The 57671-nt window shown below is 62.8% G+C and carries 48 protein-coding genes and 2 pseudogenes (1 of these 50 running past the window's edge); 11 read left to right on the top strand and 39 right to left on the bottom strand.

Translation table 11 applies throughout. From position 1 onward, the window contains the following. Positions 1-460, top strand: partial view of an organoarsenical effux MFS transporter ArsJ gene (gene arsJ, locus ACGYLQ_RS16020; protein ID WP_394443818.1) — the end only. Its footprint begins 803 nt before the window's first position; the window shows 460 of its 1263 coding nt (coding positions 804-1263); its start codon lies beyond the left edge, outside the window; it ends in the stop codon at positions 458-460. A 3-nt stretch (positions 461-463) separates the two neighbouring features. Here the strand turns inward: arsJ and ACGYLQ_RS16015 are convergent, their stop codons facing one another. The 12 genes from ACGYLQ_RS16015 to ACGYLQ_RS15960 form a co-directional block, all read right to left on the bottom strand. Continuing rightward, positions 464-1969, bottom strand: a complete 1506-nt coding sequence (locus ACGYLQ_RS16015; protein ID WP_394443816.1) for a mannitol dehydrogenase family protein — start codon at positions 1967-1969, stop codon at positions 464-466. Positions 1970-2041: 72 nt separating this feature from the next. Further along, positions 2042-3046 carry an ABC transporter ATP-binding protein gene (locus ACGYLQ_RS16010; protein WP_394443814.1) on the bottom strand — a complete coding sequence of 335 codons (1005 nt, stop codon included), beginning with the start codon at positions 3044-3046 and terminating at the stop codon, positions 2042-2044. Positions 3047-3061: 15 nt separating this feature from the next. Then, on the bottom strand, positions 3062-3892 hold the full coding sequence (locus ACGYLQ_RS16005) for a carbohydrate ABC transporter permease (RefSeq protein ID WP_136720471.1): 831 nt from the start codon (positions 3890-3892) through the stop codon (positions 3062-3064). A 12-nt stretch (positions 3893-3904) separates the two neighbouring features. Then, a complete protein-coding gene (locus ACGYLQ_RS16000) occupies positions 3905-4771 on the bottom strand; it encodes a carbohydrate ABC transporter permease (protein ID WP_394443812.1) in 867 nt (288 codons plus the stop codon). Positions 4772-4888: 117 nt separating this feature from the next. Continuing rightward, entirely contained in the window at positions 4889-6193 is a 1305-nt protein-coding gene (locus tag ACGYLQ_RS15995) for a sugar ABC transporter substrate-binding protein (RefSeq protein ID WP_136720473.1), read from the bottom strand. A gap of 115 nt (positions 6194-6308) precedes the next feature. Beyond that, positions 6309-7340 (bottom strand): LacI family DNA-binding transcriptional regulator, encoded by a 1032-nt coding sequence (locus ACGYLQ_RS15990; RefSeq protein WP_394443810.1) that lies wholly within the window; start codon positions 7338-7340, stop codon positions 6309-6311. Between the two features lie 148 nt (positions 7341-7488). Continuing rightward, complete coding sequence (gene eda / locus ACGYLQ_RS15985) at positions 7489-8142, bottom strand: bifunctional 4-hydroxy-2-oxoglutarate aldolase/2-dehydro-3-deoxy-phosphogluconate aldolase (protein ID WP_394443808.1); 654 nt, start codon at positions 8140-8142, stop codon at positions 7489-7491. A 3-nt stretch (positions 8143-8145) separates the two neighbouring features. Next, complete coding sequence (gene edd, locus ACGYLQ_RS15980) at positions 8146-9954, bottom strand: phosphogluconate dehydratase (RefSeq protein ID WP_394443806.1); 1809 nt, start codon at positions 9952-9954, stop codon at positions 8146-8148. After that, complete coding sequence (zwf, locus tag ACGYLQ_RS15975; RefSeq protein WP_394443804.1) at positions 9951-11414, bottom strand: glucose-6-phosphate dehydrogenase; 1464 nt, start codon at positions 11412-11414, stop codon at positions 9951-9953. Before zwf ends, edd begins: the two co-directional genes overlap by 4 nt. Positions 11415-11563: 149 nt before the next feature. Beyond that, the gene (locus tag ACGYLQ_RS15970) at positions 11564-12490 is read right to left on the bottom strand and encodes a carbohydrate kinase (protein ID WP_394443802.1); all 927 of its coding nucleotides are present in this window, start codon (positions 12488-12490) and stop codon (positions 11564-11566) included. Positions 12491-12493: 3 nt separating this feature from the next. Further along, a complete protein-coding gene (locus ACGYLQ_RS15965; protein WP_394443835.1) occupies positions 12494-13621 on the bottom strand; it encodes an ROK family transcriptional regulator in 1128 nt (375 codons plus the stop codon). A gap of 197 nt (positions 13622-13818) precedes the next feature. After that, on the bottom strand, positions 13819-14889 hold the full coding sequence (locus ACGYLQ_RS15960; RefSeq protein ID WP_394443800.1) for an alcohol dehydrogenase family protein: 1071 nt from the start codon (positions 14887-14889) through the stop codon (positions 13819-13821). 88 nt (positions 14890-14977) lie between these two features. Between ACGYLQ_RS15960 and ACGYLQ_RS15955 the strand changes: the two genes are divergently transcribed. Both ACGYLQ_RS15955 and ACGYLQ_RS15950 read left to right on the top strand, forming a co-directional pair. Beyond that, positions 14978-15511: a TetR/AcrR family transcriptional regulator gene (locus ACGYLQ_RS15955; RefSeq protein WP_394443799.1), complete on the top strand. Its 534-nt coding sequence runs from the start codon at positions 14978-14980 to the stop codon at positions 15509-15511. Positions 15512-15529: 18 nt separating this feature from the next. Beyond that, positions 15530-16465 carry a DMT family transporter gene (locus ACGYLQ_RS15950; RefSeq protein WP_394443797.1) on the top strand — a complete coding sequence of 312 codons (936 nt, stop codon included), beginning with the start codon at positions 15530-15532 and terminating at the stop codon, positions 16463-16465. Between the two features lie 13 nt (positions 16466-16478). Here the strand turns inward: ACGYLQ_RS15950 and ACGYLQ_RS15945 are convergent, their stop codons facing one another. From ACGYLQ_RS15945 to ACGYLQ_RS15915, 7 genes are all read right to left on the bottom strand, one after another. Continuing rightward, entirely contained in the window at positions 16479-17438 is a 960-nt protein-coding gene (locus tag ACGYLQ_RS15945; RefSeq protein WP_394443795.1) for a 2-hydroxyacid dehydrogenase, read from the bottom strand. Between the two features lie 3 nt (positions 17439-17441). Beyond that, a complete protein-coding gene (locus tag ACGYLQ_RS15940) occupies positions 17442-17603 on the bottom strand; it encodes a hypothetical protein (RefSeq protein ID WP_169306085.1) in 162 nt (53 codons plus the stop codon). 10 nt (positions 17604-17613) lie between these two features. Next, the gene (locus ACGYLQ_RS15935) at positions 17614-18969 is read right to left on the bottom strand and encodes an amidase (protein WP_394443794.1); all 1356 of its coding nucleotides are present in this window, start codon (positions 18967-18969) and stop codon (positions 17614-17616) included. Then, a complete protein-coding gene (locus tag ACGYLQ_RS15930; protein ID WP_394412425.1) occupies positions 18959-20377 on the bottom strand; it encodes a TRAP transporter large permease subunit in 1419 nt (472 codons plus the stop codon). Before ACGYLQ_RS15930 ends, ACGYLQ_RS15935 begins: the two co-directional genes overlap by 11 nt. Next, on the bottom strand, positions 20374-20958 hold the full coding sequence (locus tag ACGYLQ_RS15925; protein WP_093928097.1) for a TRAP transporter small permease subunit: 585 nt from the start codon (positions 20956-20958) through the stop codon (positions 20374-20376). The genes ACGYLQ_RS15930 and ACGYLQ_RS15925 overlap by 4 nt, the downstream gene beginning before the upstream one ends. A 75-nt stretch (positions 20959-21033) precedes the next feature. After that, entirely contained in the window at positions 21034-22164 is a 1131-nt protein-coding gene (locus tag ACGYLQ_RS15920) for a TRAP transporter substrate-binding protein (protein WP_067266961.1), read from the bottom strand. A gap of 233 nt (positions 22165-22397) precedes the next feature. Then, on the bottom strand, positions 22398-23345 hold the full coding sequence (locus ACGYLQ_RS15915) for an SDR family oxidoreductase (RefSeq protein WP_394443792.1): 948 nt from the start codon (positions 23343-23345) through the stop codon (positions 22398-22400). 154 nt (positions 23346-23499) lie between these two features. Between ACGYLQ_RS15915 and ACGYLQ_RS15910 the strand changes: the two genes are divergently transcribed. Continuing rightward, positions 23500-24393, top strand: a complete 894-nt coding sequence (locus ACGYLQ_RS15910; protein ID WP_394443791.1) for an AraC family transcriptional regulator N-terminal domain-containing protein — start codon at positions 23500-23502, stop codon at positions 24391-24393. A gap of 24 nt (positions 24394-24417) precedes the next feature. On the opposite strand, the gene ACGYLQ_RS15905 is transcribed toward ACGYLQ_RS15910, so the two are convergent. The 7 genes from ACGYLQ_RS15905 to ACGYLQ_RS15875 all read right to left on the bottom strand — a co-directional run bounded on the left by ACGYLQ_RS15905 (position 24418) and on the right by ACGYLQ_RS15875 (position 33628). After that, positions 24418-25557 (bottom strand): M20/M25/M40 family metallo-hydrolase, encoded by a 1140-nt coding sequence (locus ACGYLQ_RS15905; RefSeq protein WP_394443790.1) that lies wholly within the window; start codon positions 25555-25557, stop codon positions 24418-24420. A gap of 69 nt (positions 25558-25626) precedes the next feature. Continuing rightward, positions 25627-26799, bottom strand: coding sequence for a M20 aminoacylase family protein (locus ACGYLQ_RS15900; protein ID WP_394443789.1), 1173 nt, complete (start codon positions 26797-26799; stop codon positions 25627-25629). Further along, positions 26796-28481 carry an ABC transporter ATP-binding protein gene (locus ACGYLQ_RS15895; protein ID WP_394443788.1) on the bottom strand — a complete coding sequence of 562 codons (1686 nt, stop codon included), beginning with the start codon at positions 28479-28481 and terminating at the stop codon, positions 26796-26798. The genes ACGYLQ_RS15900 and ACGYLQ_RS15895 overlap by 4 nt, the downstream gene beginning before the upstream one ends. Before the next feature lie 3 nt (positions 28482-28484). Further along, a complete protein-coding gene (locus ACGYLQ_RS15890; protein WP_209217112.1) occupies positions 28485-29372 on the bottom strand; it encodes an ABC transporter permease in 888 nt (295 codons plus the stop codon). 1 nt (position 29373) lies between these two features. Next, positions 29374-30315, bottom strand: coding sequence for an ABC transporter permease (locus tag ACGYLQ_RS15885; protein WP_067266948.1), 942 nt, complete (start codon positions 30313-30315; stop codon positions 29374-29376). A gap of 112 nt (positions 30316-30427) precedes the next feature. Further along, the gene (locus ACGYLQ_RS15880; protein ID WP_394443787.1) at positions 30428-32038 is read right to left on the bottom strand and encodes an ABC transporter substrate-binding protein; all 1611 of its coding nucleotides are present in this window, start codon (positions 32036-32038) and stop codon (positions 30428-30430) included. Between the two features lie 33 nt (positions 32039-32071). After that, positions 32072-33628 carry a M81 family metallopeptidase gene (locus ACGYLQ_RS15875; RefSeq protein ID WP_394443786.1) on the bottom strand — a complete coding sequence of 519 codons (1557 nt, stop codon included), beginning with the start codon at positions 33626-33628 and terminating at the stop codon, positions 32072-32074. 148 nt (positions 33629-33776) lie between these two features. On the opposite strand from ACGYLQ_RS15875, the gene ACGYLQ_RS15870 reads away from it, so the two are divergent. Then, positions 33777-34583 carry an IclR family transcriptional regulator gene (locus ACGYLQ_RS15870; protein WP_394443784.1) on the top strand — a complete coding sequence of 269 codons (807 nt, stop codon included), beginning with the start codon at positions 33777-33779 and terminating at the stop codon, positions 34581-34583. Positions 34584-34729: 146 nt separating this feature from the next. Next, positions 34730-36148 carry an amidase gene (locus tag ACGYLQ_RS15865; protein WP_394443783.1) on the top strand — a complete coding sequence of 473 codons (1419 nt, stop codon included), beginning with the start codon at positions 34730-34732 and terminating at the stop codon, positions 36146-36148. A gap of 97 nt (positions 36149-36245) precedes the next feature. On the opposite strand, the gene ACGYLQ_RS15860 is transcribed toward ACGYLQ_RS15865, so the two are convergent. The 9 genes from ACGYLQ_RS15860 to ACGYLQ_RS15820 form a co-directional block, all read right to left on the bottom strand. Next, a complete protein-coding gene (locus ACGYLQ_RS15860) occupies positions 36246-37724 on the bottom strand; it encodes a chlorohydrolase family protein (protein ID WP_394443782.1) in 1479 nt (492 codons plus the stop codon). Continuing rightward, entirely contained in the window at positions 37709-38914 is a 1206-nt protein-coding gene (locus ACGYLQ_RS15855; RefSeq protein WP_394443781.1) for an amidohydrolase family protein, read from the bottom strand. The genes ACGYLQ_RS15860 and ACGYLQ_RS15855 overlap by 16 nt, the downstream gene beginning before the upstream one ends. A gap of 12 nt (positions 38915-38926) precedes the next feature. Then, on the bottom strand, positions 38927-39667 hold the full coding sequence (locus ACGYLQ_RS15850) for an aspartate/glutamate racemase family protein (RefSeq protein WP_394443779.1): 741 nt from the start codon (positions 39665-39667) through the stop codon (positions 38927-38929). Beyond that, positions 39667-40299, bottom strand: a complete 633-nt coding sequence (locus tag ACGYLQ_RS15845; RefSeq protein WP_168613626.1) for a flavin reductase family protein — start codon at positions 40297-40299, stop codon at positions 39667-39669. The genes ACGYLQ_RS15850 and ACGYLQ_RS15845 overlap by 1 nt, the downstream gene beginning before the upstream one ends. A 4-nt stretch (positions 40300-40303) precedes the next feature. Beyond that, positions 40304-41341 (bottom strand): ABC transporter ATP-binding protein, encoded by a 1038-nt coding sequence (locus ACGYLQ_RS15840; protein ID WP_394443778.1) that lies wholly within the window; start codon positions 41339-41341, stop codon positions 40304-40306. After that, positions 41338-42303 carry an ABC transporter ATP-binding protein gene (locus ACGYLQ_RS15835; RefSeq protein WP_394443777.1) on the bottom strand — a complete coding sequence of 322 codons (966 nt, stop codon included), beginning with the start codon at positions 42301-42303 and terminating at the stop codon, positions 41338-41340. Before ACGYLQ_RS15835 ends, ACGYLQ_RS15840 begins: the two co-directional genes overlap by 4 nt. A gap of 9 nt (positions 42304-42312) precedes the next feature. After that, positions 42313-43236 (bottom strand): ABC transporter permease, encoded by a 924-nt coding sequence (locus tag ACGYLQ_RS15830; RefSeq protein ID WP_168613040.1) that lies wholly within the window; start codon positions 43234-43236, stop codon positions 42313-42315. A 12-nt stretch (positions 43237-43248) separates the two neighbouring features. Continuing rightward, positions 43249-44235, bottom strand: coding sequence for an ABC transporter permease (locus tag ACGYLQ_RS15825; RefSeq protein ID WP_394443776.1), 987 nt, complete (start codon positions 44233-44235; stop codon positions 43249-43251). A gap of 66 nt (positions 44236-44301) precedes the next feature. Further along, positions 44302-45867 (bottom strand): ABC transporter substrate-binding protein, encoded by a 1566-nt coding sequence (locus tag ACGYLQ_RS15820; RefSeq protein WP_394443775.1) that lies wholly within the window; start codon positions 45865-45867, stop codon positions 44302-44304. A 200-nt stretch (positions 45868-46067) separates the two neighbouring features. Here ACGYLQ_RS15820 and ACGYLQ_RS15815 point away from each other — a divergent pair, with 200 nt between their 5' ends. Beyond that, a complete protein-coding gene (locus ACGYLQ_RS15815) occupies positions 46068-46763 on the top strand; it encodes a GntR family transcriptional regulator (RefSeq protein ID WP_394443774.1) in 696 nt (231 codons plus the stop codon). Further along, on the top strand, positions 46763-48145 hold the full coding sequence (locus ACGYLQ_RS15810; RefSeq protein WP_394443773.1) for an amidohydrolase family protein: 1383 nt from the start codon (positions 46763-46765) through the stop codon (positions 48143-48145). The genes ACGYLQ_RS15815 and ACGYLQ_RS15810 overlap by 1 nt, the downstream gene beginning before the upstream one ends. 58 nt (positions 48146-48203) lie before the next feature. Here the strand turns inward: ACGYLQ_RS15810 and ACGYLQ_RS15805 are convergent, their stop codons facing one another. Beyond that, a complete protein-coding gene (locus ACGYLQ_RS15805; protein WP_394443772.1) occupies positions 48204-49658 on the bottom strand; it encodes an alanine/glycine:cation symporter family protein in 1455 nt (484 codons plus the stop codon). A gap of 539 nt (positions 49659-50197) precedes the next feature. Continuing rightward, a pseudogene (locus ACGYLQ_RS15800) lies at positions 50198-51357 on the bottom strand (IS3 family transposase). A 222-nt stretch (positions 51358-51579) separates the two neighbouring features. Here ACGYLQ_RS15800 and ACGYLQ_RS15795 point away from each other — a divergent pair. Continuing rightward, positions 51580-51654, top strand: a pseudogene (locus tag ACGYLQ_RS15795) (hypothetical protein); the annotation flags it as partial. A gap of 155 nt (positions 51655-51809) precedes the next feature. On the opposite strand, the gene ACGYLQ_RS15790 reads toward ACGYLQ_RS15795, so the two are convergent. After that, positions 51810-52772, bottom strand: coding sequence for a LysR family transcriptional regulator (locus ACGYLQ_RS15790; protein ID WP_394443771.1), 963 nt, complete (start codon positions 52770-52772; stop codon positions 51810-51812). Between the two features lie 131 nt (positions 52773-52903). On the opposite strand from ACGYLQ_RS15790, the gene ACGYLQ_RS15785 reads away from it, so the two are divergent. Both ACGYLQ_RS15785 and ACGYLQ_RS15780 read left to right on the top strand, forming a co-directional pair. After that, positions 52904-53920 carry an MBL fold metallo-hydrolase gene (locus ACGYLQ_RS15785; RefSeq protein WP_394443770.1) on the top strand — a complete coding sequence of 339 codons (1017 nt, stop codon included), beginning with the start codon at positions 52904-52906 and terminating at the stop codon, positions 53918-53920. A gap of 149 nt (positions 53921-54069) precedes the next feature. Beyond that, on the top strand, positions 54070-56034 hold the full coding sequence (locus ACGYLQ_RS15780) for a TonB-dependent receptor domain-containing protein (protein ID WP_394443769.1): 1965 nt from the start codon (positions 54070-54072) through the stop codon (positions 56032-56034). Between the two features lie 28 nt (positions 56035-56062). Here ACGYLQ_RS15780 and ACGYLQ_RS15775 read toward each other — a convergent pair whose 3' ends face one another. After that, positions 56063-57556, bottom strand: a complete 1494-nt coding sequence (locus ACGYLQ_RS15775) for a TRAP transporter permease (protein WP_394443768.1) — start codon at positions 57554-57556, stop codon at positions 56063-56065. Positions 57557-57671 lie beyond the last annotated feature (115 nt).

Here is a 57671-nt window from a genome sequence, read left to right as displayed (position 1 = left end):
GGCGGTCTGGGTGATCCTCTACGGGTTGGTGCAAATCTACGCCCCACGCCTGCTCCGCGCAAAATCCCGCCCGGCAGGCGACCTGATCTCAGCCGCGAAGGGCTGGGCGTGGTCGCTTGCCGCCGTGCCCGCGGCGCTGACGCTGGCGGCGCTGTTCAGCGACGGGCCGCAGGGCTGGCTTACCGTGACGCTTGTGATCGGCCTCTTGGCCTTTGGCGCGGTCTTTGCGGTGAACTCATCGCTGCATTCCTACCTCATCCTCTCTTTCACCAAGGCTGAGCGGGTGACGATGGATGTGGGGTTTTACTACATGGCCAATGCCGCCGGGCGGCTCTTGGGCACGCTGATGTCGGGGCTGAGCTATCAGATTGGCGGCCTGCCCTTGATGCTGGGCGCGGCGGCGATCATGGTGGCCCTGTCGGCGCTTCTGGTCGGGTTCTTGAAACCCGACCAGAGTTAGCCCTCAGCCCACCTTGCTGGCGCGACCGTTGCTTTCATCGGCCTGCGTATAGGCGTTCATCGCCGCGACTGCGCCTGCGTCCCAGATGAGCGAAAGCCAAGCGACAAAGGCATCGCGGAACGCCTCAGCCTGCGCCAGATCACCGTAGAGGCGCTCTTGCTCAAGCCACGCTTCGGGCCGCTCCCGCGCGGCCTGCGCCACGGCTTTCAGCGCGTCCCAAATGGGATCATTCGCCGCAATCTCCGTGCCATCTTCGCGCGCGCCCGCACACATCCGCGCCCAGAGCGCTTCGACCAAGGCCAGACCGCTGACCGAACGCCCCGCCGCCAGTTGATCCCGCAGGATCGGCAGGACAAAGCCCGTGTGCCGGGCCGAACCATCAAAGGCGACGCGGCGGGTGGTGTCGACGATGCGCGGGTTCGAGAAGCGCTGTTCGATCAGTTCGAGATAGGCCAGTGGCGTCATGCCCGGCACCGGGGCGACCGTCTGGGTGATCTCTTTGGCCTGCACGCGGTGGAACATCGCGCGGATCGCCGGATGCGCCATAGTGCCGGAAATCGTCTCAATCCCCAGCACCTCACCGACATTGGCCAAGACCTGATGGCCCGCATTGAGGATGCGGATCTTCATCTTCTCATAGGCGTGCACCTCGTCCGAGAAGGTCGCCCCTACCTGATCCCAATCCGGGCGGCCTGCGCAGAAGTCGTCTTCGATCACCCATTGGCGGAAGGCTTCATGGGTGACCGGGGCGGCGTCGTTCACACCGAATTCCCGCGCCTGCGCGATCTCGGCGGGGCCGGTGGCCGGGGCGATGCAATCGACCATGGAGTTGGGGAAACTGGCGTTTGCCTCGATCCAATAGGCCAGTGCCGGGTCGGACATGCGCGCCAGCGACACGACCGCTTGGCGCAGGATATCGCCGTTGCCTTGCAGGTTGTCACAGCTCAGCCCCGTGAACGGCCCCTGCCCCGCATCCCGGCGCAGCCGCAGGGCCGCGACGATGGCCCCAAAGGCGGTGCGCGGGGTTTCGGGATGGGCCGCGTCATGGACGATATCCGCGTGAGCCGCGTCAAAACCCTTGCTTACGGGGTCGATGTAATAGCCGCTTTCCGTGACCGTCAGCCCGACGATGCGAATGGCCGGATCGGTCATGGCGCGGATCAGGGCGCCGTTGCCCTCTTCGATCGGCAGGTAGTCGATCATCGAACCCACAACCTCGGCCGAGGTCTGCGCGGGGTCGAGTTCGATCAACGTCGTCAAACAATCCTGCGCCAAGAGCTTCTCACGCATGGCCGCATCATAGGGGCGCACGCCCGCGCCGAGGATCGCCCAGTCATGCGCTTGGCCGTTCTGCATCAAACGGTGCAGATACCACGCCTGATGCGCGCGGTGGAAATTGCCCACGCCGATATGCACGATACCGGCAGTCAGGGCGCTGCGGTCATAGCTGGGGTGGGCGATGTCGAGATCACCCAGCGTCGCGTTCGAGAGGTCTACCAGTTTATCCATGATCCACATCCTTAAAGGGCCGCGCACCGGGGAAAGGGTGCGGGGGTCGGCCTGTCATTTCTGCCGCTTGCATTACTCGACCCGAAGGCCCTGCGCGTCGAACCGGTGCAGCTTGTCCGCCTGTGGGGTCAGGAAAATCCGGTCCCCATGTCGGACCGACAATTCCCCATCCACGCGCACGGTCATCGGGTCGCAGCCCGCTACGCCATGGACGTGCAAGAAGGTGTCGGAGCCCAGATGCTCGGCCACGCCGATGGTGCCCTCCCATGCGCCTTCGGTGGTGGAGACGTCGAAATGCTCGGGCCGGATGCCGATGGTCGGCGCGCCACGCGCTTCGGCTTCGGCGCCCTTGATCAGGTTCATCTTGGGCGAGCCGATGAAGCCCGCGACGAATTCGTTGCGCGGCTTGTAGTAAAGCTCCAGCGGGGAACCGACCTGTTCGATATGGCCCGCCCGCAGCACGACGATCTTGTCGGCCATGGTCATCGCTTCGACCTGATCGTGGGTGACGTAGATCATCGTCGTGGCCAACCGCTTGTGCAGCTCGCTGATCTCAAGCCGCATGCCCACCCGCAGCGCGGCGTCGAGGTTCGACAGCGGCTCGTCGAAAAGGAAAGCGGAAGGCTCCCGCACGATAGCACGGCCAATGGCGACCCGCTGGCGCTGACCGCCAGACAATTGGCCCGGACGGCGGTCAAGATAGTCGGTGAGGTTCAGCGCCTTGGCAGCCGCTTCGATCCGGCGCTGCTGTTCCTCCGCCGGAACGCCCGCCATTTTCATCGGAAAGGCGATGTTCTTGCGCACCGACATATGCGGATAAAGCGCGTAGGATTGGAACACCATCGCCAGACCCCGTTTCGCGGGCGGCACGTTAGTCGCATCGGTGCCGTCGATCTCGATATGGCCCGAGGTGATGTCCTCCAGCCCGGCGATCAGCCGCAGCAGGGTCGATTTACCGCAGCCCGAGGGGCCGACAAAGACCGTGAACTCGCCATCTTCGATGGTCAGATCAAGGGGCGGAATGACTTCCACATCGCCGAAGCTTTTGGAAACCTGATTGAGTTTGATTTGTCCCATGTGACTGTCCCTTGCTTACTTGACCGCGCCGAAAGTCAGGCCGCTGACGAGTTGTTTCTGGCTGAACCAGCCGAGGATGAGGATTGGCGCGATGGCCATGGTGGAGGCCGCGCTGAGCTTGGCGTAGAAGAGGCCCTCGGGGCTGGAATAGCTCGCGATGAAGGCGGTGAGCGGCGCGGCCTTGGCCGCGGTGAGGTTGAGCGTCCAGAAGGCTTCGTTCCATGCGAGGATGAAGTTCAACAGCAGGGTGGAGGCAATGCCCGGCACCGCCATGGGGGTGAGGACGTAAAGCACCTCTTCGCGCAGGCTTGCCCCATCCATCCGGGCCGCCTCCAAGATCTCACCGGGGATTTCGCGGAAGTAGGTGTAGAGCATCCAGACGATGATCGGCAGGTTGATGAGCATTAGGATGATGACCAGTGCGATCTTGCTGTCGAGCACGCCAAACTGGATGCAGAGCAGATAGATCGGGTAGAGCACGCCCACCGCGGGCAGCATCTTGGTCGAGAGCATCCAGAGCAGGATATCCTTGGTCCGCTTGCCGGGGACGAAGGCCATCGACCATGCGGCAGGCACCGCGATCATGATGCCAAGGATGGTCGAGCCGCCCGCAATGACGATGGAGTTCCACAGGAAGCGCCCGTAGTTCGACCGTTCCAGAACCGCCTCGTAATTCGCCAGCGTCCAGTCGAAGCCGAGGAAGATTGGCGGGTCGGCGATGGCCTGTGCTTCGGTCTTGAAGCTGGTGAGGATGGTCCAAAGGATGGGGAAGAAGATCAGGAAACCAATGCCCCAAGCGAGGGCCGTGTTGACGATCTTGCGTTGTCTGGTGACTGCGCGTGCCATGATGTCTCCTCCTCAGGCGTCCAGGTTCTTGCCGACGATGCGCATCAGGAAGATGGCGACGATATTGGCGAGAATGATTGCATAGACACCGCCCGCCGATCCGAGGCCGATGTTCTGGCTTTCCAGCACGCGCTGGAAGATGAGATAGGTCAGTGTTTTGGTGCCAAAGGCCCCGCCCGTGGTCACGAAAATTTCCGCGAAGATCGACAAGAGAAAGATCGTCTGGATCAGGATCACCACGGTGATCGCGCGGCCCAGATGCGGCAGGGTGATATAGGCGAAACGTTTGGTCACCGGCGCGCCGTCCATCTCGGCGGCGTCAAGCTGCTCGCGGTCGAGCGACTGGATCGCGGTGAGCAGGATCAGCGTCGCGAAGGGCAGCCATTGCCAGGATACGATAATGATGATCGACGAGAGCGAGGCTTGGCTCATCCATTGCACCGGGGTGGCGCCAAAAAACTCCCACAGATGCGCGAACAGGCCATAGTTCGGGTCCATGAACATGTTCTTCCACACCAGCGCCGACACAGTGGGCATGACGAAGAAGGGCGCGATGACAAGGATGCGGACAAAGCCCTGCCCCCACATCGGCTGGTTCAACAGAAGGGCAAGCAGGATGCCGAGGCAGACCGTGATCGCCAGCACACCGCCGACGATGATCAGCGTGGTCATCACCGAGGGCCAGAAGGAACTGGAGGTGACGAAGCGCAGGTAGTTGTCGAAGCCGACCCAACCCAGATCACCGCCGCGCATCGGCAGGTATTTCTTGAAAGAGAAGTAGAGCGTCATGGTCAGCGGGATGAGCATCCATCCAAGCAGCAAGACCACCGCCGGGGCCATCATCAGGCGTGCCGCTGATCGGGAATGTTGGGTAGCCATCGGGCACATCTCCTCTGCCGGCGGCGAAGGCCGCGTTTAGGTGAAGGGTATCATATCGGGTGGTGGGGCGGAAAAGGGCGGCGCAGGCCGCCGCCCTTTAGGCTGTGAAGCGGCGGCTTAACGGTAGCCAGCGGCTTCCATTGCGTCGTTGGTCAGGTCTTGGGCCTTCTCAAGCGCCTCTTCGACAGTCTGCTGACCGGCATAGGCGGCAGAGAACTCTTGGCTCACGTCGGTCGCGATGCCTGCAAACTCGGGGATCGCGGCGAACTGAACACCGACGTAAGGAGTCGGATCGACGGTGGAGTTCTCAGGATCGGCCGAGAGGATCGAGTCGAGCGTCATCTGCGCGAAGGGCACTTTCTGGTACTCGGGGTTCTCGTAAAGCGATTTGCGCGCACCGGGAGGGACGTTCGCCCAGCCTTCGTTCTCGGCGACCATCTCGATATAGTCTTTAGAGGTGGCCCATTCGATGAACTCTTTCGCGGCATCTTCTTTCTGAGTGCCTGCCGGGATTGCCAGCGCCCATGCCCAGAGCCAGTTGGAGCGTTTGCCAAGACCCGTGTCCGGTGCCAGCGCAAAGCCAACCTTGTCGGCCACGGTGGAATCCTCAGGGTTGGTCACGAAGGAGGCCGCCACGGTGGCGTCGATCCACATGCCGCATTTGCCCTGTTGGAACAGCGAGAGGTTCTCGTTGAAACCGTTGGAGGCATAGCCCGCCGGGCCGCTTTCATCCATCAGGTCTTTGTAGAAGTTGATCGTATTGGCCCATGCCTCGGTATCGAACTGGGCGTTCCAGTCTTCATCGAACCAACGCGCGCCAAAGGAGTTGGACATCGCCGTGATCAGCGCACCGCCCTCGCCCCAACCGGCCTTGCCGCGCAGGCAGATGCCGTTGATGTCGTTCTCACGATCGGTCATGGCGGCGGCGGCTTCGCGGATGAATTCCCATGTCGGGTCTTTCGGCATTTCCATGCCGGCTTTTTCCATCAGGTCGGTGCGGTACATGATCATGGAGCTTTCGCCGTAGAACGGTGCCGCATAAAGCGTGCCGTCATGGCTCAGACCACCGGCCATGGCGGGCAGGATATCGTCTGCGTCGTATTCTTCGCTGAGGTCGTCCAGCGGCACCAGCCAGCCGTTCGCGCCCCAGATCGGCGTCTCATACATGCCGATGGTCATGATGTCGAAAGAGCCACCTTTGGTCGAGATGTCGGTGGTGACGCGCTGGCGCAGCACGTTCTCTTCCAAGGTGACCCACTCCACTTCGTGGCCGGTCTCTTCGGTGAACTTGTCGGTGTAGCCTTGCATGCGGATCATGTCGCCGTTGTTTACGGTGGCGATGGTGATCGTCTCGGCAACCGCGCCGCCCGCCATGATCAGGCCCAAGGCCGTCGCGGCGTAAAGTGATTTATCGCAGAACATCGATAGTTCCTCCCTCTATAGATGATGAACCGAGACTAACGACCCACGCAACGCGCAGTCAAATTAAATTTTACGCGCGACAACTATTTTCTGAGCAACTTGCGAACTCAATGGCTTAGGCAGAGGCGCGCATCACCAGCTTGCCGTCAAATAGCGTTTCTTCGCGCTCGGTCAGCCGGGTTTCGCTTTCGATGATGCGAAACAGGGTACTGGCGGCACGATTCGCGATGGCCCCGTAATCCTGCGCGATGGTGGTCAGCGGCGGGCAAGTATAGCGCGAGAACGGGTGGTCATCCTGCCCCGCGATCCGCATGGCGCAATCCTTGCCATGCCCCACGCGCAGCCCCATCCCATAGGCCGCCGAGAGCATCCCGATGGCCAGACGGTCGTTCGAGCAGAGCACCGTATCCGTCTCGAACGCCCCCGCCGAGATCAGCTTGCCGCCCTCGGTCGCGCCGATCTCTTCAAAATTCCAGCCCTCCCCCGGCACCTGATGGATATGCGGCGCAAAGCCGTGCCGCTCCATCGCTTCCAAATAGGCTTGGCGGCGCTTGTTGGCGTTGGGGTTGCTGGGGGTCTTCATCTCGAAAAAACAGGGCGGCTCACCGCTGCGGCAGAGGTATTCGACGATCAATTCAACGCTCTGGAAGTTGTCCGTGCCGACGAAAGCCTCGCAAACCCCTTCGACATTGGCGTCAAAGGCCACCACTGGCACGTCCTTGCAAAAGCGCTCGATCTCGTCACGGTCCGAGGCTTTGCCGAAGGGCGCCAGCAGCACGCCCGCCGGTTTCAGCGCCCGAAGCGAGTCGAGATTGGCGCGCTCCTGCGCCGGGTTGCCGTGCGAACTGAGCAAGATCGGGCTATAGCCCTCGGCCAGACAGGCCAGTTCCACCTCGCGGCCAATCTCGGAAAAGAACGGGTCGGCGAGGTTGGGCACGACCACGCCGATGTTGCGGGTTTTGCGGCGGTTCTGGTTCACCGCATAGACGTTCGGGCGATAGTCATACTGGCTCAGCGCCGCTTCGATCCGCTCGCGGGTCGAGCGCCGCACGCTGTCGGCATCGTTAAAGTATTTCGACAGAGTGGGCCGCGAAATGCCGCTCACGGCGGCAAACTCCTCCATATTGCGGATCTTCTGCTGGCCCATCTTAACCCTCCCTTGACGAAACGCTGCGCGCGTAAACTAAAGTCAATATAGAGATAAGTTCGTCCAGCCAGCAAGGGGTTGGTGGCGTCAGGCTTTCCGCGGCCCTCTGGGGTGCAACGGAAAGCCCGCGCCCGGCCCTCTTCCGGGGTTAACCGGCCTTGCCCAATTGCGCTGCGGCGCGGGCCAGCGCTTCGATCCCCGCCCAGTCCCCGGCATCGATCAGCTTCTTCGGCGCGACCCAGCTGCCGCCCGCGCAAAGCACATTTGGCAGGCTCAGGTAGCTTTCCGCATTGTCGGGGCTGACCCCGCCCGTCGGGCAGAAGGTGATCTGCGGCAGAGGCGCGCCGATGGCCTTGAGCGCAGGCGCCCCGCCCGAGGCTTCGGCGGGAAAGAACTTCAGCATGTCATAGCCGCGCGCGAACAACTGCATCGCCTCGCTCGCCGTGGCGGCGCCGGGCAAGAGGGGCAGATCTTCCTCTTCGCAGGCCGCGATCAACGCGTCGGTGGCACCGGGGGAGACGCCAAAGGTCGCCCCCGCCCGTTTCGCTGCACGCACATCTTCGGGGGTGACCAGCGTCCCCGCCCCCACGTGGCCGCCCGCGACTTCGGCCATGGCGGCAATCGCGTCGAGGGCGGCAGGGGTGCGCAGGGTCACTTCCAAAGCAGGCAGCCCGCCCGCAACCAGTGCCTCGGCCAAGGGGCGGGCGTCGGCGACATCTTCGATCACCAACACGGGCACGATCGGGGCAAGCGCACAGATTTCGCGGGTGCGACCGCTGGCGTCTTTTGCAGTAAGGGTCATGGATCAACCTCCAAAAATGGTTGCGCCGGTGGTAGCAGAACCGACTGTGTCGCGGAACATAGCGAACAACTCGCGCCCCGTCCCGGCATGGTAAGCAGAAAGATCAGCGGTGACGTTGGGACGGTCGTCGAATCCTTCGGCCAGCACGTCGAGCGTCCCTGCCACGGCATCAACCCGCAGCAGATCACCGTCCTGCACCCGCGCGATGGGGCCACCGTCGACCGCCTCGGGGCTGACGTGGATCGCCGCAGGCACTTTGCCCGACGCGCCCGACATGCGCCCATCAGTGACCAGCGCCACCTTCTGCCCGCGCCCCTGAAGGATCGACAGAAGCGGCGTCAGGCTGTGCAATTCGGGCATGCCGTTGGCCTTGGGCCCTTGGAAACGGACGACGACGACCAGATCGCCGGTCAGCTCTCCGGCCTTGAAGGCCGCCTTCACCTCGTTCTGATCTGCAAAGACTCGCGCCGGGGCTTCGATAACGTGATGTTCGGGCGCCACGGCAGAGACCTTCATACAGGCGGTGCCCAGCGACCCCGCCATGCGGCGCAGCCCGCCGGTGGGCTGGAAAGGATCGCTGGCGGGGCGGAGGATCTTCTCGTTCAGGCTCTCGCCTGCGCCCTTCTCCCAGATCAGCCCATCGGCCTTCAGCTTCGGCTCGGCGGTGTAATGCTCCAGCCCCTGCCCGGCGACGGTCTGGGTATCGGGGTGCAGATGGCCGGAGTTGAGCAATTCGCCGATCATATAGCCCAAGCCCCCGGCGGCGTGGAAATGGTTCACATCCGCCAGACCGTTGGGATAGACCCGCGCCAGCAGCGGCGTGACATCGGAGATGTCCGAGAAATCCTCCCAATCCAGAATAATCCCCCCGGCCCGCGCCATGGCGATGAGGTGGATCAGCAGGTTGGTCGACCCACCAGTGGCGTTGAGCCCGACGATCCCGTTCACGAAGGCCTTTTCATCCAGGACCGAGGCGACGGGGGTGTAATCATTGCCCAAAGCGCTCAGCGCCAGCGCGCGTTTCGCGCCTTCTTGGGTCAGCGCATCGCGCAAAGACCCGTTCGGCGGCACAAAGCTCGCCCCCGGCAGGTGCAGCCCCATGAACTCCATCAACATCTGGTTGGTGTTGGCGGTGCCGTAAAAGGTGCAGGTGCCCGGCCCGTGATAGGCGGCCATCTCGGCGGCCATCAGCGCGTCGCGCCCGACTTCGCCCGCGGCGAACTGCTGGCGCACCTTGGCTTTCTCATCATTCGACAGCCCGCTTTCCATCGGCCCGGCGGGCAGGAAGACGGCCGGCAGATGGCCAAAGGCCTGCGCTGCGATCACCAGCCCGGGCACGATCTTGTCGCAGACCCCAAGAAAAACCGCCGCGTCAAAAGTGTTGTGGCTGAGCGACACCGAGGCCGCCAAGGCAATCACATCGCGCGAGAAAAGCGACAGTTCCATCCCCGCTTCGCCTTGGGTCACCCCGTCGCACATCGCGGGCACCCCGCCCGCGACCTGCGCGGTGCCCCCCGCCGCACGCACGGCCTCGCGGATCAGATCGGGGTAGCGCTCAAACGGCTGATGCGCCGAAAGCATGTCGTTATAGGTCGTCACGATCCCGAGGTTGCCCGCGCTGGTGGTCGCCAGCCGGTCCTTATCCGCGCCAGAGGCGGCATAGGCATGGGCCTGCCCGCTACAGGAAAGATGCGCGCGGGCCGGACCCTTTGCGCGGGCGGTTTCCATCCGGTCGAGGTAGGGCCGCCGGGTCGCCTCGCTGCGGGCGATGATGCGGTCGGTGACGCGGTCAATCGTGGAATGCAGGGTCATGTCTCGTCCTTTCGTGTGATCTCGCGCCAGCGGCGGCCGTCGCGGTGCATCAGCATCAGCGCCTCTTCGGGGCCGGAGCTGCCGGGGTCATAGGGGTACGGGGGTTGCCGGGTCTCTTCCCAGCCGTGAATGATCGGATCGGCCCAGGCCCAAGCGGCTTCGACCTCGTCCCCGCGCATGAAGAGCGTTTGATCGCCGCGGATCACATCCATGATCAGCCGCTCATAGGCGTCCTGCGGGGTGCCCTGTTCGCCCAAGGCATCGGCAAAGGTCATATCCAGCGCCACTTCGGCCAGACGCATGCCGCCGGGGCCGGGGTCTTTGATGGTGTTGCGCAGGGTGATGCCCTCATCCGGTTGCAACCGGATGATCAGCGCATTGCCCTTGTGGCCCTCCGTCGCGGGGAAGATCATATGCGGCGGGTCGCGGAAGATCACCGCGATCTCGGAACTGCGCCCGCGCAGCTTTTTGCCCGTGCGCAGGTAGAAGGGCGTGCCCGCCCACCGCCAATTGGCGATCTTCACCTTCATTGCGACAAAGCTTTCGGTGCGGCTGTCGGGGTCGCCCGCATGGTCGCGGTAGCTGCCCGCGCCATTGGCGGCGCGGTACTGGCCCCGGGCGATATCCTTCTGCGCCACAGGCTCCAGCGCCTCAATCACCTTCACCTTCTCATCGCGCACCGCGTTGGGGTCAAAACGCGAGGGCGGCTCCATCGCCGTCAGACACAGCAGTTGCATCAGGTGGTTCTGCACCATGTCGCGCATGGCGCCCGATTTATCGTAGTATTCGCCCCGCCCTTCGACACCGAGGCTTTCAGACACGGTGATCTGCACATGGTCGATATGGGTGGAATTCCACAGCGGCTCCCACAGCGCATTGGCGAAACGCAGCGCCATGAGGTTCTGCACCGTCTCTTTGCCAAGGTAATGGTCGATCCGGTAAATCTGGCTTTCGTCGAAATTGGCGCGCAGATCGGCGTTCAGCGCCTGCGCGGTTTCCAAATCATGGCCAAAAGGCTTTTCGACGACGATGCGGCTTTCGGCGGTGGCGATGCCGTGGTCATGCAGCTTGCCACCGATCGTGCCGAAGAGCGACGGCGAGACCGAGAGGTAGAAGGCCCGCACCACATCATCGCGCATCAGGTCTTTGAGGTCCGCCCAGCCCGCATCGCCCGAGGCATCCACGCGCACGTAATGTACCATGCCAAGGAACCGCTCCAAGGCGGCGCTCTCTTGTGCCAGCTTGGGGGCGAACTCCAGTAGGCTGTCGCGGATCATCTTGCGAAAGGCCTCGGCGTCAAGCTCGGAACGGGCCGCGCCGACGATCCGCGAAGCCTCTGGCATCTGGCCGACGGTGAAGCGGTGGAACAGACCGGGCAGGATCTTGCGACGGGCAAGATCGCCGGTCGCGCCGAAAATGACGAGGTCGAAAGGATCAACGGGGATTACGCGCGATACCATGGGGTCAGCCCTCCTAACTGCGCAGGTGCGCTACGGCACCCTGTTTTCGATTGCCCAAAGCCATCGCCATCCCCTTCGCGCCCTCCTCCGGGCGGTCACTGGTAGCGCTAACATATTTGAGCGAAAAAGATAGGCGGTTCTTCAACGTTTCATATTTCCTCTACCCAAGGCGGGTTCGCCCCGGCCCGCGAAACGGTCACGGCGGCAACCCGCGCGCCATAGGCCAGCGCTTCGGACAGCACCTCTGGTGCAAGGGTGCCGAGAGCGTATTTATGCAACTGCCCAAGCTCCGACATCTTGGCCAGAACGCCTGCGTTGAACGTGTCGCCCGCGCCGACCGTATCGACGATTTCGGCTTTGACGGCGGGCACTTGCACCTCTTCGCCATTCGCCAGATAGCCCGTTGCCCCCTCGCCCCCGCGGGTCAGGATGACAACCGATGGGCCCTTCTTTAGCAACTCGGCCACCTTGTCGCGCAGCGACAGCGGCGCGGGGTTGATCCAATTCAGGTCCTCATCCGACACCTTCACGATATCCGACAGCGCCAGCATCCGGTCGAGCCTTTGGCGATAGCGTTCGATATCCTTGATAAAACCGGGGCGGATGTTGGGGTCGATCATCACCGCGCGGCCCTCGGCGTTGCGCGCCAATAGCTCGGCATAGGCATCCGCCCCCGGCTCGCAGGCCAGACTGATCCCGCCAAAATAAAGCGCCGAAACCTCGCTGGACAAGGCAGGCATGTCCTCGGGCGTGACCATCCGTCCGGCGGAGTTTTCGTCATAGAAATCATAGGTCGCATGGCCGCCCACCAGCCGCACGAAGGCCAACGTCGTCGGCCGGTCGGACAGGACAACATGCGACACATCCACATGGCTTGCCTTCAACCCATCGACCAACTGCCGCCCGAACATGTCCGACGACAGGCCCGAGAGCATCCCCACCTGCGCGCCGAGCCGCCCCAATGCGATGGCCGTGTTGAACACCGCCCCGCCCGCATGGGGCACAAAGCCGTCAGGGCCCGCCTTGGTTGGGGTTGGGATCATATCGATCAGGGCTTCTCCGCAGCAAAGGATCATCTGTCAGCCTTTCAAAAATGCGTCACGGTCGACGAGGAAACGGTCCGAAAGCGGCAGGCTCGCCGCGCCGAGCGCGCGGGCGTCGCTGCCGACGGTGCCTTCGCGCAATTCGGGAAGGGCGACGCCCGGGAGGGGCCGGGCGGCGAGGTGGCGGCGGGTGCGGGCGACCAATTCGGCGCGAACCTCTGCGGGCACCGACCCGTCGATCATGACCGTGTCGAAATCAATCAGACATGTCGCGGCCCGGATCGCCTGCGCCAATGCCTCGGTCGTGCTGTCGAGCCATGGGTGCAAGATGTCATCGCCAAAGCCCCAAGCCGCCGGATCGCTCCACGGCGCGTGGCGCGTCTTTCCGGCCTTTTGCAAGGCGACCTCCAAAGTCGCCAAGGAAGCCACATCGACCAATTGCCGCGCCGCATCCCCGGCCAACGGCATGGAGCCGAGCGCCCCGGCATTGCCGCTTTTGCCGGTGTAGAGCTTGCTGTCCAGCACCAGCCCGCCGCCGACGAAATAGCCAATGTAGAAATAGAGGAAATCGCGCGGCTTGTCCTGCGCGCCAAAGACCAGTTCCGCCCCACAAGCGGCAGAGGTGTCATTGCAGATATAGATCGGCAGATCGACCAGTTCCGCCAAAGCCGCCTCGATATCAAAGGTCTGCCACGCGCTTAGATCGCCGCCCGCGACTTCCCATTCCCAGATGCCAAACGGCAGGGCCACGCCCAGCCCGGCCACCCGCGCCTGCTGCTCGGCGGAGAGAGAGGCGAGCGCGTCCTGCAAAGCGCGCGCCGCAAAGGCCATGACCGCATCGGGCGTGGGATGGGCATAGGTCTCGCTGCTGTGGCGGGTCACCTGCCCTTCGAAATCGGTCAGGATCAATTCGACGCTGCGCCGCCCGACCTTTAGCCCCAGAAAAAACGCGCCCTCGGCGTTCAGGCTGATCGGCACCGATGGTTGCCCGACCCGGCCCCGCACCCGCGCGCCTTTCTTCAGCAGACCCTCGGCTTCGAGGGCGCGCATGATGACGGATACGGTCTGCGCCGAGAGGCCCGTGAGCCGGGCAATCTCGGCCTTGGAGGTCGGCCCGCTGCGCCGGATGAGCGACAGGACCAGCCGTTCGTTATAGGCCCGCATCCCGCTTTGGTTCGAGCCGCGCGCGGCGCGGTCGGCGACTGTCTGTAGCTGCTGCAAACTGGCCTCCCCCGGTTCATGCGGCGTTTCACCGGAGAAATCCCAGATGGGAGCAAGTGAGTCAACGCTTAAATCAATCTGATTGATTTATTGCGCGATGAAGGGCCGACCGCCCAAAGGCGAGCGGCCCGCTTTTGCGGTTAATCTGCGACAGTGATCCCGGTTTTCCCCATATGGGACTTTTCGATGAAGGCCTCCTGCGCCTGCTTCAGGTCGCGCAGCGCGTAGGTTTCCGCCACGACGGGCCGGATTTCCCCGCGTTCGATATAGCCCACCAAATCGGCAAAAACGCTCGGCTCCTGCCGCGTGCTGCCCATCAGGGTCAGGTCCTTGAGGTAGAGCGTGCGCAGGTCCAACTCCACGATCGGCCCGGCAATCGCGCCCGAGGTCACATAGCGCCCGCGCGTCACCAGCGCGTCAAGCAGTTTGGGCCAACCCGCCCCGCCCACGAGGTCGAGCACCACGTCATAGCTGTCCTCCGGCAGGGCCGCATCCCGGTCGAAGGTCTCATCCGCGCCAAGCGCCTTCAGCGCCTCCATCTTGCCGGGGCTGGTCACCGCCGTCACATGCGCGCCGCGCCGTTTCGCCAGTTGCACCGCCGCCGAGCCGACCCCGCCAGATGCGCCGGTGATCAACACACGCTCGGCCCCCAAAGCGGCACGCTGGATCATTCCCTCGGCCGTCGAAAAGGCGCAGGGAAAGGAGGCGAGCTCAACGTCCGTGAGGGTGCTGTCGACCCGCAGCGCATTGCTGGCCTCGGCGGTGGCATATTCCGCAAAACCGCCGTCCCGCTCCGATCCGAAGGTGACGAGATCATCCGGCCCCGCGCCCGCCGGGCTGTACATGGGCCGGATCAAAACCCGTTCGCCGATGCGGTGCTGATCGACACCCGCGCCCACGGCCACGACCTCTCCGCAGCAATCGGCCCCTTGGATGCGCGGGAAACTCAGTGCGCCAGACCATCCGCCATCGGCGTCCGACGCGCCGCCGTAGCCTTCGCTCGCCGCCGAGCCGGTGTCGCCGCGCACCGCTTTGGAATACCAGCCCGTGCGCGTGTTCACATCCGTGTTGTTCACCGCCGCCGCGCCGACGCGAACCAGAACCTCACCTGCGGCGGGCTTTGGCAGCGCTAAATCCTCGCGCCACTCCAGCTTGTCCAAGCCGCCATGGCCGGTCAGCAGCATCGCTTTCATGGTCTTCGGTAGGGTCATCGCTCGGGCTCCTTCAGCGGCGGAATGGTTAAGTGTAGAATGATTGCTCTACTTGCGTAGGTAGAGCGTCCCCTCTACATCGTCAAGTATGACAGATACCAAAAGCAAGATCGCCGCCGGGCTGGAACGTGCCTTTGCCACCCGCGGCTTTGCCGAGCCCAGCGTCGAAGACCTGCGCGATGCGGCCGGGGTGAGCCTGCGCACGCTCTACAAATACACCCCCTCCCGCGCCGAAATGGTGCTGGCCGCGCTGGAGAACCGGCAGCAACGCTATCTGGCGCTGGTCTTCGGCGATCTGCCCGAGACCCCGACCAAGGCGCTTGAGGCAATTCTGACCCGCGTCGGGCAGTGGATGGCGACGGAAACCTCGCACGGCTGCCTGTTCCACGCCGCCGTCGCCGCCGACCCCGGCAGCGAAAAACTGCACGCCTTGCTGTCGCGCCATAAGGCCGAGGTCGCGGCCAAAGCCGCCGCAGCCGCCGATCTGCCGGGTGCGGAAACCGAGTTGCTGTTGATCCTCGAAGGGCTCACACAGACTTGGCCGCTGCGCGGGGCGCAGGCGGTGACTGCCGCGCAGCATTTGACCCAAACCCTGCTGCGCGATGCGCGCCAGCACCAATGACATGCTAGGGACGTTTTCATGATGCAGGGCCACCGCTGGGGCGTGATCGCCATCCTTTTCGCCGCTGTGGTCTGGGGCACGACCGGCACCGCTGCCACCTTCGCCCCCGAGGTCAGCGCCGCCGCCATTGGTGCCGCTGCCATGGGGCTCGGCGGGATCGCACAGGCCCTCTGGGCCGGGCGGGGCATCCTGAATCAACGGCGGCGGCTCTGGCGACAGCGCCGCCTGCTGATCATCGGCGCGCTGGCCGTGGCGGTCTATCCGCTGGCCTTTTACGGCGCGATGCGGCTGGCGGGGGTGACGGTGGGCACGGTCATCACCATCGGCTCTGCCCCGCTGCTTTCGGCGCTCATCGAATACCTGTTGGATGGCCGCCGCCTGACCCTGCGCTGGTCCTTCGGCGCGGCGGTCGGGCTGATCGGCATGGGGCTGATCTGCTTGGCCGAAGGCGATGCCCATGGCAGCGCGGTAAGCGCGCCTTCCGTGCCTCTGGGCGTTTTGCTGGGTCTGATCGGCGGCTTCACCTATGCGCTTTATTCATGGAGCGCGCGGAGGATGATGTTGCAAGGCACCGGCTCTGCCGTGGCCATGGGGGCGACCTTTGGGCTGGGCGGGCTCTTGCTGATGCCGGTGCTGGCGATCTCAGGCGGGGCGTTTCTGGCCTCTTGGACCAACGCCGCGGTGGGGCTCTACATGGCCGCCGTACCGATGTTTCTGGGCTATATCGCCTTCGGCTACGGCCTCGCCCGGGTGGAGGCGAGCACGGCCACCGTGATCACACTGTTCGAGCCGGTCGTCGCGGCGGTGCTGGCCGTGGTCATCGTGGGCGAACGCCTGCCCCCGCAGGGCTGGGTCGGCGTGGCGTTGGTGATCGGCTGTTTGGCCATCATCACCCTGCCCGCCCCGCGACGGCTGCGGCGGCACACACCTGCCCCGCCGCCACGCGCCACCTAGAGGGCCGCTGCCGCTAAAGCTGATCCGGCGGCGCCTCGCCCCGGAAGAAATGGTCGAGATTGTCCAGCGCCTTGAAACCCATCGCATCACGGGTGGCCACGGTGGCGCTGCCGACATGGGGCATCATCATCACGTTATCATGGGCCGCAAAGGCCGGGTTGCCGCCCGGCTCGGTCACGAAGCAATCCAACCCCGCCGCGCCGACATGGCCCGAGGTGAGCGCGTCGAGCAGCGCCGCCTCATCCACCAGATTGCCCCGCGCGGTGTTGACGATCACGCAGCCCTTGGGCAACCGCGCCAAGCGCGCGGCGTTCATGAGGCCCACCGTCTCGGGCGTGGCGGGGCAGTGCAGCGAGAGGAAATCCGAGACCGCCAGCAGATCGTCCAATTCGGCGTGATAAGTCGCCCCCGCCTCCGCCTCCGGGTCAAGACGGCGGCGGTTGTGGTAATGGATCTGCATATCCAACCCGCGCGCCTTGCGGGCAAAGGCCCGGCCCACGCCGCCCATTCCGATGATGCCAAGCCGCGCGCCGGAAAGCTGTTTGCCCACCAGCATCGCAGGCGACCACGACTGCCACTTCCCGCTGCGCACCAGCCGGTCCCCGGCCACTGCGTGACGGGCCGCGCCCAGCATCAACATCAGCGCCAGTTCCGCCGTGGCATCCGACAAAACACCGGGCGTGTTCGTCACCACGATCCCCCGCGCCTTGAGGCTGGGCAGATCGCAGTGATCGACGCCCACGGAATGGTTCGCGATGATCTTGAGCCGAGGGTCGAGCCGGGCCACCACATCGGCGCTGAAATGTTCGGAATGACAGGGGATCATGCCATCGACCCGCGCGCTCATCGCAATGATGTCCTCGGCGCTGCCGGGCTTGTCGGCGGGATCCCAGATCACCTCGTAATCCCGCCGCGCGCGGTCGAGCGTGGCCTCTGACAGCTGCCGGGTGATCCAAATGACAGGTTTGCCCATGGCTCAGTCCCGATCTTTCCGACTGGAGGTGAAAAAGTCATAGGCCACAAAGGCCAAGGTCACCGCGACGATGATGATCAGGTCGATGCTGGGCACCTCAACGGCGAGGATCAGCAAAAACACCGCAATCGCGGCAAAGGCGAGCAGGGCAAGTAGGCGGTTCATGGTCTCATCCTCATTCAGTTGCACCATCGGCCCAATCGAAAAGCCACTGGGCGCTGCGCATCAGACGCCCATCCTGGCCGTGACCGCCGACCAGTTGCACTCCCATCGGCAAGCCCTCTTCCGAGGTCATCAACGGCAGCGACACACAGGGGCTGCCGCAGAGCGTCCAAAGACCGTTGAAAATCGGATCGCCGGTGGTCTCCAACCCACGCGGCGCGGGGCCGGTGGCTGCGGGGCAGAGCAGCACGTCGCAACGGGTCAGCAACTCTTCCAGCGCGGCGGTCAGCACCTTGGGCAAATCGCGGGCCGATTGGAAATCGCGGGCCAGCACCTTATTGCCCGCCTCCATCGCCTCCCGCGCCACGGGTGAGAGCAGCTCGGCCCCGTCGCGCAGATAGGGGTAGAAGTGATAGGCCATCTCGGCAAAATTGATGCGTTTGCGCGCTTCGGCAGCCTCGCTAAAGACCGGCGGCAGGGGCATCTCGAAAGCCTGATCGCCAAGGGCTGCGACCAGTTCCTCAAAAGCGGCGTGCAGCTGCGGATCGGCCTCCTCCCACCCCGGCGGGCGGACAAAGCCGAAAACCGGCGGGATCGGCGGCGCGCTGCTCGCCTCGGCCAAGAGCGCGGGGGTCGGGGCAAGTTCGGTGGCGCTGTCTTCGGGGTCATGGCCAAACAGCACCTCGGCCAGCAGCGCGGCCCCGGCGGGATCGCTGGCAAAGACGCCAATGGTGTCGAGCGAGGGCGATTGCGTCAGCACCCCCCGGCGCGGGATCGCGCCGAAGGTTGGTTTGAACCCGGTGACCCCACAAAAGGACGCAGGCCGGATCACCGACCCGCCGGTTTGCGTGCCGATGGCCAAGGGCACCATCCCATCGGCCACCGCCGCCGCCGACCCTTGGGACGAGCCGCCGGGGCTATGCGCCGGATTATGCGGATTGGTGGTCTTGTTCGGCTGCATGAAGGCCAGTTCGGTGGTGACCGTCTTGCCCATGATGATCGCGCCTTCGGCCCGCAGCCGCTCGACAATGAAAGCATCGCGCAGCGGCACGCGCCCCTTGTCCTGCGCCGCGCCGTTTTCGGTGGGGATGCTGCGCGTGTCGATCACGTCTTTCAGCCCCACCGGCAGCCCGTGCAGCCGCCCCAGCGGCCTGCCCGCCCGGCGATGATTGTCGAGCGTTCGGGCCTGCGCGCGGGCGAATTCGGGATCGAACCACGCCCAAGCGCCCACCACCTCCTCGCGCGCCTCAATCCGCGCGATGTAGCTTTCCACCAGCGCCAGCGCATCCAATGCGCCGGTCGCCAAACGGTCCCGCAACTCGACCACGCCAAGCGCTGCTGCGGCGGTCATCCTTGGCTCAGCGCCCATAGAACACCTCCGGCAGGTAGAAGACGATCTGCGGGAAGACATACATCAGGATCATCGACAGGATCACGCAGAACAGGAAGGGCATGACGCCTGCGAAGATCTGCGTCAGGCGCAGTTCGGGCGGGGCGATCCCCTTGAGGTAATAGGCCGACATCGCCATCGGTGGCGTCAGGAACGAGGTCTGCAAGTTCAGCGCCACGAGGATGCCGAAGAACAGCGGGTCGATCTCAAAGACGGCCAGCAGCGGCAGGAAGATCGGCACGAAGATGATGATGATCTCGGACCATTCCAGCGGCCAGCCCAGCAGGAAGATGATCAGCTGCGCGAGGATCAGGAACATGATCGGCGACAGGTTCAGCGACTGCACGAACTCTGAGATCACATGCTCCCCGCCGAGGTAGGAGAACACCGCCGAGAAGGTGTAGGAGCCGACGAAAAGCCAGCAGACCATCGCCGTGGTGCGCACCGTGAGATAGACGCTCTCGCGCATCCGCTGCCATGTCATCGCACGGTAAATGAAGGCAAGGAAGATGCCGCCGAGCGCCCCGATCGAGGCCGCCTCCGTCGGGGTGGCGAGGCCGAAGAGGATCGAGCCCAGCACCGCGAAAATGAGGAAGGCCAGCGGCAGGAAAGAGGTGGCGATCATCAGCAACAGCTTGCCCATCGGCATGTCTGGCACCTCATCCGCCGTGGGGCGCGGGGCCGAGGAGGGCTGCAACAGCGAGCGCCCGATGATGTAGATCAGGTAGAGCCCCACCAGCGTCAGCCCCGGCAGCAGCGCGGCCGCATAAAGCCGCACGATGGAGACATTCGTCGCCGCCGCATAGACGATCAGCATGATCGAGGGCGGAATTAGGATACCCAGCGTGCCCCCCGCGCAGATGATGCCCGCCGCAAAGGACGGGTTATAGCGCGCCTTCAGCATCGCGGGCAGCGCTAGCAGGCCCATCAGCGTCACCACCGCGCCGACGATGCCCGTGGCGGTGGCGAACAGCGCGCAGGTGATAAGCGCGGCCACGCCCATCGAGCCCGGGATGTTCTTGGAGGCGATGTTGAGCGTGGTGAAGAGCCGGTCAACGATATTCGACCGCTCCACGATATAGCCCATGAAGAGGAACAGCGGCACCGCCGTGAGCACTTCGTTCGACATCACCGTGAAGGTCTGGTTCACGAAAAGGTCGAATATTCGGTTGTTAAAGAACCCATCTATCCAGGTCGACCATTGCTCCCATTGGCCGGCCCCCTCGTCCAGCCGGTCGAAACTGCGCCACATGCGGCGCGCGTCGAAATAGGCGTAGTAGCCAAAGCCGATGCCCATCGCCATCAGCGTGAAAGCAATCGGAAAGCCCAGGAAAACAAAGACGATGAACAGCCCAAGCATCATCAGGGCGATTTGCGGATCGGTCATGTGAGATGGCCCTTTTCGGCCTTGTTGGCTTCGCGCATCATGAGGTCTTCGGTCTCAAAGACGTCTTCCTCGGCTTCGAGCCAGTAGTTGGAACGTATGGCGATGAGACAGCGGCAGACCTGCGCGATGCCTTGGATGAACAGCAGTATCCCCGCCGCCACGATGATCGCCTTGAATTGATAGATCGGAACCCCCGCCGGGCTGTTGACCGACACCTCGCCGTATGACCACGAGCGGGCGGCATATTTCCAGCCTGCGAGGATCAGCGCGGTGACGCCGGGGAAAAAGAAGATGATATAGAGCACGAGGTCGATCATGCCTTGGGTGCGCGGCTGGAACAGCCGGTAGAGGAAATCCCCCCGCACATGGCCGCCCCGCGATAGCGTATAGGCCCCGCCCATCATAAAGAGCGTGCCATACATGATGAAGGACACATCCAGCGCCCAAGCCGTGGGATTGTTCAGCACATAGCGCACAAAAACCTCGTAGCCCGTGCCGATGGACATCAGCAAAATGAGCCACGCAAAAGCCTTGCCGAACCATGCGGAAAGGTTATCGGCGAACCGAATGAAAGATATCATGATGCCCTCGGTATCTCGCACGAACCCCGGCACGCCATGCGCCGGAGTTCGCGGTGATGTTATGGGTTTGCGGGATCAGAGTTTGATCTTGCCGGGGAAGTAATGCTCGTAAGCAAGCCCGTAATCCGGCGAGTTCATCAACTCGTAATAGGCCACGCGGTCGACCCATTCGCGCTGGCTGTCGAGGGTCTTTTTCATGAAGGGATCGGATTCCAACTCGGGGATCAGCTCATCCCATGCTTTAAGCTGCGCATCCAAGATTTCCTTGGACGTGCGCCTCACGGTCACGCCAGCCTCGTTTTGCAGGAACTGAAGGTCCGCCGAATAGCGGTCCATCGCCTTGGCCGTGTTCGCGGTCGAGGCCGCCTCAACCGCGTATTTCAAGATCGCCTGAAGATCGGGGTCGAGGTCTTCGAGGAACATCTTGGAGAACAGGAACTCAAAGCTCTCGGAGGCTTGGTGATAGGACGACAGGTAGTAGTTCTTGGCCACGTCCTGCGCGCCGAAGTCCTTGTCCGACGAGGGGTTGTTGAACTCAAAGGCGTCGATCACGCCCCGCTCCATCGCGGGCACGATCTCCCCGCCCGGCAGCTGTGCCACAGACATGCCCAGCTTGGCCATCAGATCGGCCGCCAGCCCCACGGTGCGGTATTTGAAGCCCTGCAGGTCGTCGACGGTATTGACCTCATTCTTGAACCAGCCGAAGGGCTGGGCGAACATCGGGAAGCCCATGTAGCCCACAACGTCGAGGCCCATGATGTCCTGCGTCAGCTCGTTATAAAGCTCCTGACCGCCGCCTTGATAGAACCACGACAGCATCGTGGTGGCAGAGCCGCCGAAAACCGGGCCGGTGCCAAAGAGCGATGCGGCCTTGTTCTTGCCGTACCAATAGACGGGCACCGAATGCGCCGCGTCGATCAGACCGTCGTTCACCGCGTCGAGCACCTGAAACGCCGCGACGACCGCGCCCGCGGGCAGCACGTCGACCTTCAGACGCCCGCCTGACATTTCCTCGACCCGCGTCGCATAATCGCGGGCAAAGTCTTGCCAGATGTTCGCGTCGTTCCACGACGTCTGCATCTTGATGACGATCGGCGCTTGGGCCAACACCGCCGGTGCGGCCAGCATGCTCCCCGTCGCCGCCCCCCCAGCAAGTGCGGACTTCGTCAGGAACGAACGTCGATTGAACTTTTTAGTCTCAGTCATGTTTCCTCCTCCCAGAGTGGCCGCCCCTTTGCTTACTTGAAATACGCTATTGGTCGGGCGACCCGAGATCAGAGACTAACCAAATGATCTCATTTGGCAAGAATAGTCCGCAAGGGACTCTTCAAGTGCAACTTTATTGTGCAAACGCTGCAAAAATCGACACTCTCCTTCGGCGCGGATGGCCTGCGGATATCGCGCGTTCTGAGCAGGGCGGAGACAGGCCCCGCCCGCCCTCAAACCGCCCAGCGAAAGCCGGTTTCCACCTCGGACCGCGCCCAGAGGCTGACCATCGTCTCTTTGTCATAGGCATAGGGCTCCAACCTGCCGCGCCCAACGGGGCCGACCATCTCCATCCGGCCTGTGGGGCCGTAAAGCGCGCGCTGCTCCAGCCCGTCCTCGGTGGCGCACATGACCTCGGGATAGGCACCACGCTCCGCCGTTTGAACGATCGGCAATTTCGACATCAGCCACCAAGTGAACCGGGTCATCAGCCCGCCACTGGTGCTTATCAAAGAGGTGGCCGAGGCACCGGGGTGACAGACATAGACCGCCACGTTCCTCCCCGCCCGCGCGACGCGGTCCTGCAACTCATAGGCAAACATCATCTGCGCCAGCTTGCTTTGGCTATAGGCCGGGTTGGCGCGGTAGTTCTTGTCCCAGTTCATGTCGTCGAACTGGATGGTGCGCAGGCCCATCTTGTAGCCAAGGCTGGCCACCACCACGATCCGCCCGTTGCTTTCCTCGATCCGGTCGAAGAGCAAGCCGCAGAGCAGGAAGTGGCCGTAGTGATTGGTGCCGAGCTGGCTTTCGTGGCCTGCTTTGGTCAACTGGCGGTTTGGCACCTGCGCGATGGCGGCGTTGCAGATCAGCGCATCAATTCGAGGAATATCGCGCAGAACCTCTGCCGCCGCGCGGCGCACCGACTGCAAATCGGCGAGGTCCATCTGCACGAAACGCACCCGCGCCGCTGCGCCAAATTCGTCTTTCAGCTTGGCCACCGCCTCTGCCGACCGTTCCGCGCTGCGGTTCAGCATCACCACCGCGGCACCTTTGCGCAGCAAGGTCCGCGCCGCCTGAAATCCGGCCCCCGCATTGGCCCCGGTGATCACAAAGGTCTTCCCCTCTACCCCGTCAATCTGCTCAGGGGTCCAGCCGTGCGCGCCGAAAGTCTTATCTGTCATGGTCTCGTTCCTTAGCTTTGCTGAGGCATCGCGCCCCGTTGACCCTGCAGATAAATCTCAGCACTCTACGGAAATAGACCGGATTGTCGCGATTACTTGCCTGATCCTCTCACAGCCATTGCGTGAAAGGTTCATGCGGTCCTAATCTGCACGCATGAGCAAACACCAAATCCGCCATATCATCGAGCGGCACAGCCATGCCGACGGGCTGACCGAAACCGGCATCAAGGGCGTGCAGTATTTCCGCGCCACCAGCGCGATCCCCTGCGCGCCTGCGGTCTATGAACCCTCTGTCATCGCCATCGTCAGCGGCGCGAAAGAGGCGGTGCTCGACGGTCAGCGCTATGTCTATGACGACAGCCGCTATATGTGCTGCCCCATGTCGATGCCGGTCAAAGCGGGCACGCCAAGCGCCTCGCCCCAGACCCCGCTATTCGGCGTCTACATCGCTCTGGACGCGCGGCTGATGGCGGCGCTTTCGCTTGAAATGGAAAGCGCGGGGAGCCTGCTGCCCCCTGCCCCCGCAGACCTGCGCGCCGAGGGGGTCAAACTTGCGGCATGGGACGGGGCCTTCTCCGACGCCCTGCTACGCCTGCTGCAATTGAGCGAAAGCGAAACCGACCGCGCCGTGCTGGCCGAAGCGCGCCTGCGCGAACTTTACTACGCCATCCTGAAAGGAGAGGCAGGGCTCTTCGCGCGGCGGGCCTTCGGGGCGGGCAATGCCGTGGCGCGGGCCATCTCGCATGTCGCGGCCCATCTCGACGCGCCCATCTCTATCGATGCCATGGCCCAACGCGCGGGCATGAGCCGCGCGGTATTTCACCGCAAGTTCAAACAGGTAACGACGATGTCGCCGATACAATTCGTCAAATCCATGCGCCTGAACAATGCCGCCGTGAAAATCGCAGGCGGCGCCACGGTCAGCGAAGCGGCAATGGCAGTGGGCTATGTCAGCGCCTCGCAATTCAGCCGAGAGTTCAAACGCATGTACGGCCAATCCCCCCGCGAATGGGGCGACGCGCAGCAGATGGCAGCGGGGGTGGTTTAGAGGGGGTCTCCGCCCCCTCCCCCCTCAAGCCGTCAAGCGACAGAACAGCCCCGCCGCCAGCTTCGCACGTTCGGTGAGGCTGTCGACATAGATATGCTCCTGCAACGTATGCAGCCCCTTGCCGCGCACGCCGATCGAATCCAGCGTCGGCAGGCCGAGGAAACCGGTGAAATTGCCGTCCGATCCGCCCCCGGCAGAGCTTCCGGTGATCTCGATCCCCAGTTCGCCCCCAATCTCCTGCGCGAGCTTCAGCATCGCCATCGTGCCCGGCTGGTCGGGCTCCCAAACCGGGCGGGTGACGCCGCGGCGGATTTCCATGATCACATCGCCCTCGTTTGAGTTCAGCGCCATCATCTTTTCCACGCCCGCATCGAGCTGCTCTTGCGTTTTTGCCATGGTGAGCACTTCGGCATCGCAGACCGAGGAGACGCAGTTGACCCATTGGCCCGCGTGAAAGACCCCGAGCGAGAAGGTGCAATCCTCGGTGGTCATGCCTTCGATCGTGCCCACGGCCTTGGCCATCTCCGCGATGGCCGAGCGGCCTTCGGAGAGCGCCCAGCCCGCGTGGCTGGGGCGGCCCCGGGTCTGGAGGTTGAACCGCGCGATGGCGTAGCGCCCGATCACCGCGCCGCCGTCCGGGCGGGCAGGTTCGGGGACGAGGATGTATTTGTGGCGCTTCGCCTCCTCTTCGATCAGACGGCGTGTGGCGGGGGTTCCGATCTCCTCATCCGGGGTGAAGAGCACCGTCACCGGCAGCGGCGTCTCGACCCCGGCGGCCTGTAGCTTGCGCAGCGCATCGAGGTAGACGTAATTGCCGCCCTTCATGTCCATCAGTCCGGGGCCGTAGCAAATCTCGCCTTCGCGTTTGTAAGGCAGGCTCGCCAAGGTGCCGAGGGGGTGAACCGTGTCCATATGACCCAAAAGCAGGATGCCCCCCTCGCCCGCGCGGGGATGGGGCATTTCAGCGCGCAGGCTGTCGCCCAGCCCCATCGGGCTTGGAATACGCTCTGTCCGCGCGCCCAAGACCGCCAGATCGTGCTGCGCCACATCCATCATCCGGTTCACTGCCGCCCCGTCGAATGTGGGGCTTTCGGTTTCGATCCATGGGCGCAGCCCGGTGAGCATCTCTTCGGTATCAAAAGGCAGATCGAGCGGGTTGGTCATGTTCAATATCCTTTCCTCCGCCGCGCGACAGCGGGCGGTTGGCTTAAATTAAATGATTGGCGCAAGGGCCTAGCCGCCGACCTTTGGCAGGCGCGTCTCGACAATCCGCGCATAGATCGAGGCACCGACAGGCAGAATGGCGTCGTCCAGCACGAAGCCGGGGTTGTGCAAAGGCACGCTGCCCGCATGGCCCACCCGGCAATAGGCGCCCGGCACGACTTTCAGCATATCGGCGAAATCCTCCGACCCGCTGGCCTGTTCGGTCGAGACATGGGCATTCTCGCCGCCCACCACGCTGGCCGCTGCTTCGACATAGGCGGTGGTGAGTTCCGGGTCGTTCATCAACACGTCAAAGACGTTACGGATGTCGACTTCGATCTCGATTCCATAGGCTGTGGCCATGCCTGCGCAGAGTTCGCGCATCCGGGCCTCGGCCATCTCGATCACATCCTCATGGAAATAACGGATCGTGCCCGCAATGCTGGCGGTATCCGGTACCACGTTATAGGCCGAGCCCGCGTTGAATTTGGTCACCGAAAGCACGATCGGCTTGGTCGGCGGGGTGTTGCGGCTGACGACGGATTGCAACTGCTGCACCAGCGCCGTGCCGATGACGATGGGATCGCGCGACTGATGCGGCATGGCGGCGTGGCTGCCGGTGCCTTTGACGGTAATGTCAAAGAAGGCCGCCCCGGCCATGGCCGCGCCGGGGGTGACATTGACCACGCCCGGCTCTGAGTTTGGATCGTTGTGCATGCCGTAAATCTCGTCGCAGGGGAATTTCTCAAAGAGCCCCTCTTCCAGCATCCGGCGCGCGCCGCCCAATCCCTCTTCGGCAGGTTGAAAGATCAGCACCACGGTGCCGTCGAAATCGCGCGTCTCCGCCAGATAACGCGCGGCCCCCAAGAGCATGGTGGTGTGGCCGTCATGGCCGCAGGCATGCATCCGCCCGGGGTTGGTCGAGGCATAGGGCACGCCGGAATCTTCCAAAATCGGCAGCGCGTCCATATCTGCGCGCAGCCCGACACGGCGGTTGCCACCGCCGGCGCCCTTGATGATGCCGACAACCCCGGTGCCACCCAGCCCTTCGTGCACCTCATCCACCCCGTAGGCGCGGAGCTTTTCGGCCACGATGCCCGCGGTGCGGACCTCTTCGAACCCCAGTTCGGGATGGGCGTGGATGTCTTGGCGGATGGCGGTGAGATCGGCGGCGAAGGCTTCGATCTTGGGAAGGACGGTCATGCGGTGGCTCCTATCGTCATAGTGGCGCTGCCGAGCGCGCGGTAGTTGGCAAAATCCCAATGGCGGCCCGGCGCCGCTTCGATCAGGTTGCGGGTGTAGTCGTGATGCGGATTGGCCAGCACATCGCCTGCGGGGCCGTATTCAACGACCTGCCCGCGCTGCATGACCAAGACCTCGTCACAAATCTGCGCGGCGACGCGCAGGTCGTGGGTGATGAAAAGCATGGCCACGCCGAACTTCTCTTGAATGTCATCCAGCAGATCAAGCACCTGTGCCTGCACGCTCACATCAAGGGCCGAGACAGCCTCATCCGCGACGAGCAGATCGGGCTTCATCGCCACCGCCCGCGCGATGGCGATACGCTGGCGTTGCCCGCCTGAGAATTGATGCGGATAGCGGTCGAGCGCGTCGCGCGGCAAGTCCACCAGTTCCATCAGCTCAGCCGCATGGCGCATCGCCTCTTCGCGCGGGGTGCCGAAGTTGATCGGCCCTTCGCAAAGGCTGCGCGCCACGGTCCAACGCGGGTTGAGCGAGCGGTAGGGGTCTTGGAACACGATTTGCAGATGTTTGCGGTGGTCGCGCAATTGGCGGCGCGAGAGTTTGGCGATCTCGGTCCCCGCGACATTCACGCTGCCCGCTGTCGGGTCGATCAGCCGCATGATGGCCCGCGCCACGGTGGATTTGCCCGAACCGGACTCCCCCACGATGCCCAGCGTCCGCCCCGGTTTGATGGTAAAGCTGACATCCTGCGCGGCTTTCACGCCCTCGCTGCGGCGCAGGAAACCGCCGCCGCCATAGGTCATGTCGAGCCCGGCCACACGCACCACTTCGCTTTGCGAAGCCGCCGCCCTTGCGGGCCGCGGGGTAAGGTTGGGCACGGCGGTCAGCAGGGTGCGGGTATATTCCTTCTCCGGCTTGGTCAGCAGCTTTTCAATCGGCGCGCGTTCGACGATCTTACCCTGCTGCATCACCGTCACGGTATCCGCGATCTCGGCCACCACGCCCATGTCATGGGTGATGAAGAGCACGGCGGTGCCGTGGCGCTCTTGCATCTCGGCGATGAGCTTGAGGATCTGCAACTGCGTGGTCACGTCCAGCGCCGTCGTCGGCTCATCCGCGATCAGCAGATCGGGGTCGAGGATCAACGCCATGGCGATCATGATGCGCTGGCGCTGCCCGCCGGAAAGCTGATGCGGGAAGGCGCTGAAGATGCGGTTCACATCCGGCAGATGCACCTGGTCCATCATGTCGAGCGTGCGTTTCTTGGCCTCCGATTGGCTCAGATCGCTGTGCATGTTGAGCACTTCCATGATCTGCTCGCCCACCCGCAGCACTGGGTTCAGCGCGGTCATCGGCTCTTGGAAGATCATCGCGATCCGCCGCGCGCGCAGCTGGCGCATTTGCGCGTGGCTGGCGCTGGTGATCTCGAAATCGTCCAGCGTGATGCTGCCGCTTTGCACCTCCAGCGCCGATTTCGGCAGCAGTCCCATGGCCGCGAGCGAGGTCACGGATTTGCCCGAGCCGGATTCACCCACCAAGCAATGCGTCTCGCCCGCGCGGATGGTAAGGTCGATCCCGTCGATCACCGGTTTCGCCTGTGGCCGCCCGGCAAGCCCGATGCGCAGGTCGCGCACTTTGAGCACCTCACGCGCGTCGGAGAAGTCTTTGGTCTTGAACTGCATCTCTCAGCCCTCCCGTTTCTTCATGCGCGGGTCGAGCAGATCGCGCGCGGTATCGCCCAAAAGGTTGATCGACAGGATGCAAAGCGACAGCAGCAGCCCCGGCCAGAAGATCAGCCCCGGCTTGATTTGGAAATAGGTCCGCCCCTCGGCCATGATGTTGCCCCAAGTGGGGATCTCCGTGCTGACGCCCGCGCCGAGGAAACTTAGGATCGCCTCGATCAGGATCGCCGAGGCGCAGATATAGGTGCCTTGGACGATGAGCGGTGCCATGGTGTTGGGCATCAGGTGCTGGATCAGGATCTTGGGCATCGACGAGCCGAGCGCGATGGCCGCCTCCACATAGGGTTCCTCCCGTGCCGACAGCACGACCGAGCGCACGAGCCGCACCACGCGCGGCACCTCCGGCACCGTGATGGCGATGATGACCGAGCCGAGCGACGGCCCGTTCAGCGCCACGAGGGCAATCGCCAGCAGAATCGCGGGGATCGCCATCAGGCTGTCCATGATCCGCATGATGATGCCATCCGCCACCCGAAAGAAACCGGCCACAAGGCCGATGGCCAAGCCGATGGCGACGCTGACCAAGGCCGCCCCGACCCCGATCAGCAGCGACACGCGCCCGCCGGTCATCACCCGCGAAAACGTGTCGCGGCCATAGGGGTCGGTGCCCAAAAGATACTCTTCGGAAGGCGGCTTGAGCCGCGCGGCAGAGTTCATCGCCAGCGGGTCATAGGGCACGTAAAGCGGGGCCAAGATCGACGCCAGCACGATGGCCACGAGGATAAGCGCCGCCAGCAACGGGCCGATACCGACCCTTGCGCCCGCAGGCAGGGAAAGCAGTCCGGTCAGCACCTGAAAGGCGCTGTGACGGGATTGGGGTTGCTCGATCATGTCAGTACCGGATCCTTGGGTCGAAGAATGAATAGGAGACGTCAACCAAGAGGTTCACGAAGACGTAGATGCCCGCCGTCAGCAGGATCATCGCCTGAATGACGGGGTAGTCGCGCGCAAGGATCGCATCGACCGTAAGCCGCCCGATGCCGGGGATGTTAAAGACGCTTTCCGTCACCACCACGCCCGAGATCAGCAGCGCGAAACCGGTGCCGATGATGGTCAGGATCGGCACGGCGGCATTGCGCAGCGCATGGCGAAACAGCACGACATTCTCGCGCACGCCCTTGGCCCGCGCGGTGCGGATGTAATCTTCGCCCAGCACTTCAAGCATGGAGGCCCGCGTCATCCGCGCGATGAGCGCCACATAGATCGTGGCCAGCGTGAGCGAGGGCAGAATGGCGCGCGAGAAGAACGGCCCGATGCCCTCCGAAGGCGCCTTGTAGCCCTGCACCGGCACCCAACGCAGTTCAATCGCGAAGATTTGGATCAGGATATAGCCGATCACGAAGACCGGCACCGAAAAGCCCAGTACCGAGAAGGACATCACCAGAAAGTCGACCCAAGTGCGGTGACGCCATGCGGCGATCACGCCCATCGGCACCGCCAGCAGGACAGAGATGGTGATGGTCATGAGCGCGATGTTGATGGTCGGCCCCAGCCGGTCGCCCAACATGCCCGCCACAGAGGTGTTCGACAAAAGCGAGACGCCCAGATCGCCGCGCAGCAATTGCCCGATCCATGTGAAGAACTGTGTCAGCAGCGGATCGTTCAGACCCAGACGGTCACGAATCCGTTCAAGCTGTGCGGGGGTGGCGGCATCGCCGGCGAGAATGGCTGCCGGATCACCGGGGGTGAGACGCAGCAGAAGGAAGACGAAGATGGCGACGATCAGCATGACCGGGATCGTGGCCAAGACGCGCTTCAGGATATAGACGAGCATTTTCCGGAAGGTCCCTTTCGGCGGAAAGAAGGCAGGCCCGGAAGCGGGGGCACTGCCTGCGGGCAGAGATGACGGTGGAGAGCGCGGCAGCCGCGCTCTCCGAGCGGCTGGATTACTCCGCCTCTTTGGTCATGTTCCAAAACACCGGCACGGGCGATGGCAGCATGTTCTGGATCGTGTTGCGACGCGCCTGCGGGATCAGATATTCACCCATCATGATGTAGTTGACGTTATCCATGACGTGTTTCTGGATCTCGACGGCCACTTCCTTTTGCGCCTCGGGCCCTTCGGCCTTCATGAACTTCGCGCGCAGCTCTTCGACCTTGGGGTCATCGGGCCAGCCGAACCACGCCTCGTCGCCACGGCCACTGACCATCACATTGGTCAGCGGGTCCGAAATCTCGGGCACCATCCAGTTGGTGAAGAACATGTTCCAGCCGCCCTCAGAGACCGGGCTTTGCTGGGCGCGGCGCTGCACGACCGATTGCCAGTCCATCGACTGCATGTCGACTTCGAAACCCGCCTCGCGCAGGGCTTGGGCGGCCACCACCGGCTGGTTGATCAGGCTGATCACATCCGTCGGTGCCATCAGCACGATGGGCGTGCCGTCATAGCCCGCTTCTTCGAGCAGGGCCTTCGCCTTTTCCGGATCCGCGCCGCCGGTCACGATCTCTGCATCCGCTTCGTCACCCAGAGGGGTCGAACAACCAAAGATCGCGCCGCAGACGTTGTAATAGGCCGGGTCGCCCTGCATCGTTTGCAGCATGGATTCTTGGTCCAGCGCCGCCATCGCCGCCTGACGGACCAGCTTGTTGTCAAAGGGCGGGTGCAGGTGGTTGGGCCGACCAATGGTGACATAGCCAAGGTCATCGCGGGTCTCGACCGTGACCTCGGGGCTGGCGTCGAGGATCGGCAGCAGGTCGATCTGCACCTGTTCGAGATAGTCGATCTCCCCCGCCGAGAGCGCGTTGATGGCGGTCAGCGCGTCGGGCATCGTGGTCCAGACCACACGGTCGACATTGACCACCTTGCCGCCCGCCATCCAGGAGGCTTCCTCGTCACGCGGGACGTAGTCGTCGAACTTCTCATAGGTGACGTTCACGCCGGGCTCGTACTCATCTTGGTTAAAGACGAAGGGGCCGGAGCCGATATATTCCGTGATCGTCTCATCCGCCGAGGTTTCGGCCACGCGCTTGGGCATGATGAAGGGCGGCACCGCGGATTGTTTGGAGATCACCGACAAAAGCGGGCCGAAAGGCTCGGTCAGGGTCCAGACGACGGTCTTTTCGTCGCTGGCCTCAAGGCTCTCGGTCACGTCAAAGATCAACTGCCCGCCACCGTCGCGCTTGCCCCAGCGTTTGAGCGAGGCCACGACATCTTCGCCAGTCACCGGCGCGCCGTCATGGAACATCAGCCCATCGCGCAGCGTGAAAGTATAGACGAGCCCGTCATCCGAGACGTCCCAGTTGGCCATCTGGGGCTGCGGCTCAAAATTTTCGTCCACGGCGGTCAGCACGTCATAGACCATATAGCCGTGGTTGCGGGTGATATGTGCGGTGGTGATGACCGGATCGAGAACCCGCAGGCCCGAGTGCATGACCGCGGTGATGGTCGTTTCGCCATCCTGCGCCGCCAGAGAGCCGGGTGCCAAAAGCGCCGTGGTCGCGGCAAAGGCGGCGGCAAGTCCGCGCGACTGTTTCAGTGCCGATCGTAGAGGTATCATGTGGTTTTCCCTTGTTGAGTGATCTTTTGGTTTTTATTGGGCCACGGCGGTCTTGCCGCCCTGGTCAGGTGGTGCGCTTTGGGCACCCTTGGCCCCGAAACGGGGGCCATTCGGAGACAGCCGAAGCCCTGCGCGCAGGCGCGTGAAGGGCAAATCGGCTGGATTGAGGGGCATCGGCCCCGGCGCACAGGCGACAAGGATGTCGCGCGCGATGGGGGCAAAGTCTGCGCGGAAATGGGTGGAGCTTTTGACCACCAAGAGATCCATCTCTTCGGGTTGGATGCCGACAAAGCGGAACATCTCGCGGTCGGCCATCTGGGCGATGCGGCTGGTCACGACGACATGGACCCCGCCGATGCGCAGGCAGGCCGAAGGGCCGAGGTCCAGCGCCGTGCCGCCATAATAGGGGCCGGTCGCGCGCAGGGTTCCGTCGCAAAGATGCTGAACCGTCGCCTTCGTTTCAAACGGCGCGTCATCCGTGATGTCGGCATGTCCGCCAAGGCGCAAATTAACCTCGGCACCGACCCCGGCATGATGCGCCGCTTCGGCGGCGGCGGGGTCGACGATCAACCCGATGGCCGCGTTCTGGGCCTCGGCCTTGACGAGCGCGCGCAACATGCCCGTGGTGGCCGACACGCCGCCTGCGCCGGGGTTGTCTTGGGTGTCGGCGATGACCACAGGCCCACGCCCCGGCCCGGCGGCACGCGACAGCGCTTCGGCCACCGCCCTGTCGGGATCATAGGCCTTATTTTCCAAGAAGGCGGGCGCTGCCGCCTCATAGGCTGCGGCAAGCCTGTCGGCGGCGGCCTCCGCTGCGGTCTGCGTCTCGCCATAGGCCACGGCGACGGGGCCGCAATCGGGAATATCCGCCGCCGGGAAGCCCATGAACAGGCTGGCCGAGAGCGCCCCCGCGGCTTCACAGGCGGCGACCCCCTCATAAAGCTCACGCCCCGGCGACATTTCGGTCGATTGAAACGGGATCGGCACCAAATATGACATCTGGCGAAAGGCTTTGGCCGGGCGCTGGCCGGCCGTCATGATCCGGTCGAGCTGGCGGGCCGCGGCAGCGCCGGTATCGGCCATGTCCACATGCGGATAGGTGCGAAATCCGACGAGCACATCGACATTCGCAACGAAATCTTCAGAGATATTGCCGTGCAGATCAAGCGCCGTGGCGATGGGCACATCCGGCCCCACGACCGCACGCAAACGGCGGACAAGCTCCCCTTCCCCGTCGTCGAGATGCTCCGCCACCATGGCGCCGTGCAGGTCCAGAAAGACCCCGTCGAGCGGCCCGGCTTGCCGAATGCCTTCGATGATCTCACCCGCAATCGTCTCATAGGCGTCGCGGCTGACATGGGCCGAGGGGATCGCCCCCGCCCAGAGGATCGGCACGATGTCCCAACCCTGCGCTTGGCCCACCCGCAGGGCGCCCGCCATGCCAAGGTTGACCTCTTCGAAGGCGGGCAACATCGCCGCGCCGCGCACCATGGGGACATAGCCACCGCCCAGCTGGAAAGCCTGCATATCCGCCGGATTGGGGGCGAATGTGTTTGTCTCGTGCAGAAAGCCCGCAACAGCTACGCGCATTCCAGAACCACTTTCCAAACCTGTCTCCTTCGCCTTCTCGGCCCGGTCATCCGCGGGGCCACGCCCATTGTGTATCGCATTGCAATACAGCTATAGTGCACAGCAAGCGTAAGCGGCGCTTTAACGATTCGTCAACTACAGGCCATTTATGAGTAGATTTTTCCGTGAAGACGCCCCGCAGGCGGCGCAGAATCAGGCAGAGGACGACCGTTTGTTCGTCCGGGCGGCAGATCGCGCAATGCAGGTGCTGGGCGCCTTTCACAACGCGACCGGGCCGATGACCCTTTCCGACATCGCCAAGACCGCAGGCATCGACCGATCCGCGGCGCAACGGCTGGTCCATACGCTCACCAAACTCGGCTATATCCGGCGCAGCGGGGATGACCGGGGCTACCTGCCGGGGATCCGCCTGCTCGATCACACGCTTGACCTGCTGCGGCTCGACCCCGTGGTGCAGAAAGCCACGCCGGTCCTGCTGGAACTGCGCAAATCCCTGCGCGAGCGGGTCGATCTCAGCCTCTATGACGAGACGCGCCTGATCTATGCCCTGCGCATGCAAAGCAAACGCGAGACCTTTTTCGCCACCCTCGTGGGCCATAGCGTGCCGACCTTCTGCACCGCGGGCGGGCGTGCCGCGCTGGCACAGCTTCCCGATGACGCGGCGCGCGAAATCCTCACCCGCGCGCCCTTGCACCCTTTCACCGCCAGCACCAAGACCGACCCCGAAGCGATCATGGCCGAGCTTAGCATCGCCCGCGCAAACCGCTTTGCCGTGGTCTGCGATGAATATGCCTTGGGCGAGGTCGCGGTGGGCGTCGCCATCACCGACCGGAACGGCGCGCCTCTCAGCGCGATACATCTCGCAGGCTCCCTCTCGGAATACACGCCGGAGGAATTTGTCGCCAAGGCTGCCCCCCTCGCCATAGAGGCCGCCAGCGCCATCATGGCCGGGTGACCGCTGAAAGCCTCGAATATAGCCAGCCGCACCGCCGACAACGCATTTCGCCGCGAATTTACTTGCGTTGCTAAATTCTTTCTCCGAAGTTCGCGACATCAGGGCGCGGATGCGGCTTTGAAAACGACTGATTGAAAGGAACCGGAATGACCGACAGTAAACCGCTTTGGCAATGGGACGCGCAGGAAATCGCAAGCGCGACCCGCGCAGGAAAACTCTCGGCGGTTGAAGCGACCGAGGCGGCGATTGCCCGCATGGAAGAGGTCAATCCGGCTTTGAACGCGGTGGTCGAGACCCTCGCCGATGAGGCCCGCGCCGAGGCTGCCGCCCTCGACAAAAGCGACGCGCCCAAAGGGCCGCTGCATGGTGTTCCGGTCACGATCAAGATCAACGTCGACCAAAAGGGCCATGCCACAAGCAACGGCGTGCCCGCCTTCAAAGACATCATCGCGCCCGAGGATGCGCCGGTGGTGCGCAACCTCAAACAGGCGGGCGCCATCGTGATCGGGCGCACCAACACGCCGGAGTTTTCCTTTCGCGCCGATACCGACAACCCGCTCTACGGGCGCACCCATAACCCTTGGGGGCAGCACCTTTCGGCGGGCGGCTCCTCCGGCGGGGCGGGGGCGGCTGTCATGGCCGGGATCGGCGCGCTGGCCCATGGCAACGACATCGGCGGCTCCTTACGTTTCCCGGCCTCGGCCAATGGTGCGGTGACGGTCAAGCCGGGGTTGGGCCGCGTGCCCGCCTACAACCCCAGCCAAAAGGCCGAGCGCGGTCTCTTGGCGCAATCCATGTCGGTGCAGGGGCTGATCGTGCGCAAGGCGGCGGACCTGCATCTGTCGATGCCCAGCCTGATCGCCGCAGATGCGCGCGACCCCTTCCATGTGCCGCTGCCTTGGCGCGGCGACGCCATCGAAGGCCCGATCCGCGTGGCCTTCACCCGCGATGACTTCGGCTTTGGCCTGCATCCGGATGTGGCCACCGCACTCGACAAAGCCGCCTCTGCCCTGTCCAACGCAGGCTACGCCGTCGAAGAGGTGGAACCGCCCCTTGCCTATGAAGCTGGCAAAAACGGCTATCGCGCCCTGATGGGTGAAGTCGAAGCGCTGATGGGCGAGGACATCCGTACCCATGGCTCCGACGATCTGAAGGCAATCTTTGAGGATTACTACGCCGAATACCCGCCCTTCAAAGGCACCGAACAGCTCGCGATGCTGGCCAAACGCACCCATTACGCGCGCGAATGGTCGCTGTTTCTTGAGGACTACCCCCTCGTGCTGACCCCTTTCATGTTCGCCCCCTTCTTCACCGCCGGGCGCGACACCGAAGGCCCGGAGGGCGTGCGCGAAGTCTTGGGCAAGGGGCTTTGGTCCTTCGTCATGAACTTCACCGGCCTGCCTGCGGGCAACATCCCCACGCATATCGCGGAACTGCCCCAAGGGCCGCAGCCCATCGGCGTGCAAATCGCAGGCCGCCGCTGGCGCGAGGACCTGATCGTTGACGCGATGGCCGCGATCGAAGGTGAGATTGCCCCGGTTTGCACGCGGCTGTGGGGGGCGTGAAGTAGCCTCAAAGTGTGACGCCGATGGCCCGCATCTACTGTGAGGCGGGCCATCGGCTAGCGATAACTCAGGCGGACGCGGGCGTCGTCCACAGCGGCTACGCGTCTTTGACCCCGTAGCTGCCCGCGAAAATCTCCTCAACCGGGGGATGAAACAACGTCCTGTCAGGATATTGCGCGACCATCCGGTCGAACTGCGCCTGCGCTTTGGCGTGATAGGCCATGTCGTCGACGCCGGGGATGACACCATCGCGCATGACGAACCGCCCTGCGATCATCACATCCGATACGTCGCGGCCTGAGCCGTTAAGCAGGATCGTCTGAATGGGGTCGATGCGCTGCCCGATGTCGGGGCTGTCCAGCCGGATGACGTTCAGGTCGGCGGCAGCCCCCGGGGCCAGCCGACCCAGATCCGCGCGGTTCAGCGCCGCAGCGCCGCCGAGGGTGGCGGCATCATAGAAGTCGGCGGCGCGGACGGCAGTCGGATCACCCTCCGCGATACGGGCGGTCATCACGCCCAGGGCCATGTTCTGGATCATGTCGGCGGGATGCGTATCGGTGCCCATACCGATGGGGACGCCAAGGTCGCGGAATCGTGCGAAGGACTGCATGATCTTGCCGCTACGGGCCATCACCAGCGGGCAATGGGCAAGAGCGGCACCGGAGGCCGTCAGGATTTCGAGATCAGGCGCGGCATGGGTGATGCCGTTGAGGCCCGACAGGAACAGCCCATGCGGCAGGATCGTGGACGGGGCGAAAAACTCGGTATCGCGCAGCAGTTCCAACGGGCTCTTGCCATGCTGTTGTAGCACCAGATCATATTCAAGCCGCGACTGGCAGCAATGCAGGCGGATCGGCACACCCAGATCGCGGGCAGCGGCACCGCTGCAGCGCAGAAGCTCGGGGGTGCAAGTCTCGATCCGGTCGGGGGCCAACATGGTGCGGATCAGCCCACCGTGGGTGTTTTCGTGCCGCGCGACAAAGGCTTCGGCCTCGCCCAGCCCCGCAAAGCCGCGTGGTTCATCATAGTGAAAACCGATTTGTCGATCTTCATTCACCACCAGATTGCCGCTGCGATAGGCGGGGCCGAGGTAGACCCGCAACCCGAGGTCCGCCGCCGCCTCTGCCGCGGCATCGAATTCCTCTGCCGTCTCGCCCCAAGCGCGGTAGAAGAGCGAGGCAATGGGCAGCGCCGTGGTGATGCCGTTGCGGATCAGCCGAGTGAAGGCATAGCGTTTCTGAAAGGCCAGTTCCTCGGGCGTGTACATCTCGCGCGGGCCTGCGGCCATGTAGCTCTCGGGCCAGACGCGGCCCTTCAACTCAGGCGGATGGTTGTCATAGCCCAGCACTGTGGTGTCGAGATCGGCCAGCGCGTCGAGGTCGATGAACCCCGGCCCGATCAGCGCCTCGCCGAAGTCGATGGTCTCGGCCACGTCGCCCGCGAAGTCATGGCCGACGTGCAGCACCTTTTCGCCTTCCACGACCACGGTGCCATTGCGGTAGAGGCAGTGTTGCCCGTCCTCATGCCCCACGACCCAAGCGGCGGTCAGGGCGCTGCGTTTCAAACGCTCTGCCATGTCGCCTCCGTCTCGCCGTTGCGGGCCGCGATCTGGCCGCCCGACAGGACCAAGCGGCGCGGCGGGCGTTGGGTGATGGCCTCCGAGACCGCTTCGACATCGACCAACACCAGATCGGCGCGGCAGCCTTCGGCGAGGCCGTAGCCCTCAAGCCCCATGACCCGCGCCCCTTCGGTGGTGCAGGTGTCGAGCGCCCAGCCAACCTCCACATCCGCGCGAAAATTGTTGCGCAGGCCGACGAGCATCGCGCGCTCCAACATGCAGGCGTTGCCGTAAGGGGTCCAAGTGTCGCGGATGCCGTCGTTGCCCGCGCAGATCGCGATGCCGCGCTCGCGGCAGGCGGCGACTGAGGGCACCGGGCGCGCAGCGGGCGCGGTGGTGGCCAGCGAGACATCCAGCGCCGCGATCCGGTCGAGCAGCCCCGCCACCCGCGCCTGATCCCCCATGCCGAGGCAGAAGGCATGGCTGACCGTCACCCTGCCCTGCATCGCCAGCGCCGCGGTCCGGTCGAGGATCATCTCAAGGCTAAACGCCCCCATCTCCCCCGGCTCGTGCAGGTGAATGTCAATCGGCTTGCCGTGTTTCTCTGCCAGTCCGAAGACCGCGTCGAGCTGCCCCTTGGGGTCACGGTCAACGCCGCAGGGGTCGAGCCCGCCGACGATATCAGCGCCCTCGCGCAGGGCTTCGTCCATCAGTTCCAGCGTGCCGGGGCGGATCATCAAGCCCGATTGCGGAAAGGCGACGATCTCGATCTGCATGACATCCGCATAGCGCGCCCGGGTGGCGGCCACGCCCCGGTGCAGGCTCAACCCATGTTCGGTGTCGATATCGACATGGCTGCGGATCGCCGTGGTGCCCTTGGACAGCGCCAGCGCCACCTGCCGTGCCGATTGCCGCTCTGCGTCCATGTCCAACTCGTGGCGCAACTTCCGCTCCGTGTCGATCATCTGTTGCAGGCTTTTGCCCTGCTGATGCGGATGCCAGGGCATGCCCCAGAGCGTCTTGTCGAGATGTGCATGCGCATCGACGAGGCCCGGCAGCGCCAGCGCGCCGCCGCAATCCTCAACGGAGACCTCCCCCGTCGGCGTGATCTTAGGCGCGATCTGCGCGATGCGCCCGCCCTCGATCAGCACATCGGCGGCATCCGCCCCCATGAGGCGGAGGTTCTTGAGCAGCAAAGGCTTGGTCATGTCTTGTCCTGTCTATCGTGTCAGAGGGGCGAGGCGCGCTTGCGGTGCGGCGGCTTGCTTGACGCGCGGCAGGGCATAGGCGCCGGTCTTGGCGGTCACCAGCCCGGTCGCGGCAAGGCCAGCGGCCATGCGGATGGCAAAGCCCACACCGTCGATCACCGGCACGCCCGCGTCGCGGCCCAATTGCTCCAAATGCGCGCTCATGCCCGCGCAGCCCAGCACCACGGCCTCGGCCCGGTCTTCCTCGACCGTCTGGCGGATCTTGCGGGCGATCAGCGGCAGGGTCTGCACCGGCGCATATTCGAGGTCGAGCACCGGAATGTCGGCAGCATGTACGGCGCAAAGCGCGCGGCCACAGCCGTAACGGTCGCCAAGGTCTTCGATGATCGGCACGGCGCGGGGCAAGGTGGTCACGACCGAAAAGCGTTTGGCGATCCGCCCGGCTGCAATGAGCGCGGCTTCGCACAGACCAATCACCGGTCCCTTGGCCACGGCCCGGGCGGCGTCGAGACCGGGATCGTCGAAACAGGCGATCACATGGGCCGCGGCCCCTGCCGCTTCGGCCTCAAGAATGGCGTCGAGCATGGCGGGCACGGCGCGGGCCTCATCGGCATAGCCTTCGATGCTGGGCGGCGTCGCCCGCGCGGTGGCGGCAACGACCTCGACCCCCGGCCCGGCTTGGGCGCGGGCGGTGCGGGCGATGGCCTCGGTCATGCCCGCGGTCGAGTTTGGATTGATCAGGTGAATTTTCATCAATTGGCTTTCTGTGTCACGCCAACCGGCGGCGTCTCGGGAACCTTGAGCTCGAACTGCCGGTCGGAGGTGATGTAATTGTCGGCATGCAGCCGCGCGATGGGCTGGTAATTCTCGGGCCGGACATAGCGGCCCGCCTCGTCAAGGCAGTTGTCGCGCACATGCATCTGCACGACACGGCCCAGAATGATCTCGCGCCGGGCATAGCGGATGGTCTCTTCGACCACGCATTCCATGGCGCAGGGGCTTTCCGCGATCCAGCCGCCGTCGATCTGGCTGGCGGGGGTCATGGTCAGCCCGGCGGTCGCAATCTCGTCCACGTCGGGCGCGTAGCTGATCCCGCAGGTGATCATCGCCTCGGCCAGCGCCATGTCGACCATATTGACGCAGAAGCTCTGACGCCGGTCGATGTTGGTGACCGTGTCTTTGATGCTGCCGTCGGGACGGCATTGGATGCCGAGGATCACGATCGGCGGCTCCTGCGAGAAGACGTTGAAAAAACTCATCGGCGCGGCATTGGGCACGCCATCGGCGCTCAACGTGGTGACCAGCGCGATGGGGCGCGGTGCCACGAAGCTCGACAGCAGCCGGTAGCGGTCGCGTTCTGGCAGGGTGGTGAAATCGAACTCCATCCCCCTACTCCGCCGCCAACCGAAGCCACGGCTTCAGCCGCCCCTCGTCCGCCGCATGGCAGGCCGACTTCTGCCCCCCCTCGCGCAGGTTGAGCGCGGGGGCCACGCTCCGGCAGGTATCATTCGCCATCGGGCAGCGCGGGTGAAAGGCACAACCGGGCGGTGGCGAGATCGGGTTCGGCACCTCCCCTGCCACGGGCGCACGCTCGGACCCGCCAACGGTCAGCTTCGGCACCGTTTCCATCAACAGACGCGTGTAGGGGTGTTGCGGGTTGCCGAAGATCTCCTCCTTCGGGCCGACCTCGACGATCTTGCCCAGATACATCACCGCCAGCACGTCGGCCATGTACCAGACCACCGCCAGATCATGGCTGATGAAGATGTAGCTCATGTTGAACTCGTCCTGCAGGTCCTTCATCAGATTGAGGATCTGGCTTTGCACACTCACATCCAACGCCGAGGTCGGCTCGTCGCAGATCAGCAGTTCGGGGCGTGTCGTAAGCGCCCGCGCGATTGACAGGCGCTGGCGTTGGCCGCCCGAGAATTCATGCGGGAATTTCTTGGCATCGGCGGGGTTCAGACCGACCTGGCTCAGCAGTTTTTCGACCTCGCGGGTGACCTCGGCCCGGGTCTTGCAGATGCCGAAGTTCTTGAGCGGCTCGCCGATGATGTCGCGCACCCGCCACCGCGGGTTGAGCGAGGCATAGGGGTCTTGAAAGATCATCTGCATCCGGCGGCGCAGGGCGGCGGGTTTGCCGGGAGGCATATGGGTGATGTCGTCCCCCTCAAAGCGGATCGTGCCGCCGCTGGGGCTGTGCAGCCCCATCAACAACCGCGCCACGGTGGATTTGCCGCAGCCCGACTCGCCCACCACGGCAAAGGTCTTGCCGCGCGGCACGTCGAAGCTGATGTCGTTCACCGCCGTCAGGATACGGCGCGGGCGGCGTTCCAGCAGCCGGTTGAGGAAGGGTTCGGACACGTCGAAGCGTTTCGAGATGTTCTGCACGCTGAGGATGTCGTCGGGTGTGATCTGCGGGGTCATGACGTTTCTCCGTAAAGGTGGCAGGCGACCTGCCCGGTGCCGGCGTCCTGCGGCGCGGGGCGGATGCTGTGGCAATGGTCCATCGCCCGGGGGCAGCGCGGCGCAAAGGCACAGCCGGGCGCGGGATTGCGCAACCCGGGCATGGCGCCTTCGATCTGCGTGAGCCGCCGGTCGCGGATGCCGATCTGCGGGATCGAAGCCATGAGCCCGCGGGTATAGGGGTGCAGCGGCTCTTCGATGACCTGTTTCACATCGCCGATCTCGACCAGCCGCCCGGCGTACATCACCGCAACGCGGTCCGCCGTCTCGGCGATCACGCCCATGTCGTGGGTCACCAGCACCACCGCCGTGCCGTTCTCGCGGCAGAGCCGCTTCAGCAGGGAAAGGATCTGCGCCTGCACGCTGACGTCGAGCGCCGTGGTCGGCTCATCCGCGATGATGAGCTTGGGCTCGGCGCAGAGCGCCAGCGCGATCACCACCCGCTGCCGCATCCCGCCCGAGAACTGGTGCGGATATTGGTCGAGCCGCGCCTCGGGGGCCGGGATGCCGACTTCGGCCAGCCAGTCGATGGCCCGCTGGCGGGCGGTCTTCTGGTCGAGCCCGAGATGCACACGCATCGTATCGATCAGTTGCTCGCCCACGGTATAGACCGGGTTGAGGCTGGCCAGCGGGTCTTGAAAGATCGCGCCGATCTCCTTGCCGCGAATGCGGCGCATCTTGTCGGCAGGCAGATTGTCGATCCGCGCGCCGCGCAGCCGCACCTCGCCCGAGCGGATCAGGCCGGGCGGTTCGATCAACCCGGTGATCGCCGCCCCCGTGATCGACTTGCCAGCGCCGGATTCACCGACCAGCCCGAGGATCTCGCCTTCGTCGAGGTCGAGGCTCAGCCCCTTGACGGCCTCCAGCGGACCGCGCCGGGTGGGGAATTCGACAACGATGTTGTCCAGTTCGAGAAGTGACATGGGATTACCTCAGCGCAGTTTGGGGTTGAGCGCATCGCGCAGCCAGTCGCCCAGCAGGTTGACCGCCAGCACAAGGATCGCCAGCGCCGCGGCGGGAAAGACGACGACCCACCAGATGCCCGAGAACAGAAACTCGTTGCCGATCTGGATCAACGTGCCGAGCGACGGCTGGGTGGGCGGCATGCCGACACCGAGAAAGCTCAGCGTCGCCTCGGTCAGCACCGCCATGCCGAGGTTGATCGTGGCGATGACCAGCACGGGCCCCAGCACATTGGGCAGGATATGTTTGATCATGATCGCCAGCTTGCCGGTGCCAAGCGTGCGCGCCGCCTCGATATACTCCTTGCGGCGCTCCACCATGGTCGAGCCGCGCACGGTACGGGCGTATTGCACCCAGTTGGTCAGCCCAATCGACAGGATCAGCACAATGAGCGCCGACTCGGCCTGCGCCGAACTTGGCAGCGCACCGCGCAGAATACCGTTGATCAAGAGCGCCACGAGGATCGGCGGAAAGCTTAGCAGCACATCGGCGATCCGCATCAGCACCGCATCGACGATCCCGCCGAGAAAGCCACCCAAAAGGCCAAGCGCCACGCCCATCACGGCGGCAAGGATCACGCTGGCGAAACCGACCAGCAGGGAAATCCGCATCCCGTACATGATCGACGAGAGCACGTCGCGGGCCTGCGTGTCGGTGCCAAGCAGGTAGGCGGCGCTGCCACCCTCGGCCCAAGCCGGGGGCAACTCACTGTCGAAAAGGTCCAGCTCGGCGATGTTGAACGGGTCCTGCGGCGCAAGGCTTGGGGCGAAGATCGCCGTGAGGAACATCGCCAGCAGCACCAGCGCCGAGATCACCGCCACCCGCGACTTGCGGAAGCTGTAGGTGATATCGCTGTCCCAGAAGGCGTAAAGCATGGGCATGAAGTTTGACATGGGGGAACCTCCTCAGACGCCGCGCGCGGGCGTTCTTTCGGCCCGCAGGCGCGGGTCGGCGACGTTGTACAAAAGGTCGACCAGCGTGTTGATGACGACGAAGATGAAGGACACCAGCACCAGATAGGCGGCCATCACGGGGACATCGGTGAAGTTCACCGCTTGGATGAACAGGAAGCCCATCCCCGGCCATTGAAAGACCGTCTCGGTGATGATGGCAAAGGCGATGAGCCCGCCCAGTTGCAAACCAAAGATCGTCATCACCGGGATAAGCGTGTTCTTCAGCGCGTATTTGAAATGCAGCATGCGGTTCGGGATGCCGCGCGCCTTGGCGAACTTGATGTAATCCGCGCGCAGCACCTCCAGCATCTCGGCCCGCACCAGCCGCATGATCAGCGTCATCTGGAACAGCGCCAGCATGATCGCGGGCAGGATCAGCGCCTTGAGGCCCGATACCGTCACGAACCCCGTGGTCCACCAGCCGAGATCGACCACCTTGCCGCGCCCAAAGCTTGGCAGCCATCCCAACGAAACCGAGAAGACGAGGATTAGCAGAATGCCGGTGACGAAGGTGGGCACAGAGATCCCTAGGAGCGAGATCACCTGCAACCCTTGGCTCAGCCAACCGCGCGGGTTGAGGGCGGTGTAGATGCCCAAGGGCACCCCAAGCGCCAGCGCCAGACCGGCGGCGACCAGCACCAGCTCGGCGGTGGCGGGAAAGCGTTCGGCCAGAAGGTCCGAGACGGGGCGGTTGTTGCGATAGGACTGACCAAAGTCGCCCTGTGCCGCATCTGCGATGAAACGCCCGTATTGCACCAGAACGGGGTCGTTGAGCCCCAGTTTCTCGCGCATCTCGGCGCGGTCCTGCACGGTGGCGTCTTCGGGCAGAAGGTTGGAGATTGGGTCACCCAGAAAGCGGAACATCAGAAAGGCGATCGAGGCGACGACGAGCATCACCAGCGCGGCCTGTATGATGCGGCGGATAAGAAAGGCGAACATGCTGGCCTCCGGCTGGCAAGGTTATCGGTGGGCGGGCGTGGGGAGGGGCGCCCGCCCGGGGGCAGGTTACTCGATACGGGCGAGCCAGAGGCGCGGTTTGTCATCCGCGGTCTGGGGGATCTTCACCGCATCGCGCGCGGCCCACGACAGGGGCTGGGCGTGCAGCGGCAACCATGCCACTTCTTGATCGGCGATGCGGAAGGCTTCGACCATCATCTCCATCCGCTTTTCGGCATCCAGCTCGGTCGCCACGGCCTTGGTCAGACGGTCAACCTCGGGGTTGGAGTAGCCGCCGGGGTTCCATGTGCCCATCTGCCCTTCGGGCGTGTGCAGCATGGCCGACAGCACCGAGAAGCCGTCGAGCATCGGCAGCGTGGCCCAGCCCAGCATGAACATGTCGGTCTCATTGGCGCGGGCGCGCTCGAAGTGGATCGCCTTGGTCTCTGCCGTGAGGTCTGCCTTGACGCCGACGCGGGCAAACATCGCCGCCAGCGCCTGACAGATCGCCGCGTCGTTGACGTAGCGGTCATTGGGGCAGTTCATGTTCAGGCTGAAGCCTTCGGGGTATCCGGCATCGGCCAGCATCTGCTTGGCCTTTTCGGGATCATAGGCGGGGATTTCATCGACCCCTTCGTCAAAGCCCGGCACCTGCGGGGCCACCAAACCGCCGAGGTTGCGGGATTTGCCGCGCATGATCTTGTCGCGCAGCAGGTCATAGCTGATGGCATGAACCAGCGCCTGACGAACCTCGACCTTTTGCAGCGGGTTGTCGTCTTGGTTGGGGTTGTTCGACGTGTCGGACATGTTGATGCCCATCATGATCGCGCGCAGGCCCGGCGCTTCGAGCACATGCATGCCCTCGGTCGCCTCGATCCGCTTGGCGTCTTGCAAGGGCGAGGGCACGATCATGTCCAGCTCGCCCGAGAGCATTGCCGCCACGCGGGTCGCATCGGAGTTGATCGGGTTCAACTCGATCCGGGTCAGGTTGTGCTGCGGCTCGTCCCACCAATCCTCGTTCACGGTCAGCACGGTCTGCGCGTCCGGGGTGCGGGATTCAAAGCGGAAGGGGCCGGTGCCATTGGCGTTGGAGGTGGTGTAGCCCTCTTCGCCTTTCTGAGCGTCGATCGGGTCAAGCGCATCATGTTCTTCGAGCCAGCCGCTGTCGAAAATCAGCACATTGGTCAGGAAGTTGTTCAAAAGCGGGTTCGGGCCGTCGAGCATCAGATCGACGGTCATCTCATCGACCATCTTGGCATCGACCAGACCGGCGATATTGCCGCGAATGGGGGAATCTTCATGTGCCGCCCGTTTGACCGAGGCCACCACGTCTTCGGCTGAGAAATCCTGCCCGTCGTGGAACTTGATCCCCTCGCGCAGCTTGTAGCGCACGGTGGTCTCATCGATCTGCTCCCAACTGGTGGCGAGCGCCGGTTCGATCTTGAGGTCCGCGTCATAGCGGACCAGCGCCTCATAGACGTGGTTCAAGAAAGAGACGGTGAAACTGTCGGTCATCGAATGTGGGTCGAGACCGTAGAGGTCGCCATTGGTGCCAAGGCGGAAGGTCTCACCCTGCGCCATGCCAGCGCAGCTGAGCGCCAGAGCCGAGGTAAATAGAAATTTGCGCGGTGTCATTGTTATCTCCCTGTTCGTGCCGCCCTGCGAGCACAGCGGACCTGCATCACAGCGACTAAAGCTAGGCTGGCATGATTCCATTTTTCTGTCTACAATTATTGTCAACAATCTGTGCTGACATTAATTGCTTGCACTTTATCGGGCGTTTCGACGACTATTGAGGCAGATTTAGTAAATAAAGATTTGAGGGGGGCCGGTAGGTGACAGGAGCAAAGCTCACGGAGAAGCAGATCTATGAACGGATCTGGAAATCCATCGCCGAACGTCGCCTGCCGCCCGGCACGCGATTGAAAGAGGAACGGCTGTGCGAAATTTTCGGCGCCAGCCGTCCGCGCATTCGCCGGGCATTGGACCAACTGACCCATGACGGGTTGGTCAGCCACATCCCGAACCGCGGCGCCTTTGTCACCACACCATCGGTCGACGAAGCCCGCGATGTCTTTTTCACCCGCCGCGTCGTGGAACGCGGCGTGATCGAAGCGCTGAAGAAACACGGCGCGCAAGAGAAACTGGCCGCCTTGGAAGCCCATATCGCCGAAGAACGCGAAGCGCTGGCGGCAGGGGATACGGCGCGTATCATCCGGCTCTCGGGTGCCTTTCATATGCTGCTGGCCGAACTCGCCGCCTCTCCCCTCTTGGCCGATATCCTGCGCGACCTCGTCTCAAAAAGCACCTTGGTCACGGCCGTGTTCAAACCGAAATGCGATACGCAATGCGGCCCGGACGAACATGCCGCCATCGTGGCGGCCCTCGCCGCCGGGGATTTCGACACCGCGATGACAGAGATGGAGGCCCATCTTCTGGAAGCGGAACGCACTTTGAAACTTGAAGCCTCGCAAGACGGCGCTGCGGCGCAGGACGATGTCCTCGGGGCCGCGTTGAACGAGGACCTGTAATGACCAGCCATGCGATCACCCACACCACCGCGATCACGATGGACGCGGAGCGACGTGTCATCGACGATGCCACCGTGCTGTTCGAAAACGACCGCATCACCGCCGTCGGCCCTGCAGGCGATGTGCCCCTCCCCGACACCGCCGAGGTGATCGACGGGCGCGATATGATCACCCTGCCGGGGCTGATCGACAGCCATGCCCACGCGGGCCACGGGCTGACGCGCAACCTGGGCGGCGGCGATGGCGATGCGTGGTTTCAGGCCTGCGAGATGATCTACACCCGCGGCTCCACCCCCGCATTCTGGCAGGCCGAAGCCCGGCTTTCGGGGCTTGAGCGGCTGAAGGCGGGGATCACCACCTGCACGATGCTGCTTGGCGGCGGGGCAGATCATTACCGTACCGATACGGTCGAAGCGGGCAATCTGCATTGCGATGCCACGCGCGAGATTGGCATCCGAACGATGCTCGCCGCGGGCCTGAACCGCCGCCCCTTCCCCAAGCCCTACCGCAGTCTGGACCTTGACCGGGAGGTCAGCCTGTCCTTCGAGGATCAGCTGGAGGTCTGCGCTGAACTCGCGCAAACCAACGGGGATTTCCTGAACGATGGCGCGGGGGTCTGCCTCATCATGCCGGTCTATTCGCCCGAGGACTTTGCGCAGGCCCCCGAGGACATCCGCGCGATGTGCCGCGCCGCGATGGACCTGCGTGCAAAACATGGGCTGCTGTTCACTCAGGATGGGCACCGGTCCGGCTCCATCGCGCTGGCCGAAAACCTCGGCATTCTCGGCCCATGGGCCTATCTGTCCCATTCGGTCGACCTCACCCCCGAGGATATGGACGCGGCCAAACGCAGTGGCGCGTCGATCGTTCACAACCCCTCGGCGATCATGTCGGTTCTGGGCCGCTGCCCCGCGCCCGAACTGCGCGAAATGGGGGTGAACGTCGCCCTCGGCTCGGACGCCGCAGCGCCGGACCGGGGCTATGACATGTTCCGCCACATGGCCCAATGCCTGCACTACCACCGCCGCCACTTCCGCGACCCGGAGGTGATGATGCCGCGTGATGTCTTGGAAATGTGCACCATCGACGCCGCCAAGGCGATTGGGATGGAGGCGGACCTCGGCTCGCTCGAACCGGGCAAAAAGGCGGATATCGTCATGCTCGACCGCCGCAAACCGCATCTCTACCCGCCAATGATGCCCCTGACCACGGTCGCGCAGTTCGCCAATGCGGCGGATGTGCATACGGTCATCGTAAATGGGGAAGTCCGCATGAGAGACCGCAAAACGGCGCTGGACGAAGCCGGCATACTCGATGCCGCTGCGGGAGAACTGAATGCAGCCCTCGCCCGCTGCGACCTGTCGCATCTTCTCGTAGAATAACGAAATTCACGCGCGGAACGGTAAAGGCGAGGGGTCACCCCCTCGCCTTCCCTTGCGTTCAGTCGGGCTTGGCGCCTTCCGTTTCACGGGCAACATTGCTGTTCCAGATCGTGTGATCGACGCCATCGCCAAGCTCGGCATATTCGGCGATCCTGAACATCGGCTCTTTCCCCGCCTTGCGCTGCGCGAAATAGTCGCGCGTGAGTTTGGCGACGGTCTTGGACAGGATCAGGATGGCGATCAGGTTGACCGTCGCCATCAGCGCCATAGAGGCATCGGCGAAGTTGAACACGGTCGTGACCGCCTGCAACGAGCCCCAGACCACCATCGCGATCACAAGCGCCTTCAGCACGAGAAGCGGGATCCGCTTGCCCATCCCAAGGAACTCCATCGCGTTCTCGGCATAGGAATAATTCCCGATGATCGAGGTAAAGGCGAAGAACAAGATGGCGATCCCGACGAAGATCGGGCCGAATGCGCCGATATGCTGCTCCAGAGCGATCTGGGTCAGCGCCATGCCGGTCGCCGCACCTTCGGAATAGTCGACCACGCCCGAGAGCAGGATCATCAGCGCCGTGGCCGTGCAGATCACCAGCGTATCGATAAAGACGCCAAGCCCCTGCACCAGCCCTTGACTGGACGGATGGTGCGGATCGGGCACCGCGACGGCGGCGATGTTCGGGGCCGAGCCCATGCCCGCCTCATTCGAGAACAGACCGCGCTTGACGCCGTTGAGCAGGGCCACCATGAAGCCCCCCGTAAAGCCGCCCGCCGCCGCTTCGAAACCAAAGGCTGATTTGACGATCAAGGCCAGCATGGCGGGCACATCGGCGATGTTCAAAACCACGACGAGCAGTGCCACGACGATATAGAGCCCGGCCATGGCAGGAACGATCTTTTCCGCGACCCGCGCGATGGATTTGATCCCGCCGAAGATGACGATGCCCGCAAAACCGCCGACGACAAGGCCGGTGACGAGTTTGGGAATGGCAAAGGCTTCCTCCATCGCGACGGAGATCGAGTTTGCCTGCACCGCCGAGAAGATCAGGCCGAAGCTGATGATAAGGCAGACCGAAAAGACATAGCCCATGGCGTTCGACCCGATGCCCCGGGACATGTAGAAGGCCGGCCCGCCACGGTATTGCCCATCCGCGTTCCGAACCTTGTAAAGCTGCGCCAAGGTTGATTCCGCATAGGCCGTCGCCATGCCGACGAGCGCCACAACCCACATCCAAAACACAGCCCCCGGCCCGCCGAGATAGATCGCCACGGCCACCCCGGCGAGGTTGCCCGTACCGACCCGGCTGGCGAGAGAGATCGTCAGCGCCTGAAATGGTGAAATGCCCGCGGCGGAAGTGTCACGCGAGGATCTGACGACGCGAAAGAATTCGGCGAAATGCCGGAATTGCAGGAAACCAGTGCGCCAAGTGAAGTAAAGCCCAACAGCCAGCAGGCCATATACGAGGACGTAGCCCCATAAGACGGTGTTCAGGAAATCGACGATTGCGGTCATATTCTTGTCCCCCTCGTTTGCATGTTCAACAACTAACGCGTCGGCAGACAAGGGAAAGCATTAAACCGAAATGAAAACGCCCGGCGGGCGTCAGTATCGATCGCCGCGGGGCTGTACGCCACCGCACGAAAATGGGGTGTTACCTGCTACGCGGTCAGATGAATAGTGGCGCAGGCCGAAGGGCGGGCGCATGGCCCGCGCAAGCAAGCGACCACCTTCCCACCTTGTAAAACTGTACCAAGTTTTTCCCGTCATGAGATTCTGGATATTTTTATCCAGCAATATTAATGCCTTAAAAGCAACCAAAAATATCAGAACTTTAAGTTCTTCCCGTAACAAACCTAAGTTTTCCCGCCTCTTTCGAATTCCCGAACAAAAAAAAGGGTCCGCAATGCGGACCCTTGGCAAAAATCGTTAAAAGGAGATCAGATGGCGCGGCGCGCGAAGACCTCCGAAGGAGAGAGGACGATAGCTGCCAACCCACTTTTGTCAGGCCGCCGGGTAGTCCCCCCGTTTTTGCGGGGACTTGGTCGTAGAATTTACGCGGTCATTCTCAGTTTCTGGGCGGGGGTCATTCCGCCGTTGCCCATGTTTGGGCGCTCGTTGTTGTAAGACCAGAGCCACTCGGTGGCAATCTGCTGCACCAGGTCGATGGTTTCGAAGATGTGGAGGTCCAGTCACTCGTGCCGGACCGTCCGGTTGTAGCGCTCGACATAAGCGTTCTGCTGCGGTTTCCCCGGCAGTATGTGGGCCAAGGCGATGCCCTTGTTTTCGGCCCATTCCATGAGGGTGCTGCTGATGTATTCTGGGCCGTTGTCGACTCGTATGGTTCGAGGCGCACCACGCCATTCGATGATCTGGTTCAGCGCCCTGACGACGCGTTCCGCGGGTAGCGAGAGGTCGACCTCGATACCCAGCCCTTCACGGTTGAAGTCGTCCAGGACATTCAGCAGCCGGAACTGGCGACCGTCCCCGAGGCGATCTGCCATGAAGTCCATGGACCAGACTTCGTTCGGCTGTTCTGGCACGACCAACTCGTCGGGCTTCTCCCGTTTCAGCCGTTTGCGCGGCTTGATCCTGAGGTTCAGCTCCAGCTCGCGGTAGATCCGGTAGACCCGCTTGTGGTTCCAGCCATGGCCCTGGACATTGCGCAGGTAGAGAAAGCATAGGCCGAAGCCCCAGGTCTTCTTCGCCTTCGTCAGCCCAAGCAGCAGGTCGGCGATCTGCTCGTTCTCATCGTCCAGCTTCGGGCTGTATCGGTAGCAGGTTTCGCTGACATCAAATGCCCGGCACGATGAGACCATTGATCGCCATTGGTTCGAGAACAATGGTCGAATGCGATGCTGACGCCCTTCATCGCCACCGCTTTCACGGCCAACTCTCGGCGTTGAGCTGGCCGCTTCATTTTTTTCCGAGCGCCTCCTTCAGCAGGTCGTTTTGCATGCTGACATCAGCAAACATACGCTTCAGGCGGCGGTTCTCCTCGGCCATCGCGTTCGTGGTGCGCTCGGACCAATGGCGCTTACCACTCACTCTCGCTGGTCAGGCTCGCATCCATACCGCCATATTTGGCCCGCCATTTGTAAAGCGTGGCACTGCTCATGCCATGTTCACGGCACAACTCGGCAGCAGGAACGCCGCCTTCCATCTGGCGCAGCACGCCCATGATCTGGGCCTCGGTAAAACGTGTCCTCTTCATCGGAATCTCCTCGTTCATCCTGCCGAGAAAATTCTACTTCCGCATCCCCTTAACATCGGGGGGGGATTACCGGGGGGACCTCCCCCCCGGTTTGAGGAGCCCTATAATGCCTTTACGAAGCGACCATCCTTCATGATCGCGTTGATGTGCTCCCCCCGCCCGTCAAGTGTTAATTGTCATTGAGAACTGACTGTCATCAGACGCTGGGCATTGCGTGACAAAATGCCGATACGCCAGATCGCCCGGCGGACGGGTTCGTCTCAAAATACGATCAAGAAGTATCTGCGCGAAGGCGCGGTTTGCTGGCATTTACTGCAGCTTTTGCGTCATAACTGACGCGGAGATCGTTTAAGGGCCACGCCACCGAACCCTGGGTGAATTACCCAGGGCTTGAGTAGCAGGGCAATTATTGGACCGAAATGGTGCGCTTCGATAAGATCGATGTTTTCACATCAGCTCAATACCAAGGGCTCTTCCGATGCAAATCGAAAATCGACTAAGAATTTCGCGAACCTGCGAACGCCAACCCGGCGGTTTTCTGGCCTCCACATGAAATCCAACGGGGCGAGCGGCTCGGTCAGCGGTGAACTAACTTCTTTCAGCGCGCCCATTTGAATATCAGCCAAGAACACACTACGCGGTAGCAACGCGGCATAACCACAAGACATCAAAAGATCACGGGTTAGACTGGGGATATGCACGTCGATCTGACAAAGCTTCAAGGACGGCCAGTCATGTAGTGCGGCCCTGCTTTCAAGCTTGCTTCGCGCGATTGAGCCCACCCTGTGCAGCATCCAAGTCGCCTCAGAAAGGTCGCGATCGCTTGGGCTTTTACAGGACGTAAGCGGGTGCGAAGGCGCGCAAACAGTGGTCAGCATATCATCGACCAGTTTAACGAATGACCACCCCTCTGGGGCCGCAGCCGGGGCACGCATAAGGATGAGATCGCAGTTATTGTCCAGCGCGTCGCTTATCGAGTTTCCATCGCGCAGCGGAACGATATGAAGCTGGGTGTCGGGGTGCGTGCGGCTGAACGCGGACAGCATGTTCTGAAGCACACCGCCTACGCCGGCAGGACTTGCCGCAATACGAACGACGCCACCTTTCTGCTCCATCTCGTTCGCTATCCGCTCGGCCGCATCCCCTAGAATTGACAGAATTTGCTGTGCAGCCGGCAGAAGCTCTGCTCCGGCAGTTGTAAGGGTTACGCCGCGCGCATGGCGCAGGAAAAGCTTCACATCCATCAGGCGTTCTAATTCAGCCACTGTTTGCGACACCGCTGGCTGTGTCATGTTCAGCTGAATTGCCGCTTTTCGCATACTGCCAAATTCTGCGAGACCAATCAGAATATGCATATGTCGAAATTTCGCGCGAAGCGTGAAACGGTTAAGCAAGGTGGATGCGTTCACGCTCATGATATGCGTTATCCTTATCGACTATTTTTGTAAGTTATCGCCTGCTAGGGGAGCCTTGCAAGGCAATCTGCGGTACAGCGGGTCATATTGAGATGGCACCCTGTCCATCCATAGGTTCGAGGAGAATGGTGTTGCGGAAGACCTTCGGTATTTTGATGTGTTGTATCTGTCTGCCGAGCGGAGGGTTGCTGGCTGATGTTGGTAAGACCAAAGAGGAATACGCCGCTCTCGGGCGCGCCGCTGCGAAGGCGGGATTTGAAGGGTATGCATCACTTTGCGATCTTGAAAGGCCCATCCGCAATGTGAATGTTAAACGCGAGCGCAAGCCGCGACCAAGCGGCAAAAATGCACAGCGGCGCCCGACCAATAGGTATGAGTTCAAACCCATCCCGGCCACCCAAGTTTTCGACAATCTTTGGTTTCTCGGCACGCCGTCTGTTACAACCTGGCTGTATGGCACGCCCGAAGGCTATCTACTGATCGACGGGCTGGGAACGGATGAAGATGCGCAAAAGCATGTATTGGGCGCCATGCAAGATGCCGGGCTTGACCCTTCGGCGATTGAAGCAATCTTGGTCACCCACGGGCATGGCGATCACTATGGCGGCGCTGACTACCTTTCTAAGACCCTCAATGTGCCGATATTGATGACACAGGCTGATTGGGCGCTCGTCGGCGGGCTTGGCGTACACCCGCGCTTCGGACCCGCGCCGGAACGGGATAAGACCGTCGAAGACGGGCAGATTTTGGAGTTCGGCAGCTCCTCACTTCAGGTTCATGTCACACCAGGCCATACGCCGGGGACGGTCTCGCCGATATTCACGGTCTACGATGGGGAAGACACGCATTCTGCGTTGCTATGGGGCGGGACCGGGTTTAACTTCGGCCCATTCATCGAAGTGTTCGAGGACTACGCTGCCTCAGCGCGAAAGATGCGCCGGCACGCTCAGCGTGCGGATGTAGAGGTTTTCATTTCCGGTCATCCGGGGCGGGACGGCACGGTTAACCGCCTCAAGGAACTGCGCAGCCGCGCGCCGGGCGAGCCCCATCCTTTCGTCAGGCAACATGAAGGCGAGTTGTTCGACGTCTTGGAGAACTGCGCGCTTGCGCAGGCAGAGCGGTTTCGTGCGTCGGACCACAACCGATAAGCAATCTCGATACCCTAGCCTCGCAAATGATGGCAGGGCCACGTCTCTGCTCTTGTCCGATTTTTGGTCCCCTAATAAACGATCCTTAACGGCCCAGGCAGTGCCACAGCGCACGCCCCCAGGCGACGCCTACAATCCAGGATAGAACTATGCGCATTTTCTCACGGGCTTCCCAAGCCCTGTTGTCCACCACAATCCTTTTGACCAATCCAAGCCTGGCGTCGGCGCAGAATGCCGAAAGCTACGATTTGGGGGCCTTGGTCCTGTCTGCCGCGGGGGTGGCTACAGATCCGCTTACGGCACCTGCCAGCATTACCGTCCTCACCGGCGCCGACCTCGAAGCGGAAAGCTACACCGATCTGACTGATGCTGTCGAAGACGAGGCAGGGGTATTTGTCGACAACAACGACAACATTACCTTCCGCGGACTGCGGGCAGAGGACACTTTGATTTTGATCGATGGGCAGCGGGTAAATACACGCCAGTCGCGCACGAATGGCTCTGGCGGGATGGATCAGCTTTATGTTCCGCCCGCTTCGGCAATTGACCGCATTGAGGTCGTGCGCGGGCCGATGTCCTCGCTTTATGGATCAGAAGCGCTTGGCGGGGTGGTAAATATCATCACCAAACCGGTAGCCGAAGCTTGGACAGGCTCGCTGACTTTTGAAACTTTGGTCCCCGAAAGCTCGGAAGATCGGCGTTCGAACCAAGCCTCATTCTATTTCAGCGGTCCGTTGGTTCGGGATACCGTTGGGCTCAAACTCTGGGGGCGTACGCTGGGGCGCAATAGCAGCACTGATATCGACAGCAGCGACCGGGACCTAACTGATATCAACGCCGTTCTGAATTGGGCCATTGCGCCGGATCATGAACTTTCGCTAAGCTATGGACGCTCGGATACGACCAACGAAGACGAAGGGCTGCGCGGCTCGACAATCGTCTCAACCCTGCGCGATGATGAGCGCGAAACGCTTGGCTTAGGCTATGACGGGCGCCTAGGCGGATGGGACGTGGCAGCCCTATTGGCACGTGAGCAGGCAGAGCGGGCCACGCCCACCTCGTCGGTTGGGCGTATCATCGACTTTGAAACAACGACATTTGACATCAAAGCCTCACAAGAATTGGAGTGGCATGGCCTGCATCAATTCACGATTGGGGGGCAGTATCTGCGCTCTGACCTGACCGACCTGAATCTGGGGTCCACGAACACCAGTCAGCGGTTTGAATTCAGCAATGCTCAAAGCTCATTGTTTGTCGAAGATATCTGGTCCGTTACAGAGCGTTTCGATTTGACGCTAGGCGCCCGTTACACGGAAGACGAACGCTTTGGCGGCAAACTGACGCCGCGGGTTTGGGGGTCGTATGAACTCGCCTCGGGCCTTTACGTCAACGGGGGTATTTCCGGAGGATACAAGACACCGGAACTGCGGGATGCGAATGAAAACTACTACCTGCCGACAAACGGCAGTCGGAGTGGAGACGCAATCCAAGGCAATCCAGATCTCAAGGCCGAGAGCAGCAAGAACTACGAGCTTGGCCTGCGCTTTGATAACGGTCAGACCAAAGTCTTAGCTACGATGTTTCAGATTGATTTCGACGACAAGATCGACAGCCAACTCGTGACCGTAGGTGGTGCTCCGCAGGGGGGTGATCTTTACCGCTATGTAAACGTCGACAATGTGCGCAACCGGGGGCTTGAATTCATCGCCGGGCACTTTCTGACCAAGGATCTTGAGCTTAGTGGCAGTGTTACCCTGCTTGACTCCGAACAGCGCAGCGGTGTATTCGCAGGGCAACCTTTGAACCGCACGCCTGAGACCCAAGCCAAGCTCCGTCTTGATTGGCAGTCGCCTTTGCCAGAACTCGCACTTTGGGGCACGGCGAATTACATCGGCTCATCTTCGTCAGCTTCGCAAGACAGGTCCGGCGCGGTGGTTGTTAGCAACTATGATAGCTACGCCACGCTTGATATCGGCGCCAACTACAGGGTGAATGACCGGGTCAATCTCAGCGGCGCGATCTATAATCTTACAGATCGCGACATCAACAGTGAGGACCATGGCAAAACCCAGAACGGCAGGACGTTCTGGGTCAGCTTAACGACAAAGTTCTAGGCGAGACCGTAGCAAGGCTGTGCAGGGGTTAATCGCCCCCCTGCGCAGCCGGGCTTGGAGCTCCACGCCCCTTCTGCATCACCGCCAAAACGAGGGCGAGCCCCAGACCGATGGCATCAGTCAACCAGCCGCCCGCAATCATCGTAAGGCCAGCCACAATCAGAACCGCCCTGACTGCATTACCTGCGAGGCCGAAGAACCAGCCTTGCACAGCGCAGGACAGTAGGTAGACGCCGATGATCGCCGTGACCGAGATATGGAAAATCTCAAACGCGTTGCCCTGTAACAGCATGGCGGGCGAGTAGAAGAACATATAAGGCACGACAAAGGCTGCGAGACCGATCTTGAAGCTCTCAAAGCTGGTGCGGATAGGGTTCGATCCCGCTAAGGCTGATCCCGCATAGGCGGCAAGGGCAACAGGGGGTGTGATCGCGCTCATGACAGCAAAGTAGAAGATGAAAAGATGCGCGGTCAACGGTGCGACGCCAAGGTTTATGACCCCCGGCGCGATGACACTGGCGGCAACGGCATAGGCTGCTGTCGTTGGCATTCCCATGCCGAGGATGATCGAAACTACCATAGCAAAAAACAGCGCAAGGATCTGACTTTGATCGGCCAAGGTCAGCAGTACCGTCGAAAAGCGCGAACCAATGCCCGTGAGCGCAATCACACCCACGATAATTCCCGCTGTGGCGCAGACAGCCACCAATTGCAGTACCATGCGCGCGCCGCTGTCGAGCGCTTGGAACAATTGTCGTGGCCCCATGCGATGGGGCGTCAACCACGATACTACTGCCGCCGTGATCATCGCCAAAGTGCCACAGCGGATGACTGAATACCCCGCGAACAAAGCGTAAATCAGCACCAAGATCGGCATAAAGAGATAGACCTGCCGGATCAATTTGCCGAGCTTTGGCAGTTGATCTCGTGGAAGGCCCTGCATACCCGACCGTTTGGCTGCAAGGTCCACCATGAAATAGACCGAAATAAAGTACAGCACGGCGGGAATGATCGCGGCATAGACAATCTCCATATAGGAAATGCCGGTAATTTCAGCCATGATAAAGGCGCCCGCTCCCATGATCGGCGGCATGATCTGCCCTCCGGTGGAAGCTGCCGCTTCGACCGCAGCAGAGGTCTGGGGTTTGTAGCCGACCTTCTTCATCATCGGAATAGTAAGAGATCCCGTTGCCACGACGTTGCCCGCCGAGGTGCCATTGATCATGCCCATCAGTCCCGAGGCAAAGATTGCAACTTTTGCGGGTCCGCCACGCCGATGGCCGGCGGCCGCGAATGCAAGGTTGACGAAGTACTCCCCAACGCGGGTTGTCTGCAAAAAAGCCGCGAAAACCACAAACAGAATGATATATGTCGAAGAGATTGCAATTGGTGCGCCCAATACGCCGTTATCGGTAAAGATGTAGGAGAAGAAACGCTTTACGTCATAGCCCCGATGCTCGAAAATTCCGGGCAGCCATGGCCCGGCGAACGCGTAAGCAACAAAGACGCCAGCAATGAACACAAGCGCCAGCCCAGCGACACGGCGGGTCAGTTCAATAATGAGCTACCCCCGGAAATTCGGACACTGACATAAGCTACGATTTGCAGTCTGCTGATCTTCGACGAGAAGGAGATCA

Source organism: Sulfitobacter sp. 1A12779, assembly GCF_043557315.1.
Lineage (GTDB): Bacteria > Pseudomonadota > Alphaproteobacteria > Rhodobacterales > Rhodobacteraceae > Sulfitobacter > Sulfitobacter faviae.
Note: the sequence above shows the minus strand (reverse complement) of the source record. Positions and strands in the feature narration are given on the sequence as shown.

Bases quoted from the DNA above. Each gene is read 5' to 3' on its own strand.
- ACGYLQ_RS15960 (WP_394443800.1), bottom strand. From the start codon at position 14,889: ATGACCCTACCGAAGACCATGAAAGCGATGCTGCTGACCGGCCATGGC.
- ACGYLQ_RS15860 (WP_394443782.1), bottom strand. From the start codon at position 37,724: ATGGCAGAGCGTTTGAAACGCAGCGCCCTGACCGCCGCTTGGGTCGTG.
- ACGYLQ_RS15900 (WP_394443789.1), bottom strand. From the start codon at position 26,799: ATGACCGTCCTTCCCAAGATCGAAGCCTTCGCCGCCGATCTCACCGCC.
- ACGYLQ_RS16000 (WP_394443812.1), bottom strand. From the start codon at position 4,771: ATGGCTACCCAACATTCCCGATCAGCGGCACGCCTGATGATGGCCCCG.
- ACGYLQ_RS15890 (WP_209217112.1), bottom strand. From the start codon at position 29,372: ATGATCGAGCAACCCCAATCCCGTCACAGCGCCTTTCAGGTGCTGACC.
- ACGYLQ_RS15895 (WP_394443788.1), bottom strand. From the start codon at position 28,481: ATGCAGTTCAAGACCAAAGACTTCTCCGACGCGCGTGAGGTGCTCAAA.
- ACGYLQ_RS15870 (WP_394443784.1), top strand. From the start codon at position 33,777: ATGAGTAGATTTTTCCGTGAAGACGCCCCGCAGGCGGCGCAGAATCAG.
- ACGYLQ_RS15845 (WP_168613626.1), bottom strand. From the start codon at position 40,299: ATGGAGTTCGATTTCACCACCCTGCCAGAACGCGACCGCTACCGGCTG.
- ACGYLQ_RS15965 (WP_394443835.1), bottom strand. From the start codon at position 13,621: ATGCGGGCCTATAACGAACGGCTGGTCCTGTCGCTCATCCGGCGCAGC.
- ACGYLQ_RS15905 (WP_394443790.1), bottom strand. From the start codon at position 25,557: ATGACCAACCCGCTCGATCTGCCTTTTGATACCGAAGAGATGCTCACC.
- ACGYLQ_RS15945 (WP_394443795.1), bottom strand. From the start codon at position 17,438: ATGGGCAAACCTGTCATTTGGATCACCCGGCAGCTGTCAGAGGCCACG.
- ACGYLQ_RS15925 (WP_093928097.1), bottom strand. From the start codon at position 20,958: ATGATATCTTTCATTCGGTTCGCCGATAACCTTTCCGCATGGTTCGGC.
- ACGYLQ_RS16010 (WP_394443814.1), bottom strand. From the start codon at position 3,046: ATGGGACAAATCAAACTCAATCAGGTTTCCAAAAGCTTCGGCGATGTG.
- ACGYLQ_RS16015 (WP_394443816.1), bottom strand. From the start codon at position 1,969: ATGGATAAACTGGTAGACCTCTCGAACGCGACGCTGGGTGATCTCGAC.
- ACGYLQ_RS15850 (WP_394443779.1), bottom strand. From the start codon at position 39,667: ATGAAAATTCACCTGATCAATCCAAACTCGACCGCGGGCATGACCGAG.
- ACGYLQ_RS15875 (WP_394443786.1), bottom strand. From the start codon at position 33,628: ATGCGCGTAGCTGTTGCGGGCTTTCTGCACGAGACAAACACATTCGCC.
- ACGYLQ_RS15970 (WP_394443802.1), bottom strand. From the start codon at position 12,490: ATGATCCTTTGCTGCGGAGAAGCCCTGATCGATATGATCCCAACCCCA.
- ACGYLQ_RS15810 (WP_394443773.1), top strand. From the start codon at position 46,763: ATGACCAGCCATGCGATCACCCACACCACCGCGATCACGATGGACGCG.
- ACGYLQ_RS15950 (WP_394443797.1), top strand. From the start codon at position 15,530: ATGATGCAGGGCCACCGCTGGGGCGTGATCGCCATCCTTTTCGCCGCT.
- ACGYLQ_RS16005 (WP_136720471.1), bottom strand. From the start codon at position 3,892: ATGGCACGCGCAGTCACCAGACAACGCAAGATCGTCAACACGGCCCTC.
- ACGYLQ_RS15825 (WP_394443776.1), bottom strand. From the start codon at position 44,235: ATGTTCGCCTTTCTTATCCGCCGCATCATACAGGCCGCGCTGGTGATG.
- ACGYLQ_RS15880 (WP_394443787.1), bottom strand. From the start codon at position 32,038: ATGATACCTCTACGATCGGCACTGAAACAGTCGCGCGGACTTGCCGCC.
- eda (WP_394443808.1), bottom strand. From the start codon at position 8,142: ATGACCCTTACTGCAAAAGACGCCAGCGGTCGCACCCGCGAAATCTGT.
- ACGYLQ_RS15885 (WP_067266948.1), bottom strand. From the start codon at position 30,315: ATGCTCGTCTATATCCTGAAGCGCGTCTTGGCCACGATCCCGGTCATG.
- ACGYLQ_RS15915 (WP_394443792.1), bottom strand. From the start codon at position 23,345: ATGACAGATAAGACTTTCGGCGCGCACGGCTGGACCCCTGAGCAGATT.
- ACGYLQ_RS15855 (WP_394443781.1), bottom strand. From the start codon at position 38,914: ATGACCAAGCCTTTGCTGCTCAAGAACCTCCGCCTCATGGGGGCGGAT.
- zwf (WP_394443804.1), bottom strand. From the start codon at position 11,414: ATGGTATCGCGCGTAATCCCCGTTGATCCTTTCGACCTCGTCATTTTC.
- ACGYLQ_RS15780 (WP_394443769.1), top strand. From the start codon at position 54,070: ATGCGCATTTTCTCACGGGCTTCCCAAGCCCTGTTGTCCACCACAATC.
- edd (WP_394443806.1), bottom strand. From the start codon at position 9,954: ATGACCCTGCATTCCACGATTGACCGCGTCACCGACCGCATCATCGCC.
- ACGYLQ_RS15910 (WP_394443791.1), top strand. From the start codon at position 23,500: ATGAGCAAACACCAAATCCGCCATATCATCGAGCGGCACAGCCATGCC.
- ACGYLQ_RS15930 (WP_394412425.1), bottom strand. From the start codon at position 20,377: ATGACCGATCCGCAAATCGCCCTGATGATGCTTGGGCTGTTCATCGTC.
- ACGYLQ_RS15790 (WP_394443771.1), bottom strand. From the start codon at position 52,772: ATGAGCGTGAACGCATCCACCTTGCTTAACCGTTTCACGCTTCGCGCG.
- ACGYLQ_RS15820 (WP_394443775.1), bottom strand. From the start codon at position 45,867: ATGACACCGCGCAAATTTCTATTTACCTCGGCTCTGGCGCTCAGCTGC.
- ACGYLQ_RS15990 (WP_394443810.1), bottom strand. From the start codon at position 7,340: ATGGGCCAGCAGAAGATCCGCAATATGGAGGAGTTTGCCGCCGTGAGC.
- ACGYLQ_RS15830 (WP_168613040.1), bottom strand. From the start codon at position 43,236: ATGTCAAACTTCATGCCCATGCTTTACGCCTTCTGGGACAGCGATATC.
- ACGYLQ_RS15955 (WP_394443799.1), top strand. From the start codon at position 14,978: ATGACAGATACCAAAAGCAAGATCGCCGCCGGGCTGGAACGTGCCTTT.
- ACGYLQ_RS15995 (WP_136720473.1), bottom strand. From the start codon at position 6,193: ATGTTCTGCGATAAATCACTTTACGCCGCGACGGCCTTGGGCCTGATC.
- ACGYLQ_RS15835 (WP_394443777.1), bottom strand. From the start codon at position 42,303: ATGTCACTTCTCGAACTGGACAACATCGTTGTCGAATTCCCCACCCGG.
- ACGYLQ_RS15805 (WP_394443772.1), bottom strand. From the start codon at position 49,658: ATGACCGCAATCGTCGATTTCCTGAACACCGTCTTATGGGGCTACGTC.
- ACGYLQ_RS15940 (WP_169306085.1), bottom strand. From the start codon at position 17,603: ATGAACCGCCTACTTGCCCTGCTCGCCTTTGCCGCGATTGCGGTGTTT.
- ACGYLQ_RS15935 (WP_394443794.1), bottom strand. From the start codon at position 18,969: ATGGGCGCTGAGCCAAGGATGACCGCCGCAGCAGCGCTTGGCGTGGTC.
- ACGYLQ_RS15920 (WP_067266961.1), bottom strand. From the start codon at position 22,164: ATGACTGAGACTAAAAAGTTCAATCGACGTTCGTTCCTGACGAAGTCC.
- ACGYLQ_RS15865 (WP_394443783.1), top strand. From the start codon at position 34,730: ATGACCGACAGTAAACCGCTTTGGCAATGGGACGCGCAGGAAATCGCA.
- ACGYLQ_RS15840 (WP_394443778.1), bottom strand. From the start codon at position 41,341: ATGACCCCGCAGATCACACCCGACGACATCCTCAGCGTGCAGAACATC.